The organism is Enterococcus malodoratus (genome assembly GCF_027659535.1).
Taxonomy (GTDB): domain Bacteria; phylum Bacillota; class Bacilli; order Lactobacillales; family Enterococcaceae; genus Enterococcus_A; species Enterococcus_A malodoratus.
Window position 1 is genome coordinate 57,672 of the sequence record NZ_JAQDPG010000009.1, and the last position, 57,516, is coordinate 115,187.

63 protein-coding genes and 1 other annotated feature (2 of these 64 running past the window's edge) are annotated in these 57,516 nt (G+C 39.4%); of the genes, 17 read left to right on the forward strand and 46 right to left on the reverse strand.

The genetic code is table 11. The features are described from left to right. The 4 genes from PGP85_RS14780 to PGP85_RS14795 all read right to left on the reverse strand — a co-directional run. A protein-coding gene (locus PGP85_RS14780; protein WP_010740130.1) for an energy-coupling factor transporter transmembrane component T family protein crosses the window boundary here: on the reverse strand, positions 1-243 show its beginning. It extends 591 nt beyond the left edge of the window; the window shows 243 of its 834 coding nt (coding positions 1-243); its start codon is at positions 241-243; its stop codon lies off the left edge, out of view. Beyond that, positions 230-1,918 (reverse strand): ABC transporter ATP-binding protein, encoded by a 1,689-nt coding sequence (locus tag PGP85_RS14785; RefSeq protein WP_270328260.1) that lies wholly within the window; start codon positions 1,916-1,918, stop codon positions 230-232. The genes PGP85_RS14780 and PGP85_RS14785 overlap by 14 nt, the downstream gene beginning before the upstream one ends. Before the next feature lie 16 nt (positions 1,919-1,934). Next, positions 1,935-2,486, reverse strand: coding sequence for an ECF-type riboflavin transporter substrate-binding protein (locus tag PGP85_RS14790; protein ID WP_010740132.1), 552 nt, complete (start codon positions 2,484-2,486; stop codon positions 1,935-1,937). A gap of 70 nt (positions 2,487-2,556) precedes the next feature. Next, the gene (locus PGP85_RS14795) at positions 2,557-3,396 is read right to left on the reverse strand and encodes an SAM hydrolase/SAM-dependent halogenase family protein (RefSeq protein ID WP_010740133.1); all 840 of its coding nucleotides are present in this window, start codon (positions 3,394-3,396) and stop codon (positions 2,557-2,559) included. A gap of 111 nt (positions 3,397-3,507) precedes the next feature. After that, positions 3,508-3,754, reverse strand: a binding site (T-box leader). 167 nt (positions 3,755-3,921) lie between these two features. Between PGP85_RS14795 and PGP85_RS14800 the strand changes: the two genes are divergently transcribed. Beyond that, a complete protein-coding gene (locus PGP85_RS14800; RefSeq protein ID WP_270328262.1) occupies positions 3,922-4,323 on the forward strand; it encodes a hypothetical protein in 402 nt (133 codons plus the stop codon). 27 nt (positions 4,324-4,350) lie between these two features. Then, the gene (locus tag PGP85_RS14805; RefSeq protein ID WP_270328264.1) at positions 4,351-4,833 is read left to right on the forward strand and encodes a hypothetical protein; all 483 of its coding nucleotides are present in this window, start codon (positions 4,351-4,353) and stop codon (positions 4,831-4,833) included. 71 nt (positions 4,834-4,904) lie between these two features. Here the strand turns inward: PGP85_RS14805 and PGP85_RS14810 are convergent, their stop codons facing one another. From PGP85_RS14810 to ulaG, 7 genes are all read right to left on the reverse strand, one after another. Beyond that, positions 4,905-5,618, reverse strand: a complete 714-nt coding sequence (locus PGP85_RS14810; protein WP_010740136.1) for an L-ribulose-5-phosphate 4-epimerase — start codon at positions 5,616-5,618, stop codon at positions 4,905-4,907. Further along, positions 5,608-6,468, reverse strand: a complete 861-nt coding sequence (locus tag PGP85_RS14815; RefSeq protein WP_010740137.1) for an L-ribulose-5-phosphate 3-epimerase — start codon at positions 6,466-6,468, stop codon at positions 5,608-5,610. The genes PGP85_RS14810 and PGP85_RS14815 overlap by 11 nt, the downstream gene beginning before the upstream one ends. 1 nt (position 6,469) lies before the next feature. After that, a complete protein-coding gene (locus PGP85_RS14820; RefSeq protein ID WP_010740138.1) occupies positions 6,470-7,111 on the reverse strand; it encodes a 3-keto-L-gulonate-6-phosphate decarboxylase UlaD in 642 nt (213 codons plus the stop codon). Between the two features lie 14 nt (positions 7,112-7,125). Next, entirely contained in the window at positions 7,126-7,425 is a 300-nt protein-coding gene (locus PGP85_RS14825; RefSeq protein ID WP_010740139.1) for a PTS sugar transporter subunit IIB, read from the reverse strand. Between the two features lie 84 nt (positions 7,426-7,509). Continuing rightward, a complete protein-coding gene (locus tag PGP85_RS14830; RefSeq protein ID WP_251867997.1) occupies positions 7,510-9,000 on the reverse strand; it encodes a PTS ascorbate transporter subunit IIC in 1,491 nt (496 codons plus the stop codon). Positions 9,001-9,012: 12 nt separating this feature from the next. Then, complete coding sequence (locus tag PGP85_RS14835; protein ID WP_010740141.1) at positions 9,013-9,471, reverse strand: PTS sugar transporter subunit IIA; 459 nt, start codon at positions 9,469-9,471, stop codon at positions 9,013-9,015. A 17-nt stretch (positions 9,472-9,488) separates the two neighbouring features. Next, a complete protein-coding gene (gene ulaG / locus PGP85_RS14840) occupies positions 9,489-10,556 on the reverse strand; it encodes an L-ascorbate 6-phosphate lactonase (protein ID WP_270328269.1) in 1,068 nt (355 codons plus the stop codon). A 222-nt stretch (positions 10,557-10,778) separates the two neighbouring features. Here ulaG and PGP85_RS14845 point away from each other — a divergent pair, with 222 nt between their 5' ends. Next, entirely contained in the window at positions 10,779-11,543 is a 765-nt protein-coding gene (locus PGP85_RS14845) for a DeoR/GlpR family DNA-binding transcription regulator (protein WP_010740143.1), read from the forward strand. A 71-nt stretch (positions 11,544-11,614) separates the two neighbouring features. Here the strand turns inward: PGP85_RS14845 and PGP85_RS14850 are convergent, their stop codons facing one another. The 9 genes from PGP85_RS14850 to PGP85_RS14890 all read right to left on the reverse strand — a co-directional run bounded on the left by PGP85_RS14850 (position 11,615) and on the right by PGP85_RS14890 (position 18,445). Beyond that, entirely contained in the window at positions 11,615-12,253 is a 639-nt protein-coding gene (locus PGP85_RS14850) for a bifunctional 2-keto-4-hydroxyglutarate aldolase/2-keto-3-deoxy-6-phosphogluconate aldolase (protein WP_270328272.1), read from the reverse strand. A 10-nt stretch (positions 12,254-12,263) separates the two neighbouring features. Next, positions 12,264-12,806 carry a 6-phospho-3-hexuloisomerase gene (hxlB, locus tag PGP85_RS14855; protein ID WP_090404797.1) on the reverse strand — a complete coding sequence of 181 codons (543 nt, stop codon included), beginning with the start codon at positions 12,804-12,806 and terminating at the stop codon, positions 12,264-12,266. Then, on the reverse strand, positions 12,803-13,429 hold the full coding sequence (locus PGP85_RS14860; RefSeq protein WP_270328276.1) for an orotidine 5'-phosphate decarboxylase / HUMPS family protein: 627 nt from the start codon (positions 13,427-13,429) through the stop codon (positions 12,803-12,805). The genes hxlB and PGP85_RS14860 overlap by 4 nt, the downstream gene beginning before the upstream one ends. Continuing rightward, a complete protein-coding gene (locus PGP85_RS14865) occupies positions 13,426-14,388 on the reverse strand; it encodes a sugar kinase (protein ID WP_270328278.1) in 963 nt (320 codons plus the stop codon). Before PGP85_RS14865 ends, PGP85_RS14860 begins: the two co-directional genes overlap by 4 nt. Before the next feature lie 19 nt (positions 14,389-14,407). Next, positions 14,408-15,679, reverse strand: coding sequence for a hypothetical protein (locus PGP85_RS14870; protein ID WP_010740148.1), 1,272 nt, complete (start codon positions 15,677-15,679; stop codon positions 14,408-14,410). 13 nt (positions 15,680-15,692) lie between these two features. Further along, entirely contained in the window at positions 15,693-15,938 is a 246-nt protein-coding gene (locus PGP85_RS14875; RefSeq protein WP_010740149.1) for a hypothetical protein, read from the reverse strand. After that, positions 15,938-16,675 carry a sugar phosphate isomerase/epimerase family protein gene (locus PGP85_RS14880; protein ID WP_270328281.1) on the reverse strand — a complete coding sequence of 246 codons (738 nt, stop codon included), beginning with the start codon at positions 16,673-16,675 and terminating at the stop codon, positions 15,938-15,940. The genes PGP85_RS14875 and PGP85_RS14880 overlap by 1 nt, the downstream gene beginning before the upstream one ends. A gap of 183 nt (positions 16,676-16,858) precedes the next feature. Further along, the gene (locus PGP85_RS14885; protein WP_270328283.1) at positions 16,859-17,845 is read right to left on the reverse strand and encodes a LacI family DNA-binding transcriptional regulator; all 987 of its coding nucleotides are present in this window, start codon (positions 17,843-17,845) and stop codon (positions 16,859-16,861) included. Between the two features lie 78 nt (positions 17,846-17,923). Continuing rightward, a complete protein-coding gene (locus PGP85_RS14890; RefSeq protein ID WP_270328285.1) occupies positions 17,924-18,445 on the reverse strand; it encodes an ATP-binding protein in 522 nt (173 codons plus the stop codon). A gap of 131 nt (positions 18,446-18,576) precedes the next feature. Between PGP85_RS14890 and PGP85_RS14895 the strand changes: the two genes are divergently transcribed. Further along, positions 18,577-19,365: an HAD-IIB family hydrolase gene (locus PGP85_RS14895; protein WP_270328287.1), complete on the forward strand. Its 789-nt coding sequence runs from the start codon at positions 18,577-18,579 to the stop codon at positions 19,363-19,365. 32 nt (positions 19,366-19,397) lie between these two features. On the opposite strand, the gene PGP85_RS14900 is transcribed toward PGP85_RS14895, so the two are convergent. Next, the gene (locus tag PGP85_RS14900; protein ID WP_371198710.1) at positions 19,398-20,723 is read right to left on the reverse strand and encodes a citrate/2-methylcitrate synthase; all 1,326 of its coding nucleotides are present in this window, start codon (positions 20,721-20,723) and stop codon (positions 19,398-19,400) included. A 187-nt stretch (positions 20,724-20,910) separates the two neighbouring features. Here PGP85_RS14900 and acnA point away from each other — a divergent pair, with 187 nt between their 5' ends. Further along, on the forward strand, positions 20,911-23,562 hold the full coding sequence (acnA, locus tag PGP85_RS14905) for an aconitate hydratase AcnA (RefSeq protein ID WP_270328289.1): 2,652 nt from the start codon (positions 20,911-20,913) through the stop codon (positions 23,560-23,562). After that, entirely contained in the window at positions 23,562-24,794 is a 1,233-nt protein-coding gene (gene icd, locus PGP85_RS14910) for an NADP-dependent isocitrate dehydrogenase (RefSeq protein WP_270328291.1), read from the forward strand. Before acnA ends, icd begins: the two co-directional genes overlap by 1 nt. Positions 24,795-24,998: 204 nt before the next feature. Here icd and PGP85_RS14915 read toward each other — a convergent pair whose 3' ends face one another. Beyond that, the gene (locus PGP85_RS14915) at positions 24,999-25,226 is read right to left on the reverse strand and encodes a hypothetical protein (protein ID WP_010740157.1); all 228 of its coding nucleotides are present in this window, start codon (positions 25,224-25,226) and stop codon (positions 24,999-25,001) included. Positions 25,227-25,343: 117 nt separating this feature from the next. Next, the gene (locus PGP85_RS14920; RefSeq protein ID WP_270328293.1) at positions 25,344-25,757 is read right to left on the reverse strand and encodes a GAF domain-containing protein; all 414 of its coding nucleotides are present in this window, start codon (positions 25,755-25,757) and stop codon (positions 25,344-25,346) included. A gap of 345 nt (positions 25,758-26,102) precedes the next feature. Here PGP85_RS14920 and PGP85_RS14925 point away from each other — a divergent pair, with 345 nt between their 5' ends. Both PGP85_RS14925 and PGP85_RS14930 read left to right on the forward strand, forming a co-directional pair. Beyond that, positions 26,103-27,512: a peptidoglycan DD-metalloendopeptidase family protein gene (locus tag PGP85_RS14925; RefSeq protein WP_270328294.1), complete on the forward strand. Its 1,410-nt coding sequence runs from the start codon at positions 26,103-26,105 to the stop codon at positions 27,510-27,512. Between the two features lie 93 nt (positions 27,513-27,605). Continuing rightward, positions 27,606-28,316, forward strand: coding sequence for a DNA alkylation repair protein (locus tag PGP85_RS14930; protein ID WP_270328295.1), 711 nt, complete (start codon positions 27,606-27,608; stop codon positions 28,314-28,316). 44 nt (positions 28,317-28,360) lie between these two features. Here the strand turns inward: PGP85_RS14930 and budA are convergent, their stop codons facing one another. From budA to PGP85_RS14950, 4 genes are all read right to left on the reverse strand, one after another. Further along, positions 28,361-29,074, reverse strand: coding sequence for an acetolactate decarboxylase (gene budA, locus PGP85_RS14935; protein ID WP_090404826.1), 714 nt, complete (start codon positions 29,072-29,074; stop codon positions 28,361-28,363). 83 nt (positions 29,075-29,157) lie between these two features. Then, on the reverse strand, positions 29,158-30,810 hold the full coding sequence (gene alsS, locus PGP85_RS14940) for an acetolactate synthase AlsS (RefSeq protein WP_270328296.1): 1,653 nt from the start codon (positions 30,808-30,810) through the stop codon (positions 29,158-29,160). Positions 30,811-30,951: 141 nt separating this feature from the next. Continuing rightward, positions 30,952-31,416: a tRNA (N6-threonylcarbamoyladenosine(37)-N6)-methyltransferase TrmO gene (gene tsaA, locus PGP85_RS14945; RefSeq protein ID WP_010740163.1), complete on the reverse strand. Its 465-nt coding sequence runs from the start codon at positions 31,414-31,416 to the stop codon at positions 30,952-30,954. Between the two features lie 60 nt (positions 31,417-31,476). Next, entirely contained in the window at positions 31,477-32,301 is an 825-nt protein-coding gene (locus PGP85_RS14950) for a MerR family transcriptional regulator (protein ID WP_270328377.1), read from the reverse strand. A 329-nt stretch (positions 32,302-32,630) separates the two neighbouring features. Between PGP85_RS14950 and PGP85_RS14955 the strand changes: the two genes are divergently transcribed. The 4 genes from PGP85_RS14955 to PGP85_RS14970 all read left to right on the forward strand — a co-directional run bounded on the left by PGP85_RS14955 (position 32,631) and on the right by PGP85_RS14970 (position 35,391). Continuing rightward, positions 32,631-33,341, forward strand: coding sequence for a radical SAM protein (locus PGP85_RS14955; protein WP_270328297.1), 711 nt, complete (start codon positions 32,631-32,633; stop codon positions 33,339-33,341). A 79-nt stretch (positions 33,342-33,420) separates the two neighbouring features. Further along, positions 33,421-33,693: a hypothetical protein gene (locus PGP85_RS14960; protein ID WP_010740166.1), complete on the forward strand. Its 273-nt coding sequence runs from the start codon at positions 33,421-33,423 to the stop codon at positions 33,691-33,693. Positions 33,694-33,716: 23 nt separating this feature from the next. Next, positions 33,717-34,643: a LacI family DNA-binding transcriptional regulator gene (locus tag PGP85_RS14965; protein WP_270328298.1), complete on the forward strand. Its 927-nt coding sequence runs from the start codon at positions 33,717-33,719 to the stop codon at positions 34,641-34,643. Between the two features lie 301 nt (positions 34,644-34,944). Continuing rightward, positions 34,945-35,391, forward strand: a complete 447-nt coding sequence (locus PGP85_RS14970) for a hypothetical protein (protein ID WP_270328299.1) — start codon at positions 34,945-34,947, stop codon at positions 35,389-35,391. A gap of 71 nt (positions 35,392-35,462) precedes the next feature. Here PGP85_RS14970 and abc-f read toward each other — a convergent pair whose 3' ends face one another. The 6 genes from abc-f to PGP85_RS15000 all read right to left on the reverse strand — a co-directional run bounded on the left by abc-f (position 35,463) and on the right by PGP85_RS15000 (position 41,361). Then, complete coding sequence (gene abc-f, locus PGP85_RS14975; protein WP_270328300.1) at positions 35,463-36,959, reverse strand: ribosomal protection-like ABC-F family protein; 1,497 nt, start codon at positions 36,957-36,959, stop codon at positions 35,463-35,465. A gap of 395 nt (positions 36,960-37,354) precedes the next feature. Further along, positions 37,355-38,245, reverse strand: coding sequence for an AraC family transcriptional regulator (locus PGP85_RS14980; protein WP_270328301.1), 891 nt, complete (start codon positions 38,243-38,245; stop codon positions 37,355-37,357). A 62-nt stretch (positions 38,246-38,307) separates the two neighbouring features. Next, positions 38,308-38,808, reverse strand: a complete 501-nt coding sequence (locus PGP85_RS14985) for a GyrI-like domain-containing protein (RefSeq protein ID WP_270328302.1) — start codon at positions 38,806-38,808, stop codon at positions 38,308-38,310. Between the two features lie 132 nt (positions 38,809-38,940). Next, entirely contained in the window at positions 38,941-39,417 is a 477-nt protein-coding gene (locus tag PGP85_RS14990) for a MarR family winged helix-turn-helix transcriptional regulator (protein ID WP_270328303.1), read from the reverse strand. A 118-nt stretch (positions 39,418-39,535) separates the two neighbouring features. After that, positions 39,536-40,267: a CPBP family intramembrane glutamic endopeptidase gene (locus tag PGP85_RS14995; protein WP_270328304.1), complete on the reverse strand. Its 732-nt coding sequence runs from the start codon at positions 40,265-40,267 to the stop codon at positions 39,536-39,538. Positions 40,268-40,293: 26 nt separating this feature from the next. Then, complete coding sequence (locus tag PGP85_RS15000) at positions 40,294-41,361, reverse strand: alpha/beta fold hydrolase (RefSeq protein ID WP_270328305.1); 1,068 nt, start codon at positions 41,359-41,361, stop codon at positions 40,294-40,296. Positions 41,362-41,551: 190 nt separating this feature from the next. Here PGP85_RS15000 and PGP85_RS15005 point away from each other — a divergent pair, with 190 nt between their 5' ends. Beyond that, the gene (locus PGP85_RS15005) at positions 41,552-42,526 is read left to right on the forward strand and encodes a serine hydrolase domain-containing protein (RefSeq protein WP_270328306.1); all 975 of its coding nucleotides are present in this window, start codon (positions 41,552-41,554) and stop codon (positions 42,524-42,526) included. A gap of 41 nt (positions 42,527-42,567) precedes the next feature. Here PGP85_RS15005 and PGP85_RS15010 read toward each other — a convergent pair whose 3' ends face one another. The 9 genes from PGP85_RS15010 to PGP85_RS15050 form a co-directional block, all read right to left on the reverse strand. After that, the gene (locus tag PGP85_RS15010) at positions 42,568-43,107 is read right to left on the reverse strand and encodes a DUF1697 domain-containing protein (RefSeq protein WP_270328307.1); all 540 of its coding nucleotides are present in this window, start codon (positions 43,105-43,107) and stop codon (positions 42,568-42,570) included. 13 nt (positions 43,108-43,120) lie between these two features. Next, a complete protein-coding gene (locus tag PGP85_RS15015; protein ID WP_270328308.1) occupies positions 43,121-43,867 on the reverse strand; it encodes an N-acetyltransferase in 747 nt (248 codons plus the stop codon). 130 nt (positions 43,868-43,997) lie between these two features. Continuing rightward, positions 43,998-45,188: an aminotransferase-like domain-containing protein gene (locus PGP85_RS15020; RefSeq protein ID WP_270328309.1), complete on the reverse strand. Its 1,191-nt coding sequence runs from the start codon at positions 45,186-45,188 to the stop codon at positions 43,998-44,000. Between the two features lie 131 nt (positions 45,189-45,319). After that, the gene (locus PGP85_RS15025) at positions 45,320-45,622 is read right to left on the reverse strand and encodes a DUF6506 family protein (protein ID WP_090404872.1); all 303 of its coding nucleotides are present in this window, start codon (positions 45,620-45,622) and stop codon (positions 45,320-45,322) included. 49 nt (positions 45,623-45,671) lie between these two features. After that, a complete protein-coding gene (locus PGP85_RS15030) occupies positions 45,672-46,580 on the reverse strand; it encodes a sensor histidine kinase (protein WP_270328310.1) in 909 nt (302 codons plus the stop codon). Continuing rightward, positions 46,577-47,257 (reverse strand): response regulator transcription factor, encoded by a 681-nt coding sequence (locus PGP85_RS15035; protein ID WP_270328311.1) that lies wholly within the window; start codon positions 47,255-47,257, stop codon positions 46,577-46,579. Before PGP85_RS15035 ends, PGP85_RS15030 begins: the two co-directional genes overlap by 4 nt. 82 nt (positions 47,258-47,339) lie before the next feature. Next, positions 47,340-48,095 carry an ABC transporter ATP-binding protein gene (locus tag PGP85_RS15040; RefSeq protein WP_270328312.1) on the reverse strand — a complete coding sequence of 252 codons (756 nt, stop codon included), beginning with the start codon at positions 48,093-48,095 and terminating at the stop codon, positions 47,340-47,342. A 15-nt stretch (positions 48,096-48,110) separates the two neighbouring features. After that, positions 48,111-50,432: an ABC transporter permease gene (locus PGP85_RS15045; RefSeq protein ID WP_270328313.1), complete on the reverse strand. Its 2,322-nt coding sequence runs from the start codon at positions 50,430-50,432 to the stop codon at positions 48,111-48,113. A gap of 196 nt (positions 50,433-50,628) precedes the next feature. Continuing rightward, entirely contained in the window at positions 50,629-51,186 is a 558-nt protein-coding gene (locus PGP85_RS15050; protein WP_270328314.1) for a TetR/AcrR family transcriptional regulator, read from the reverse strand. Positions 51,187-51,333: 147 nt separating this feature from the next. On the opposite strand from PGP85_RS15050, the gene PGP85_RS15055 reads away from it, so the two are divergent. From PGP85_RS15055 to PGP85_RS15070, 4 genes are all read left to right on the forward strand, one after another. Further along, positions 51,334-52,077, forward strand: a complete 744-nt coding sequence (locus PGP85_RS15055; RefSeq protein WP_270328315.1) for an ABC transporter ATP-binding protein — start codon at positions 51,334-51,336, stop codon at positions 52,075-52,077. After that, positions 52,064-53,155, forward strand: a complete 1,092-nt coding sequence (locus PGP85_RS15060) for an ABC transporter permease (RefSeq protein WP_270328316.1) — start codon at positions 52,064-52,066, stop codon at positions 53,153-53,155. Before PGP85_RS15055 ends, PGP85_RS15060 begins: the two co-directional genes overlap by 14 nt. Before the next feature lie 124 nt (positions 53,156-53,279). Then, positions 53,280-53,921: a DUF3796 domain-containing protein gene (locus PGP85_RS15065; RefSeq protein WP_270328317.1), complete on the forward strand. Its 642-nt coding sequence runs from the start codon at positions 53,280-53,282 to the stop codon at positions 53,919-53,921. 3 nt (positions 53,922-53,924) lie between these two features. Continuing rightward, complete coding sequence (locus PGP85_RS15070; protein ID WP_010740190.1) at positions 53,925-54,128, forward strand: helix-turn-helix transcriptional regulator; 204 nt, start codon at positions 53,925-53,927, stop codon at positions 54,126-54,128. A 48-nt stretch (positions 54,129-54,176) separates the two neighbouring features. Here PGP85_RS15070 and PGP85_RS15075 read toward each other — a convergent pair whose 3' ends face one another. The 4 genes from PGP85_RS15075 to PGP85_RS15090 form a co-directional block, all read right to left on the reverse strand. Further along, positions 54,177-55,034, reverse strand: a complete 858-nt coding sequence (locus PGP85_RS15075; protein ID WP_090404899.1) for a GRP family sugar transporter — start codon at positions 55,032-55,034, stop codon at positions 54,177-54,179. A gap of 209 nt (positions 55,035-55,243) precedes the next feature. Beyond that, positions 55,244-55,702 carry a PTS sugar transporter subunit IIA gene (locus tag PGP85_RS15080; protein WP_270328318.1) on the reverse strand — a complete coding sequence of 153 codons (459 nt, stop codon included), beginning with the start codon at positions 55,700-55,702 and terminating at the stop codon, positions 55,244-55,246. Positions 55,703-55,715: 13 nt separating this feature from the next. Then, positions 55,716-57,044: a family 4 glycosyl hydrolase gene (locus PGP85_RS15085; RefSeq protein ID WP_270328319.1), complete on the reverse strand. Its 1,329-nt coding sequence runs from the start codon at positions 57,042-57,044 to the stop codon at positions 55,716-55,718. A 14-nt stretch (positions 57,045-57,058) separates the two neighbouring features. After that, positions 57,059-57,516 carry the end of a PTS transporter subunit EIIC gene (locus tag PGP85_RS15090; protein WP_270328320.1) on the reverse strand. 958 nt of this gene lie beyond the right edge of the window, so 458 of the gene's 1,416 nt are visible here — the last part of the coding sequence; the start codon falls outside the window, past its right edge; its stop codon occupies positions 57,059-57,061.

Sequence of the window (57,516 nt, forward strand, 5' to 3'; positions counted from 1 at the left end):
CAATAGATTCAAAATTGAGAAGAATGCAATAAACTTCACCACAAACGAAATCTCGTGATAACTGATTTGCGCTGTGCGGAAAAGAATAATTGAAAAGACCGCCAATCCTAGCAAGAAACGCGTATCATAAGAAATCATTCCCACAACCGAAATTAATAAAAAGCATAGCAGCTTGGTAAATCCGCTAAGTTGGTGAATCACGGTTTTTTTCGGCAGATAACCGATTAAATTAGAGCCCTCCATAAGGTGCCTCCTCATGTTGGATAAATGCCGACACAAAGCCAGTAGCATCCGTTAAATGATTATTTTTAGCCAATCGATACAGACTCGTTTCACGCAGACTCGCTGACGCAACTAAATCAGCTGTAGACAAGACCGTTGCCGGTGCTTCATCCGCAATGATTTTTCCTTCTTTTAAAACTAGCGTCCGGCGTGTATGTTCTAGCATCAAATGCATATCATGGGTGATCATTAAGATCGTAATCCCGCGCTGATTCAGCTTACGCAAAAACAGCATCATTTCATTGTAATGATAATAGTCTTGTCCAGCAGTCGGCTCATCCAGAATCAGCAGCTCTGGTTCAAGTACCAATATTGCCGCAATCGCTACTCGCCGTTTTTGTCCATGACTCAACGCCGAAATCGGCCAATTACGAAATTCATAAAGACCACAGACCTTCAGGGTTTCAAATACTTTCTCTTGGATCACTGCGGGATCAACACCCCGGTTTTCCAAACCTAAAGCAACCTCTTCAAAAATCATATTCTTAGACAGCATTTGATTGCTGTTTTGTAAAACGTAACCGATTTTATCTGCTCGTTCTTTAATACTTTCATTCGCAATCGATTGGTTTTTCCAAAGCAGATCCCCCGTTTGTAATGGATAGAATCCCGTGATCAGATTAGACAATGTTGATTTGCCGGCACCATTATGCCCAACCAAGCTGACCATCTCGCCTTCATAAAGAGTAAGATCAATATCCTTAATGACCAGTTCATTTCCAAAACCAAATGAAAGATTACTCAACGTTAATAGCGGCTGCTCCTTTTCAGGAATCGGCTTGAACGCTCCTCGCGACTTCGCTAAAGCAGCGGAAATTTCCGGCGAAACCAATTGATCCACCTGTGTCAAATCGGAAAAATCTAACAGTGAGATCCCTGCCCGTTTTAAAGCGCTGATGTAAAGAGGTTCGCGAATCCCATACTCAGCCAGCAAGTCACTTTGCAGTAACTTGGTAGGTGTCATATCAGCAATGATCGCTCCTTCATTCATCAAGATGACGCGATCAATGGGAGCGGCCAGCACCTCCTCCAAGCGATGTTCAATGATAATTGTTGTAAATTTTTGCGACTGATACAATTGGTCGATCATTTGGATTGCCTCATAACCTGTCTGGGGATCAAGATTGGCCAATGGTTCATCGAACAGTAAGATCGGTGTTTCATCAATCAAAACGCCAGCCATCGTCACCCGTTGCTTTTGTCCGCCAGAAAGATCCTGCGGACGTTTTTCTAATTGTGCCGATAAATTCGTCTTTTCCGACCAGTAATTTACTGCTGCTCGCATCTCCGCCTGTTCTACCATCTCATTTTCCAATGAAAAGGCGATGTCTTCTGCCACTGTCAAGCCGACGAATTGACTATCTGTGTCCTGCAGCACCGTACCAACATCTAGTGAAAGATCATAAATCGAAGATTCACTAAAAACCTTACCGTTGATGGTCAGATCCCCGGTAAAGCTTCCTTGCTCGTTTTGCGGAATGATCCCATTCAGGCACTTTCCTAGTGTTGATTTACCTGAACCGCTGGGACCCATGATCAAAATCTTCTCTCCCTGATTGATGGACAGATTAATATTCTTCAATGTGGGTTCGGCTTGGCTATCATATTGAAATGTAAAATCATGAAACTCGATCATTTTATATCCTCACGTTCTAAGCTTCTTTATTCAAACTGCCTTTTTTCGTTTTTGTTTGCGCATAAGCTTTTAGCAAAATAAATCCAATGACTCCCGTTACAATTGAATTCGTAATTCCAGCAACAACACCTTGAGTAAAGACTTTGCTAGGGGCCTCTGCATAGATCAGAATATCCCCGATCGGTGCGATGATCACCCATGTCACTAAATTAGCGATCGTTTCTCCCACTAAGAAGGTCACTGTTTCCTTTTTACCAAAGATACCTTGCTCGATTGGGATACGTTTTGCTAATAATCCGAAGAAAACACCTAAAATTCCAGAAGCAATGATCCATGACCACCAAGCGCCATAAGTCGTTAAATCTCCAAGCGCATGACCGATGAAACCAGCGAGACCTGCAACAATCGGTCCATAGACAACGCCTAACAGCGCTAGAAATGGATAGGCTGTCGCAATATCAGTATTCGGAATTCCTGTGGGGATAGTGACAAATCGTTTTAGAATGAAAAAGACCGCTGCACCGATCCCAATTGCTACAATGTGTTTTACCGTAAATTTTTTACTCATACTTACTACTCCTTTTTCATTTTTTGATGTACTTGTACCATTCAATAAACCTTCAATAAGTGCTCTAACTCTAAATTTTCGTCAGTTCAATCGTCCAATCATTGCCAGTTCCGATTTTATAGACGGACGAGAATGAATCTAAATTGATACCCAAACCAACATTTAGCAATGAATTGATATAAAGAACTGCCTCTTTCGGCAGTACTTGAGCAAATGAACGTCCGAAGACAACTTCGTCTTGATATCGAACCACACCTTGATAGTATATTTTTACTAGCAGGCTTTGTCCATATTCAATCTGCCAATTTTTGAAAAAGTCCACCGGAATGTTCGTCCACAATGATCCAAAACGGATATCTGTGATATCAATGGTCCCGGTAATCTTATTTTCATGTTGACTTGGGGCAATTAATGGGAATGTGACTAATTCACTCGTTGGAATAACTGAACCTAATTCAGCGAAGGCAACTTTCCCACTGGCTAAACGCGCACCATTATAAACATACACATCTCGTCCATGAAATGTGTGGCTCTCTGATGATCCTGGCAAACGTTGGGTTTCTTCATCAATTTGACGGACTTCTTTGATGCCTACATATTGTGCCAAGTACGTTAATGTGCCATTGTCTGGTGTAATTACATATTGACCATCTTTTAATTCTGCCACCACACTGCGGCGTGTCGAACCGACCCCAGGATCAACGACCGAAACAAAAACTGTGCCTGCCGGCCAATAAGTAACCGCCTGTAATAATCGATAACTTGCATCGTGGATGTTATAAGGTTCAATTTCATGGGTTAAATTATTGATATTTAATGTTGGTTCGACTTGGTAAGCCACCCCATACATTGCGTTAACTGCTCCATCTTGTAAACCAAAATCCGTTTGAACTACTAAAAATCCTGCCATAAATCTTCCACCTTCCAATTGTTCTTTGAGCTAGTCCTGTAAGCTGCATTGTGCATTAGAGTCGTCACTCTTACTCATGAGCAAACAAAAAATGCCCTTAGCAAAAAAATTGCTAAGGGCATTGGACATGCGTTACCACCTTTAAATGTAAAATCCTCACAGATTTCACCTCAATCAGTACCCAAAAAAACTTTTTTTGGAGACCGTGCCTTGTTAACGGGGGCATCCGTATTTCCTTAAACCTTCGGGAAATCCGCTCAAAAGCCATTTTCAAGTAATTGATTCGCATTCCCTCACACCAAACAGGAACTCTCTTTAGCAAAAATGATTACTTTACTTTCTTTTTCATCGCGTTTTATTGATTGCTAATAAAATAGCAAAGAAAGTTTCACTTGTCAATGAAAAACAGAAAAACAGTCACTCCATTAAACATAAAAAACTGTACACTGATCAAAATGAATTTGCTAATCTTTCCAAATTTTTCATTCTTCTGATAAACTATCTTTCAAGAAACGAGGGATAAAAATGAACAACGAAATAAGCTTATTTTTTCATCATATTGGTAAACCCGTACCTCTAGAACAAATCAAAGATCATCCGGATACCAAATACAGCCCGCTTTTTGATATGTATTCTTTAGATATGAAAAATGATCTGTCATTGCCTATTGAGCTCCACGCTTTTGGTCCTGCGTCTAGTCTTGATCCGTTGATCCAAAAAGAACCTCATGTGGCGTTCAAAGTCAATAATATCGACAAAGCATTGATTGACAAAAAGATTTTGATGCCTTTGTATCAGCCCTTTGCTGATTATCGCTGTGCCATGATTTTAGTCAACGAACAGCCTATCGAACTGATTGAAACGACTCTCTCAGAAAGCGAGATTTGGGGTGATGGCATTTACAAAGACAGTATTCTTTATAACTAATTATTTTAATACTCAGGAGATGTCTTAATGGATACTTTAATGTTGGTTTTGGCTTGCTTGGGAAATTGGCTGCTTTTTTCGTTTCCGCTTTTTCAAGGTTGTTTGGAAATGAAGGAGCAAGCAAATACGATTGAGATTCTGATCGAGGAAAACGCAGAGTATAAGAAAATCTCCCCCTGGTACTGGCTGCTGCCATTCCGAAAACTCTCTCTAGAAAAAAAGCGTGCTTTGACAATTATGCGCAATGCCAGTTTAAATCAACAGCAAATGAAACAGATGCTGCTCTTTTTTGATCGGGCAACTGCTTGGCTTTTTGTCTCACTAGCCGGACTGCTAGGTGGTATTGCTGCTACGAATACACTCCTTGAAAAGCTTTTTCCTCACGAACCCATCTGGGTATTATGTATAGTAATCATGATTATCATAGGAATAAGTGCCTTCAATGTCTTCTATCGTTTAAGTAAAAAAAGAGAACAACGTCTAATCACTAAAATATTCATGGGCAAATAAAGCGGCTGAATTAACTGATCGCTTTATTTACCCATGTTATGAATGTTCTTCACTAATAAAGAATTCCGATTTTATCCTTGCCCATAGTACGCCTGTGCTCCATGTTTACGATAGTAATGCTTATCCAACAAATATTGTGGAATCTCACAAATGTTTGGATTGATCTGCTCATTTTCCTTCGCCATCAGACAGATTTCATCTAAGATCAAACTATTTTCTACTGCCTTCATAGGCGTATCTCCCCAAGTAAAGGGACCGTGACCATAAACTAAGACACCTGGAACTTCGTTGGCGTTTAAATTTTTTTCTCGAAATGTCTCAACAATTACATGCCCCGTGTTCACTTCATAAGCCTCTTTAACTTCTTTCTCAGTCAGCTGACGTGTACATGGAATTTTACCGTAGAATGCATCGGCATGGGTTGTTCCGTAAGCCGGCAAATCACGACCTGCCTGCGCCCACATCACTGAGTTGGTTGAATGCGTGTGAACAATGGCAGAAACATGATCAAAAGCTTGGTAAAGCACCACGTGTGTTGGCAAATCTGAGGAAGGATTCAGACTATCTTCAGCGAGGACCTGTCCTGCTAAATCCGTCACCACCATTTGATCCGCTTGCATTTTATCGTATTTTATACCGCTTGGCTTGATTACGATTACACCCAGCTCACGATTGATCTCACTGACATTGCCCCACGTCAATTTAACTAAACCGTATTGAGGCAGCTCCAAATTCGCTTCAAAAACTCGCTGTTTCATTGCTGCAATTATTTCTTCACGCGACATCATAACCCGCCTCCTTCAATTTTGGATAAAGATATTTTTTGGCCTGCTGGATTTCAAATTGAAAATCTTGACTCTGTTCACTCCACATTTCAATCAAAAAGGTGCCGTCGTAATCCAGTCGTTTTAAATTCTTCAACAATCCCAGGAAATCAACACACCCAGCACCAAAAGGAACATCGCGAAACTGACCAGAAAATTCTTCTGTTACTGGATAGGTATCCTTTAAATGGATCGAAGTGATACAATCGATTCCTTTTTCTAATTCTCGGGCGGGATCATTCTCTGGCCAGGCGGAAAGATTGCCTAAATCTGGATAAACTTGGAGATAAGGCGAATGAATCTGTTCTTTAATCTCCAAAAATTTTGAAATCGAGTTCATAAACGGATCATCCATGATCTCAACAGATAAGATCACCCCATATTTCGATGCCTCTTTTACACTCTCCTTCATCCCTTCAATGAAGTCTTCCCTAGAACTCATTGACTTTTTTTCATAATAGACATCGTAGCCTGCTACCTGAATCACTTTGATACTCAGTTTATGAGCTAATTGAATGGCTTTCTTCATGATTTCTTTCGCTATTTTTTGTTTTTGGGGATCGGAAGAACCAAAGGGAAAACGCCGATGCCCACTGAGACAGATAGAATTAATTCGTACACCTGTCTCAAACATCTCACTTCTTAATTGAAAAATTTTTTCTTCAGACCAATCCAAACGGGCCAACCGTTCATCGGTCTCATCGATCGACATTTCAATAAAATCAAAGCCCATCTCTTTGACTAAAGAAAAACGTTCTTTCCATGTAATATTTTTGGGTAATGCTTTTTCATAAATTCCGACTTGCGCCATGTTATTGCCCCCAAATACGAATAATCTCATTCTTGAAGTCTTGCGCAGCTTCAACTGGGTCCGCAGCAGCTGTAATTCCTCGACCAGTAATAAACGTGTATACATCAATACCTTCAAACAATTTCAAGGTGTCCACACTCAAGCCGCCGGTAACTGAAACATTGAAGCCCATTTCAATCAGCTTTTTAACTTTTAATAAGTCCTTCTCGCCCCATGTTTCACCAGCAATCAACGCATCGCGGCTTTGGTGATAAATCGCCTGTTTGATTCCTATTTCACGCCAAGCTGCAGCCTGTTCAAATGTCCAATCTCCATATAACTCTACTTGCAATTCTTCCACTTCTTTTTTAGCTGCTTCCATCGTGGGGATCGTCGCACAGCAGATGACCGTCATATAGTCTGCACCAGCCTCAGCAACATTTTTTGCCACTGTTCCACCAGCATCGGCACATTTTGTATCCGCCACTAATGTTTTTTCTGGAAACATCCCGCGAATACAGCGAATCGCCTTTTGACCTTCCTGCAAACACAGAATCGTCCCTACTTCAATAATATCCACCACAGCACCAACCTTAAAAACATCAGCTAACGCATGCTCTAAGTCATTATGGTCTAATGCAATTTGTAAGTTCGGTCTACTCATTTTGAATTCCTCTTTTACTTAGTTTTTTGATATAATGCTGATTCCGCGAATTTTTCGCCGATTTCCTTGGCCGACATTACGTTTTTGATCCCAATTACAGTCACGCCTTTTTTCTCTGCCTGCGTAAACATATTTAGAAAATTGACCGGCGTAAAAACAACATCATATTGAGTAGCCGAACTTTTCCCTTCTGAAATCGCACAATGGTGAATTTTGGTAATTGGCACGCTTAATTCCTTCATCGCTTTTTCTACACTTCTCATCATCATTAAGCTTGTTCCTGATCCATTCGCACAAGATACTAAAATTCTCATTATTATTTCCTCCTGCTTTTTATATTTTTCGATAAATTTTTGATTCTATTTAAAAACATTCACAGTCCATAAAGAAGTAATTACTTAATTTTGTTCCTGATATTTTTCTGCGTACTGTTCATAATCATCAACGATCATGAAGTAGCCATCTGGATTTTTACGGTATTGTAGCTGTGGAATGACCAATAGTCCGATAACCACAACAGCAATTCCCACATAACCTAGGACCTTCATAATGACTGCAAATATTGGCCACGCTGTCGCCCAGTCGAACATACCGATGTAGCCGCCATATTTGGACATTCCAATCCAAGTCGCGAATAATGCTGATCCGCCGACCTGAATGATCCCCGAAAGAAACGGAAATAGACAGGCGGCTTTGAACCCGCCGCGGTTATTCGCAAAGACAGCAATTACCGCATTGTCAAAGAATAATGGAATGAATCCAGCAATTACGATCGTTGGGGATTTTAACAAAATCAACAGGCCGATCATCAAGAACTGACCTAAAGCACCAAACAGGAAACCGATCGTTACAGCATTTGGCGAACCAAATCCAAACGTAGCAGCAACGTCAATTCCAGGTACTGCGCCAGGCAAGATCGTGTTTGAAATTCCTTGGAATGACTGGGTCAATTCGTCTACGAAAGTCCGAACGCCTAGTTGTAAAATTGCTAAGTAGACAGCAAAGTTTAACGATGTCGTCATAATGTAGAATAGGAAACTTTGGCCTTCCTGCATAAATTCCGCTTGGATCAAGTAATCCTTACCTAGCACCAATAGAATGATTCCGAAGAAGAACAACATCAATAAAGAAGTAGCAACCATATTTTCATTAAAAATCGACAAGAAGCCTGGCAGTTCAATATCTTCTAGCTTTTTATCCATTTTTTCTGACTTGTGTTTCTTCTCATCGCGTTTTCGCATCCATTCGGCTAATTTCGCGAAAATGAAAATCCCAAACATTTGCTGATGCGCTACTGCAAAACCAGCACCTTCTGTTAATTCCTGCGTAATTCCCACCGTTAAGTTCGAAGCAACTGCCCAATAACAGCCTAAAATTAACCCCATGAAAATTAGTACCTGAATTCGACCTAAATCAGGGAAACAGAACAATAGAATCCAAAAAGCCGTCGCAGATTGTTGAATCTGTACATTCCCTGTTGTGAACACTGAACGTAATTTCGTGTATTTTTGGAAACGAACCAATAAAATATTCATCACAAAAGCGATCAATAGTAAGATCATGACATCGCCAAACGTCCGCCCAAAGGTTTCCATCAATCCAGCATCCACCGCATTTTGTCCAAAGTACGGATCAGTAACCATTGCATTCAAGTTGAACCGTTCTTTCAATCCCACTAAAATAGGGCGAAAATTATTTACTAATCCACCTGAACCCACAGTTAAAATAAAGTAGCCGACAGTTGCCTTTAAAAATCCAGCGACACACTCATAAAGCGGCCGTTTCAATAGGATGTATCCTAGCAATACGATAAACCCGATCAGATAAGCCGGCTGCGTCAAAATATTCGTTGCAAAATATGTCCAAATACTTAACAAAAAATCACCCATTACTTTTTCCTCCTATAAGTCGTACTTTTGCATCACAGCTTGATAATCCTCGATCGACTTCGTAGCGACCAGATCTTCTACCAATCCATCCGTCATCAATAATTCAGACAAGTTTTGAATATTTTCCATATGTGCCTCTGCATCTTTAGCCGCTAAGGTGAAAAACAAAACAGCGGATTTTTCCTCCTCTTCACTTTCAAATTGAATCGGTTGTTTCATTTTAGTAAATGAGATAGCCGTTCCAAAAACCCCTTTGCTGTCTTCTGAAGAATGGGGCATTGCCACTTGAGGGACAATTACGATATAGGGACCATGTTCCTCCACACAGCGAATAATTTCTGCTGCGTAAGTCTCATCAACAAGATTCTTATTAATCAACAATTGGCAGCTTTCAAAAATCGCCTCCCGCCAATCGGTAATTTCTTTTGAAGAATAGTTGATTAACTCATTATCAAAAAAATAGTTAAGCATGTTGCTGCTCCTTTCTTCTATAAGAATGATGGAAATGGGGTATCGTTCTCTACTGAAAATGCATCCTCAAAACCGCGATAGAAATTAAACTCAAGATCATCTTTGTTTGTCGGATAAGTAAACTTCCCGCCAACTTGCCAAATATAAGGTTTAAACTCATACTTCAAGCGATCCTTTTTGAATTTCCAAATTTCAGTGATTTCCTTTGGATCTGCCATAAAGTTCGCCCAGATATCATAATGGACCGGGATCACTACCTTCGCGTTCAGCGACTCTGCCATCCGCAACATATCAACAGAAGTAACCTTATCTGTGATTCCTCGCGGGTTTTCCCCATAGGCTCCTAGACAAACATCAATTTTGTGCTCATTGCCATGTTTAGCAAACATATTGGAATAATGTGAATCGCCAGCATGATAAAGACTGCCGCCAGTTGTTTCAAATAAATAGTTCACCGCGATTTGATCCATGTCTTGTGGTAATTTATCTTTTAATGCTACTTCTGGATCCTCACAAGTTACTAAAGCTGTTCGGTCGAAGGCTTCTAAAGCAACCACGTTGATGTCCTTAATTTTGACTTCATCACCCGGTTTCACGACAATCGTCTTTTCTTCAGGAATCCCCCATTTAAGCCATGTATTGACCACTTCTTTTGGTCCCACAAATTTTGCCTCTGGACAATTTTGGTGAACCGCCGCCGCCGTGTTGATATCTAAGTGATCTGAATGAATATGTGTCACCACTAAAGCATCAACATTTTTTACTTCGAAAGGATCGATCACAAATGGTTGCGTTCTTAAATTAGGCTGCATTTTTTGTACCCCGCTCATGCGCATCATTTGATGGCCTTTTTTCATCATGCCGTTTCCATGAGTCCGTTTGCCAGTTCCGCACCATAAATCACATAAAATATTGGTTCCTTCATAACTTTTCAGCCAAATGCCTGTACAGCCTAACCACCACATCGCGAAGGTTCCTTCCTTAACATCTTCAGATTCAATCTCTTCATTCAAATACGTCCCCCATTCAGGGAATGTATCTAATACCCAGCTTTCCTTCGTTACTTCATTGACGCTTTTACTCATTATAATTGCTCCTCACATATATTTGATATGACTTACAATTAAATCTTAAAGCGTATTCAAGGTTATGAAAACCCTTTTATATGACTTTCTATTGTTTATATGATTTTCTATCCAATTTTAATGATTTTCTTAGTATAATGTAAGCGGTTAAGGAATTTTAAACGAACATCTAGTTATGTAAAATCATTTAATTGAACAGATTGTCATTTAGGAGGTATAACAATGAAGAACTCACTCATTAATATTGATAAACGTCAAAAGGATATTTTGGACTTACTGCAACAAGAGGAACAAATGACGACCCTCGAGTTGGCAGAGTCGTTAGGGGTATCCATCAGTACGGTACGGAGAGATTTAAATTTATTAGAGGAAAAAAATGATATCATTCGGAATTACGGTTATTGTTCCTATAACTATGATAACAAAACTGACTTCGACCAATCGGGACCTGAAAGAATTAAACAAGCGATCGCCAGAGAGGCCAGTAAATACGTCAGTGATTATGACACAGTATTCATTAACTCAAGTTCGACCGCTTTAAAAACACTGGATTTTATCAATTCCAATCACCTGACGATCGTCACAAACAATGTAAAGGTCAACTACTCCCCTCACAAGGATAACTGCAACTATATTTTGACTGGAGGAGAGATGCGTTTTCCGAAAGAAGCACTCGTTGGAGATATTGCATTGAATACGATCTCCTCTATGAATGCAGATGTTTGTGTGATCGGCTGCAGCGGAGTTAGTGTTGAAAATGGCGTTACGACTAAAATTTTGAATGAGTCGACAATTAACGAGATGATGATCAATAAAACGCTCAAGTGTAAAATTCTAGTTGCTGATCACCGAAAAATTGGCTTGACTTCGAAATTTAAAATAGCAGATATCTCTGTTTTCGATTACCTGATTACCGATCAATTTTGCTCAGACAAGGTTCTTAACGAAATCAAAAATGCCGGGGTGAAAGTCATCCAAATTGATTAAAAAAAGTGAGAACCTGATTCCAACATAGAATCGGGTTCTCACTTCTTTGCTTTCAGCTTGATTGTCTCTGATTAATTATTCTGCCATACTTTTATATATTCTCTTGCTATTTGTGTAACCAAATCAAAATCTTCGTTTGCTACACCCTTGAATAAATTTCCGCCTACACCTGCGGCAATGGCGCCTGCCTGTTTCCATTCTGTCAAATTATCTAAGTTGATCCCGCCAGTTGGCATAATATTAACTTGCGGCAATGGCGCTTTCGCAGCTTTGATCATTTGCGGTGTAAAATTATTGGCAGGGAACAATTTAACGATATCAGCGCCGCTTTTCATCGCCTGCTGCATTTCTGTAATTGTCATACATCCTGGTATATAAGGAACCTGATATAAATTACAAAGTTCTGCCGTCTTTTGATCAAAACAGGGACTGACAATGAACTCTGACCCAGCCATTATTGCCAAACGGGCCGTGACTGAATCCAATACTGTCCCAGCACCGATGATCACACTAGAATCCTGCTCATATTCTTCTCTTAAATCAGCAATCACTTGGTCTGCATTGGGTACAGAAAAGGTCACTTCAATGCCTTTGATCCCGCCGGCAATCACAGCCTTTGATGCCTCATACGCATGTTTATTAGATTTTTCTCTAACAACGGCAACTATTCCAGCATTTTCTAATTGAATTAATGTATCGATTTTCTTCATCCTTTTTTACCTACTCCACATTTACGTGCTCATGAAGAGCATCTTCATTTGATGTTTGATCTCGTTGCGCAAGTTTCAAAGTTAGCGCATCTAAGGTAATATGCACTGTTTGATCAAATAAGCTTGATAACAGTTGTACGGATTTTATTCCTGCTCCGGTTTTAGTTGCACCCGGCACAACAATTACTTGATCCGCCAATTTAGCCAACGGTGATTGTTTATCACTAGTCAATGCGATAATATCCAGACCAAGTTTTTTTGCCGCCTCAGTGTCAGCAACAATCCCTTTCGTCGTTCCCGAACCGGAAATCGCGACCCATGTATCACCCTTTTGGATTGAAGGAGTGATTGTTTCCCCCATAACATAATCAGTGTAACCAATGTGCATCAAACGCATCGCAAATCCCTTCGCTTGAAACCCGCTGCGGCCCGCACCAATCACAAAGATCCGTTTATCTTTTTGGAACAGAGGCAGAGCTTGATCTAGTTCTTGTTCATCTACTAGCTCCATTACTTGATTAATTTCTTGCATAATCGTTTCGATTGTTTTCATTTGTGTACAGCCCCCATAAATTCATTTACTGCCTGTAAAGGATTTTCTGCTTTCGCAATTTTTGATCCTACGATGACCACTTCAATAATTCCTTGTTCTGCCAAAAGCTGCGCCTGTCTCAGATCGATCCCGCCCGCAATCGCTAAACGTTTAATTTCGGGATATTTTTGGCGAAAAGATTCCACACTTGCAGCCGCATCAAAATGATCTTTGCGATCTACAGAATGATGCAACGCATAGATCGCATCCGGGAATAGCTTGATCTGCTCAATTTTTTCATCCGAGACTTCCAGAAGATCAATCATCATTGTTTTGTTTTCTTTTTGTGCGACATCATAGCAGGCTTGCAAGGTATCTACCGAAGCTGCGCCCATTGCGGTGACGATATCTCCCCCGTAACGAAAAGCTTGGCTAAACTCATAGGCACCTTCGTCGATCGTTTTGCTGTCAACTAGTAGGTTAGTCTGCGGTAAGACCTCTCTCAATTTTTCAATTGCTAAGTTACCATAGTCCTTAACCAAGGACGTACCCATTTCTAAAATATCGGTTTTTCCATCCAATTGTTTGGCTAGAGCAATCGCATCCTCTAACGAAACCCGATCAATTGCTGTCTGTAATTTCATGCTTCCACTTCCTGTTTTTGTAAAAATTCTTCTAGTTCTTGCGGAGTTGGATACCCATCGTTATCACCAGGTGATTGAACTGCCAGCGCGCCGATCGCATTTGCTCGAATTACTGCTTCTTCTAACGATTTTTCTTCTATTAAAGCAGTGATTAATCCAACTGCAAAGCCATCGCCAGCACCAACAGTGTCCACGACTTCTGCTACTTTAAAGCCCGGCACAGTGAAACTAGAACCGTCTTTTTGTTTTACATACGCACCTTCTGTCCCTAACTTAACAATAACTGTTTGGGTCGCCTCACCATTAGTCAAATAAAAATCCGCAATCTCTTCAGGTTCACGACTGCCCATTAAAATTTCACCTTCGTTGATTCCCGGCAATACGATCTCAGCATGAGAAGCTAGATCGTTAATTGTCTCTACCATTTCCTCTTGACTCGCCCAAAGCTGCGGGCGCAAGTTTGGATCAAACGTCGTACGGATATGATTTTTCTCTAATAAGCTAATCAAGTAACGGAAAGCGGCCTGAGCTGTTGGGGAAATAGCTGGGAAGATCCCTGACAAATGAACCATTTTCACTTCTGAAAAATCAATTTCATCTAGAATAGACTGATCAAAATGTGTCGCAGCTGAACCCTTGCGGAAGTAGAAAATACTTGGATCGCCTTGACTAACCCGATCCTTCAATTGAAAAGCGGTCCAAAAATCCGCCGTTTCCGAAATGTAATCTGTTCCTATTTTATTTTCATGTAAGCGATCGATAATAAATTCACCAAAAGGATCTTTCCCAACTTGAGTAATATACTCACTGGAGTGCCCTAAACGTGAGACACCAACAGCCACATTAACCTCAGCACCTGCCAAAAATTTTTGAAAATGTAAAGCATCTTTTAAAGACTTATCCACTTCTTCTGATCCAAACAACGCAATTGGTTCACCAATAGTTAAAAATTCACTCATGTTCATTTCCTCTTTTCTTTTAAAGTAATATATAGGCAACGATTAGATTCAAAACAGTAGCGGCCCACGCCCATGGCAGACCAGTTATTAGGAACGTTTTTGTATCCAGTCCCGCATATTGCACAGACCACAAATTCCACGACTGCGTGATACAAGCGGATACACCCATCATGGATGGCACAACGAGCAAACCGTATAGGAAATACTGATCAAACATTCCAGTTCCGACTAAGATCGCCGCGGTCGCAGCGCCTGCGCCATACAGCATCAATGGACCACGGAAGTATGACAATGGTGCGATGATGGCAACGATGATAATTAGAACCAGTTTGCTGCTGGGGATAATTTCTTGGAAAACACTAGTAAAGCCCGACATCGCATGAACGGCCGCTGATTGGAACATCGTCAAGACGAACAACATGATCAGTAAGCCAGCGATATCGCTAATCGCATGTTTAGCGGTTTCATTCATCATCGTGACAAACTTGCTGTACCGCTTCATATTTCCAGTTGCCGCAAAAGCGATAATTGTTGATAGTAAGAGCGCTGGGACAGCATCCCATTTGGCAAAAATACTCAAAGCCACTGGCATGACTGGCAAGATATACGTCCAAACTGGAACTTCTACTACCTCTTCTTTTGTGTCGCTCTCGACAATTTCTGGTTTTCCATTACGAATTTTCTTCGCATTAAATAGAATAAAGAGAATCAGAATCACCATCTGTACGCCCATGGCGACAAAACCAAAGCGTTGGTAATGAGGTCCCCACTCCACTTTTGGAAAGAACACTTGAAATTGAACGAACAATACATTATTGACGTACATTGCCGCTCCTATCGCGATTGTAAAAATGGATACGGCGATATTTTTTGGTACGCCGATCGAAAACATGATTGGAAACAGAATGACACCCACAGCGATGGCAGAACCAACACCATATGAACTCGTGAAAATCAAAGCAATTACAAGAGCGATTAAAATCGTCGCTAGAACCGGACTCTTCTTTCCGACCTTTTCTGTTCGTCGGCTGATACTTCCGGCAATTCCCGTATCAACCAAGACTCGGCCGAACCAAGACCCGAAAATAATATATGCGGCGGTCTTTCCATAATTCAATACGGGTTCAGTAAATATCTCTTTTACTGCTGTGTTGAATGGAACCATTCCGATGATCGTCCACAAGATTGCCATTACGAAGAATCCGACTGTTAAGTTTCCGCCCTTCATGGCATACAGAACAAAGATGATAAAGGTTACGGCCAAGAGTATTCCTGTTATTGCGCTACCCATGTTTGTTCACCTCCTAGTATTTGTTTAACTCGCTTAAAATACGTTGATATTTTGAAATTGGTTTCGCATGATCTTCAACAAAGAAATCATTTTCCAAATGATTGAACTTTTGGATCAAATAATAGCCAGTTAGATATGCTGCTAACGCTTCTTTTGCGGCACTCTCCATATTTTCTTTATCGATTTCTGGACGATGAATCGTTTCCATAAAATGATAAGCAAATTTTTCTGGATCGATTTTTGTTTGTTGTTCAGTCATTAGATTTCAGCCTCCAATAATTTTTTAGCTTCTAGAATTTCAGTATTTGCTGTTGTCGGATATTCAATTGCCACTGGCACGTCTTGCGGAAGAAGCTGTAAAATTTTACGCCAGTTAATTTCGCCATGATCGAGTCCGGCTGCTACTGGTTTTTCATCTTCATACCGAACGTCTTTCACGTGAATATAGTGAACATAATCTTTTAATAATTCAGCCGCCTCTATTTCGTCTTCGCCAACAAAACGCCAATTACCAAGGTCGTAAACATAACCAATATTCACACCGGCCTTTTTAATCGCCTTCATATAAGAATCAATCGCTTTGATCGTCCCAGATGTTTGAGTCTGGTCGTTTTCGATGGAAATCTCTACTTCCTTATCAAGAAGCGCTTTCAATTCTTCTTCGTGAAGATCGCCATTAAAATCGCCTGTATTCCATTTGATATGCTTAACACCCATTTGTTGTGCTTCTGTTAAATACTGTCCCAACTTAGGATTGATCTTTCCATCGACATAAACTTCATCTGGAACACTGTAAAACAACTTCATCTGTAAGCGTTCTGCCTCGGATTTAATAACAGGTATCTCTTCATCAATATTTTGGAAATACTCTCTTCTTATTTCTACTTGAGTAAAACCTAAATCGGCTATTTCTTGTAATAGCTCTCCTTGCAATTCTCCATTCGCTACTCTATCCGCATATACTAAAAAGTTAAGCACTAATCTTCCATTCATCATAAAATCGCGTCCTTTCAATTGGTTAACCGGTTTCTATACGCATATGGTAAACCGGTTTCTATAATTTGTCAACGCTTTCATTATTAAAAAACATCTTATTGTCTGCCAAAATAAAAAGCCTCGCTTAGAAATCGGTTTCTAAACGGGCTTAATCACTATAAAATATTTTAGAAAATAACTACATTAAACAGATTTACGCCATTGAACAGTCGATGGTACAATATTTTCTTGAATCGGGTTTGCTTCTGAAGTCATCAGTTTCAATAATTGTTCAGCCGCAACTTTTCCAATTTTTTTTGAGGGCTGCTCAATACTAGTAATCCCTGGTCCGACTAATTCAGTCAAATTCCAATCATCAAAACCTGTCACTCCAATTTCATTAGGTATCTCAATTTTCTCATGAATCAACCACGTCAAAACATCCATTAACATTCGACCATTTGACGCGAATAGTAACGTTCGTTTATGTTCGGCACGAATTTCCTCCAAAATATCATTAAGCTGATTGTCTTGATCAATTTCTACCAATCGACAATCCTTCCCAGCGTCTTTCACGACCTTCTCTGCCGTTGTATATCTTAATCCGCGAGTACTGACATCTTTGATCGGTTCACTGACGACTACTACTTGTTCATACCCTTTTTCAAGCGCCTTCTCTAGAACCGTTTTTGTTGAAGCGACATTGTTCGTCAATACGGAAGACCAGCGTTCAGGTTCTGTTTGACGATCGACCAACAAAAGCGGAATATTGCGTTCTGAGATAAACTCATAGTTTCCTGATTGTCGTGATGAAGGCTGCAAAATAATACCCTCGACACTTTGATCTAGTAGTTTTTCCAGTAGATCTTTTTCTTGCGTAATCGAGTTAGCGGCATCCATGATGATCATTTGATAACCACTTTGTTCTAACACCTGTCCAATCCCTTTTAGCAGCAATGAAGAATACATGTTGGAAATATCCGCAACCACCACGCCAATCAAGTAACTGTGCTTTGATTTCAAAGCTTGTGCCTGTTTACTGGGACGATAATTCAATCGCTCGATTACTTCTGCAATCTTGGCTTTCGTTTCTTTAGACATGTTGCCATAATTATTGTTTAAAAATCGTGAGATTGTTGTTTTTGAAACGCCCGCTTCTTCAGCAACCTCTTTGATTGTAATTTTTTTCATATTTTCTTCTCCAACTATCTTTTTTATTATTGTAGCGAACTTTATGACGTTTTGAAAGTAACTCAGCAGCACGATCTTTTAGCCCAAGACTTTACTCAATTCAACTTCATACTTATCCTTAATCAAAAGATAATGGCAATGATATTTTTTACACATCCTAAAATTTTTAACGTTCTCATCAATCATCGATCCTTCTGAGAGATCTGAGTCGTCAATTCTTTGTTCTATGGCATTCGCAAATTTCTTAATCTCTTGAAAATTTTCCCGAATATATTCCTTGGTCATAATCAGACAGCAATAGTGAATATGCTCCAAATATTTTTGACTAAAAGATAACTGCCAATCGAAGGGCACGTAGACGCCCTCAATAATCAAATTTTGCTGGTTCTCAATCGCTGTTTTAATAATCTCTTTTACAATCCCCCACAAATATGGCGTCAACATATCATCATCTGAAGGTGTTAAGCTCGTTTGACCGATCCTGATCAGCCCCATTTTTAAATGATCAATCGACAAATAAGGGTATTGATATTTTTCTAGCAGTCTTTGAGCCAACACCGTTTTTCCCGTGTGGGATGCTCCAGTAAGTATTATGATCATTCTTTTCATCCTTTCAGTTGAATCTACTACTTATTGTCTCATATCACAGACATAGAATTACAAAATAGTAGTGATGTTTCGGATATTTTCTTTTATAATTGGTGTAATCGAATTCACTTAGGGGTGTTAAAATGGAAAATTACCGCGTGGCCTTTTTTGATATTGATGGCACTTTGGCTGATAATCAACTACCGCACCATTTATCATTTGCTGAACGGGGGCCTGATTCAGCAAAACGAGCTTTACGAAAACTAAAAGCAAATAATATCGAACCTGTTATTGCATCGGGGCGCCATTATCAAACCTTAACAGGATTAGCAGAAATTTTAGGTGTAAACAGTATTATTTCATCTAATGGTAACTGCGTACACTATCATGGACAGATGATTCATCAGAATATTATTCCGCCTACTATGCTGAAAGAACTAGTTGACCATTTGCATGAACAAAAGATTGAATTTTTAATTGAAACATCGCAAACAATCTATTGTTTCGAGAGTAATAAATATCATGGAGATCATCCCGCGGATAAAACTTTTTTGAAGACAGGTGAGCCATTACCTGAAAATGTTCTTCAACTGATTGTCCCTTGGAATGAAGCAACTGATTTCAAATTAGGAACGGATTCTCCCTTAATCGCGGAAAAAGTGGCACCTGTTGCAGCGAATATCCATTTGAAAACAGGAACAAAGGCAGAGGGAATTCATAGAATTTGTGATGAAATGGCCATCACCGCTGAACAGGCGTTAGCTTTTGGTGATGAAGAAAATGATTTTACAATGTTTGATGCAGTGGGTTTTCCAGTAGCGATGGGCAATGCCTCGCCTGCTTTAAAAGAAAAAGCCGCTTATGTAACGGCATCTGTCTCTGATGCCGGGATCTGGAAAGCCTGTATTGAGCTAGGCTTAATCTCTGAATAGAAAAAATCCGTCAGAAAATCTGACGGATTTTTTTAACGTTCATTAATATCTTGATATTCACGATCTTCGGAAACTTCCATATAAGCCGGTCGAATAATTTTTTGTACATTAATCAGCTCTTCGATGCGGTGGGCTGACCAACCAACAATTCGGGCAATCGCAAACATCGGCGTATAAAGTTCTTGCGGCAGATCCAGCATATTATAGACGAATCCACTAAAGAAATCGATGTTTGCACTGACTCCTTTGTAAACCTTGCGTCTTTCTGAAATAATCTCTGGTGCTAACCGTTCAACTTTACGATATAAATTGAACTCCGCCGAGGCTTCAGAACCTTTTTCAGCTGCCAATTTCTCCACATAACGTTTAAATATTTCAGCTCGCGGATCAGATTCAGCATAAACCGCATGTCCCATCCCATAAATCAATCCCTGTTTATCAAATGCTTCCTTGTTTAATATTTGCTCTAGATAATTTCTTATCTCGTTCTCATCTTCACAATCGTTGACGGTCGCCTTCAAGTCCTCCATCATTTGCGTCACTTTGATATTAGCGCCTCCATGCTTGGGACCCTTTAAAGAACCCAACGCCGCTGCGATTGTCGAATAAGTATCTGTACCACTGGAAGTAACCACTCGGGTTGTAAAGGTCGAATTGTTACCTCCGCCATGTTCCATATGTAAAACTAGTGCCATATCAAGTGTTTGTGCTTCTTGGAAGGTGTATTTTTTGTCTGGGCGCAGCATCGTCAAAATTGCTTCCGCAGTACTTAAGTTTTCATCCGGGCGATGAATATACATGCTATCCCCTTTAGTATAGTGATTATACGCATGATACGAATAAACAGCGATCATAGGGAACGTCGCAATTAGTGATAAACTTTGATCTAAAACATTCTCAATACTGATGTCATCTGTTTTTCTATCATAACATCCTAATGTCAGGACACTTCGAGACATCATATTCATGATATTATGTGATGGCGCCTTCATAATAACATCACGTACAAAGTTAGTTGGAAGTGTTCGTCTTTTGCCTATTAAAGCCCTGAATTCTGCCAGTTCTTCCGTACTGGGTAACGAGCCAAATAATAACAAGTAGCTAACCTCTTCGAACCCTAAACGTTCCTCTGATACAAATCCATTCACTAACTCATTAATATCGATTCCGCGATATCGTAATTCTCCATATTTAGAGACGATTTTATCGCCATCCATGATTTGCGGATGAATCGTGGAAATATTGGTTAAACCAGCCAGAACACCTTTGCCATCAAGGTCGCGCAACCCTTTTTTAACATTGTGTTTCCTATATAAAGAAGCCTCTAAAAAGTCCTCTTTTCGGCATACCTCAGCCATTTGGTTCAAATCTAACATCATTGTGTCCTCCTAACTTCAATTAATTTACAATCGGGTTAAGAAACATTATAACACCATTGGCGTAAAATGAAATACTTTTAATAATTTCATTTACTTTCTTTTTTTTTATTCGTATAATATAGCCATCTGATTTTTAAACGATAACGTATTTAGGAGGGATTTTGTATTGGACTGGAAAAAAGAGCTTTTCGTCAATGACGAACATTATACATACTTTGATCTTTCATCAATTGTCAATACGTACCAGAAAAAAATCGCTGAGTATCCATACAGCATTCGAGTATTATTAGAAAGTTTAGCTCGTCATCAGGAGATTACTGATTTAGAGAATTTAATTGCATTTGATGCGAAACAACCATCAGGGGTTGTTCCCTTTCGTCCGTCACGAGTAGTCTTACAAGATTTTACAGGCGTTCCAGCAGTGGTAGATCTTGCCGCAATGCGCGATGCTGTTGTAAATCTGGGCGGCGACCCAAGAGTCATCAACCCTGAAATTCCCGTTACATTAGTCGTGGACCATTCTGTCCAAGTCGATTGTGCTGGTACTGAGGAAAGTCTTGCCTATAATACAGAAAAAGAATTTGAACGCAATCATGAACGCTATCAATTTCTAAAATGGGCGCAACAAGCCTTTGACAACTTTGAGGTCGTTCCTCCCGAAACAGGGATTATTCACCAAGTCAATCTTGAATATTTATCAGATGTCATTTTAAAGAACGATGACAATTTGCTTTTCCCTGATTCTTTAGAAGGAACCGATTCCCATACAACCATGATTAATGGACTAGGTGTTCTTGGTTGGGGCGTTGGCGGAATTGAAGCAGAGGCGGCAATTTTAGGTGAGGCTTCCTATTTCCCAACACCAGAAGTTATCGGTGTAGAACTGACCGGGACACTAAGTTTAGGTGCAACAGCTACAGACCTAGCACTCTATTTAACTGAACTTTTACGTAATGAAAAAGTTGTTGGGAAATTCGTTGAATATTTTGGGGCTGGGTATAAAAGTCTGAGCCTCTCCGATCGGGCAACAATTGCCAATATGGCTCCTGAATACGGAGCGACTTGCGGATTCTGTCCGATTGATGAAGAAACATTAAGTTATCTTCGCTTGACCGGCCGCTCTGAAAAACAGGTTAAATTGGTCGAAGTCTATGCAAAACAAAATAATCTCTTTTATGATGGTTTAGAGACGCCGGCGTATACACGAGTGATCAAATTGGATTTATCAACTGTTCATTCATCAGTTGCTGGTCCTAAACGACCGCAAGACCGGATTCTATTAGCTGATGTCTCAGAAAATTTCCAGACATCCCTGACTAATCCAAGTGGACCAAAGGGATTTGGTTTATCCGCCGATGAGATTGATCGTATAGAAACCATTAGTGGAACAGACAATTCGATTGAAACTGGGGATTTAGCTCTGGCTGCGATCACCAGCTGTACAAATACTAGTAATCCTTCTGTAATGGTTGCGGCAGGCTTATTGGCGAAAAAAGCTGTGAATTTAGGGTTAAAGGTTCCTTCGACTATTAAAACATCCTTAGCGCCCGGATCAAAAATCGTCACGCAATATTTGGAAAAGGGAAATTTATTAGAACCTTTAGCTGCGTTAGGTTTTGATATCGTTGGTTATGGATGTACAACCTGTATTGGTAATTCTGGTCCTTTAGCTGCAGAGATCGAAACAACCTTAAAAGAAAGCGAACTAGTTGTTTCTGCTGTACTATCGGGAAATCGAAACTTTGAAGGACGTATCCACCCATTAATCAAAGCGAATTATTTAGCTTCACCGCCACTAGTAATTGCTTATGCTCTTGCCGGCTCGATCAAAAAAGATCTGACAAAAGAAGCACTCGCGACGATTGATGGAAAAGAAATCTATTTACAAGATTTATGGCCTTCACAAGAAGAAGTAAACGCCTATATCAATGATTTCTTGAATCCAGAGGACTTCCGAGAAGCCTACAGTAACGTTTATCAATCGAATGAACGCTGGAACAAAATTGAAACCTCTGAAGGTGACTGCTATGACTGGGATGATGCGTCGACCTATATCGCTAATCCGCCTTTCTTCAAAGATCTTGGGAAAACTGCTAATGATTCCAATGTCCTAACAAACTTGCAAGTTCTTGCCAAATTTGGGGATTCAGTTACTACCGATCATATTTCTCCAGCTGGTAATATCGGGCTTCAATCCCCAGCAGGTAAATATTTGAAAGATCATGGTTTAACTTACAAGGATTTTAATTCATTCGGCTCTAGACGTGGTAATCATGAAGTTATGATGCGCGGAACATTTGGAAATATTCGAATTCAGAATCAATTAACCCCAGAAATAACCGGTGGCTATACAAAGTTGTCCACTACTGGTGAAGAATTACCAATTTACGATGCGGCAATGTACTATCAAAAGGAACAAATTGGTACCGTGATTCTTGCAGGGAAAGATTATGGGATGGGATCTTCCCGTGATTGGGCTGCCAAAGGTACGAATCTTCTAGGTGTTAAAGCCGTATTGGCGGAAAGCTATGAACGGATTCATCGCAGCAATTTAGTTATGATGGGCGTTATTCCTTTTGAATACCTGCCTGGCGAAACAGCACAATCCCTTGGTTTAAGTGGAAAGGAAAGCTATAGCTTTGACTTCCCTGCTGAACCATCAATTAACCAAATCATTGATGTAACGGCTATCGGTGAAGATGAGCTTCATTTCAAAGTGAAATTACGCTTTGATTCTGAAGCAGATATCGCATATTGGAAGAACCAAGGAATTTTACCGCTAGTTATTAATAAAAAAATGCAAAAGGAGCAAGCCTAATGACAAACACGCTAAATCCTGTTATTCCTTATATTGAGGGCGACGGCATTGGTCCTGAGATATGGCAAGCAACACAAAAAGTTGTTGATGCCGCAGTCTCTTCTGCTTATCAAGAAGATCGTAAAATTGAATGGCTGGAAATTCTTGCCGGCGAAAAGGCCTTCAATCAGACGGGAACTTGGCTTCCAGATGAAACGCTAGAAGCTATTAAAGAACACAAAATCGCAATCAAAGGACCTTTAACGACTCCAATTGGAGAAGGGTTTCGTTCATTGAACGTTACTTTACGTCAAGAATTGGATTTATATGCTTGTGTTCGTCCTGTTCGCTACTTTCGAGGTGTTCCCTCACCGTTAAAGGAACCGGAAAAAACCGACATGACGATCTTTCGCGAAAATACGGAGGATGTTTATGCTGGTATTGAATTTGCTAAAGACTCAAAAGAAGTGAAACAGCTTTTGGATTTTTTAACCGCCCAATTATCCGTCACAAAAGTTCGTTTTTCGGAAACAAGCGCGTTGGGAATCAAACCGATTTCGCAGGAAGGAAGCGAACGTTTGATTGCAGCTGCTATGGATTATGCGATCGATCAAGGTAAAAAACGTGTAACCATAATTCATAAAGGAAATATCATGAAATTCACTGAAGGCGGCTTTAAGAATTGGGGCTATGATTCCATTGAAAAGAATTACCCTCAAGCTTTCACGATGAATCAATATAAAAATATTGCGGCCGAATCGGGTGCTGAGAAAGCCGTGAACGCTTTAGAAGAAGCTAAAAAAGCCAATAAAATCATTGTTGACGATGTCATCGCTGATAATTTCTTACAGCAGATCCTGCTATACCCGGAAAAGTATCAAGTTGTCGCTACAACAAATCTTAACGGTGATTACATTTCTGACGCTTTAGCTGCACAAGTCGGCGGCATTGGTATCTCGCCTGGTGCGAATATCAATTATAAAACTCGGCATGCGATTTTTGAAGCAACTCACGGAACGGCTCCGGATATTGCTGGTAACGGTTGGGCGAACCCTTGCTCATTACTTCTTTCCGCCACCATGATGCTAGATCATCTAGAATGGTATGAGGCCAGCAAAAAGATAACAAAAGCGATCGAGTCAGCGCTTCAAAACAAGCAAATGACTCATGACTTTGCTCAAATGTTGGGTATCGCGGAATTATCTACTGCTGATTTTGCCGATTGCTTAATCGATACAATTAAAAAGGCTTAGTAAAACAACAAAGCTCCGATGAAAGATCTATTCTTCATCGGAGCTTTGTTAATGATCAAATCAGTCGACTCTTTTTCTTGATAAATTATAAGAAAAATGATCGTGTTATTTAATAAATACTCGTCATTTTTATCCATACTCTCGTACAAAAAAATCACTCAGAAACCTTAAAAAAGTTTCTGAGTGATTTTTTTAATCGGCCTGTTAACTAAAGAAACACTCTTTAGAAACAATCCCTGCGATTTCACTATATTTAATTAGTACTTGACCATTTACTTGATCAATCTTATCTGCATCTAATCCGTAAAAGCGCTCAACATTCACGATGCAGCCATTACTTTCTTTACGGATGATCTCTCCAATGATCGGCCGAGCAAAATCAGTTTTACGGCATTCATAGCTCTCTCCTATAATAATCGCTTCTTTATTCATTCAACCACCTCATTAATGTTTTATACTACACTTATATAGTAGCATTAAGCGGAGTAAAAAACCACATTAAGAGTGTTATTTGTTAATTAACCATCTTTTTAAGCAATAATCATAATTTTAATTTATATTTTCCAGCAATAACGCTACATATTGCTCTAAGTAAAATTGATCCATTTGATCATACATACCAATTTCTGAACGCGCTGCAGAATCACAAGCAATATAATTTTTATGTTCCAAAACATTTTCTACGATTATGGTTTGATTTTTTTCGGCCGACTCACCGCATACCCCTTTTCCCATCGCAATATGAACACACGAGACATTCCCTTGAAACGGTCCTAAAATCAGTTCATCATTTTTGAACAAATAGTACCCCGCGAAGACTGTCTCCTGTAATGTTTGATTCAGCAAAGCCGATGAATTTGCCAAATTTGCGATTAGATCTGTTTCTCCCTCGAGCAATGCTTTTTGCTGTAAAAGTAATAATTTATACGCTTCCTCTTTTGCTTCTTGATTTTTCCAACTCATAAAAATTCCTCCTACTTTGACTTTCCCTTATCGAAAATAAATTACTTAAGTATACCATTTGTTTTAATTCTAATTATCTAAACATGAATGATAACTTTTGGTTTATTTTACCCTAACCCTAGGAATAACTCCATTGATTAAAATATTGCTATTTCACTACAAAACCAACTCTTAGATTCAATAAAACGCTTGCTTGTCAAGTGAATTACCACTTATTTTTACCAGTTAAATATTTCATTATCATTACAATCAATACGGTTAGATAAAAATTCAAATACTTTAAACTTTTTATTCATATCTTCTTATATAATTGAATCCGAAAGATGAAAAAAGTGAGGGAATCCATTGATTAAGTTGAAAAGATATACGGCACTAACTTTATGTGCCTTGACATTAACCACTACCCCATTAAGTGCATTGGCAGATGAATACGATCAAAAAATTGCCGATCAAGATAAAAAGATCTCTGACTTGCAGCAAACGGAGCAATCTGCAGAAGATCAAAAAGCAGCAGTTGAGCAACAAGTTGCCGCTGTTGAAAAAGAAGTAAATGATGTCTTGAAAGAAAAAACCAATGAAGAAAAGAAACTGAGCGACTTGACCGCTAAAATTGGTATCCTTCAAGAAAAAATTCAAAAACGCGACGAACAAATCAGAAATCAGGCACGTGATGTACAAACGAAGCACGATTCTGCTTCTGTTGTTGATGCTGTAATCAATTCTAAATCTGTTGGTGAAGCCGTGAAGAAAACAATGGCCGTATCAACGATTTTAACAGCTAACAAAAATATCATGGAGCAACAAACAAAAGACAAGACTGAACTTGAAAAGCTTGAAAAAGAAGCGGAACAACGCTTGCAAGTAATCAATGAAAAGACTGCCGAATTAAAAGCAAAACAAGACCAATTAGTACAAACCAAATTGGATCAGCAAGTAAAACTCAATGAGATCCAAGCAAGTATCGCGACTGAAAAAGATCAAAAAGAAAAATACGAGACCCAAAAAGAAGAAGCTGAAAAGAAACGCCAAGCAGCGTTGAAGGCTTTAGAAGAGCAACGTAAAAAAGAAGAAGAAGCTCGTGAAAAAGCACAAGCTGAAGCTGAAAAACAAGCCAAAAAAGCAGCTGAAGAAGCTCAAAAAGCTGCCGAAGAAGCTGAGAAACAAGCAGCGGCTGCTGAAACTGCTAAACAAAAACAAGAAGCTGAAATTGCTCAGCTGGAAGCACAGCAACAAGAACAACAGGCGAAGCAACAGCAAGAGCAAGCTCAAACTGTTACGGATACTGGTGCTGCACAAGTCACAACTAATCCAACAGCTCCTGTAACAAATGAGTCAAAACCTGCTGCAAACAGCAGTGGCTGGTCTTCACCTTTATCGATCGGCTTAGTAGTCACTAGCCCATTTGGTCCTCGTCAAGATCCGACTGGAGCATCTGGCACACAACACGACGGTATCGATTTCGCGGGCTCTGCTGGTACTCCAATCATGGCTTCTAAAGGCGGAACAGTTGTTGAAGCAGGATTCCACTGGTCAGCAGGTAATCATGTTATTATTCAACACTCTGACGGTTATTATTCATACTACATGCACATGGTATCTGCACCAAGTGTTAGTGTTGGTTCAGAAGTCGGTGCAGGTCAAGTTTTAGGCGGTATGGGAACAACTGGTAACTCAACTGGTGTTCATTTGCACTTTGGTGTATCTACTGCTTTATGGTCAGGTTTTGTTAACCCTGCCCCACTATTAGGTGTTTAAACAAACGATTTAAAAAAAGTGTAGAACAATAATCAGAATATATCTGATCATTGTTCTACACTTTTTATTTTATTAATAGAAAGGAAGCAGCTAATGACTATTGAAGAAATTGTAACTCTTTTGAAAGAATTCTCTTCTGAAAAATTTAAGAAGAATATCATTAAGTTAGGAATTCCTGCTGAACACACGATTGGCGTCCCGACTTCTGATTTGCGAAAGCTGGCCAAAAAAATCCCTAAAGAAAAAGATTTTCTAATCGAGCTGTGGCAAACAGACTATCATGAATGCAAGATATTAACTGTTTTAGCACTCAATCCTAAAGACTGTACAACTGAAGATATCAACTTTTTTATGGATGGAATCATTTCCTGGGATCTCTGCGATCTTTTCTGTAAAAATATTTTGATCAAGCAAGCAGATTTCGACCGCTTTATTCAGGGGTGGATCGATTCAAAAGACTTATTTTATAAGCGTGCAGCATTTTCCTTAATCGCCAGTACATCAACACATGCTTCCCTATCCATTACAGAAATCAAAAACTATCTGGACTTGATCGCGATACATTCAGATGATGATCGTTTATTAGTAAAGAAAGCCGCTTCCTGGTCTCTGAGAGAGTTAGGTAAAACGAATGATGAAGCAAAAGATTTAGCGATTAGGACTGCAGAAGAAATGCAAAAGCAGGATTCAAAAGCAAAACAATGGATCGCTAAAGATGCCCTAAAGGAACTGATACTTTTAGTGCAGGCGCCTGGACGTTCACGTCTGATCTCTTCAAAATCAAAAATGGGAAAAGAAGTTTAAAAAGCTACCACACCTAGGAAATTTTCTTAGATGTGGTAGCTTTTCTATTCGGCTTCTTCAATATCTTTTGTGATATCGTCTAGCTTTATTTCATTTTTTAAATAATCCGCATTTTCTGTTGGAAAATGTTGGCGAAACTCGGCTAGTTCCATTAAATCAATCTTTCCATCCGTTAACTCAAAATCTAGGACATGTCCGCCGAATTTACGATCGTCACTAATAAAATGCAAGTGGAATCCTGCTGCCGCTGCGCCTTGGAATAAGTTAGGCGTAAAGAATCCCACGATCGTACCTGCAATATCATCTGCTTCAAACTCAGGTTGATGCCGCGCAATTTCAACGAAGCGTGGATAAGGTTTTTCTTGCTTAGGCGCAACACGCACATGCATGTGTTTGAATGTGCCCTCTATTTTAACAGCCGCAAATAAATTGTGGCTGACTTTTTCTAAAATCGCCGCTTTCACTGTATCATCAGAACTATTAGCTAAAGAGAACTGTTCGTCTGATTCAAAGTTAGTTACTGCCGCATAGGGTGTCAACTCATCACCAGTTAATTGATTGATCTTTCCCGTTTCATCTGCATGATAAATCACACCATCTAAGAAAATGATCTCTCCGTTTGAGCCTTCTAAGGTGCCTAAACCAAAATCACCATACTTTGATAAGGTCCCGATTTTTTCAGTACCATCCATTAAATCCTGCATCAATCCGCCAAGTGTTCCGTGTTGGTAGATATAACTTTTTGTCTTCACTGTCATAAGTAGTCCCTCCTGATTCAGATTACAGTATCCATTCCTCTCAATGGAAGAATATATGTTCATTCTGCTAATAAGCAGTCCTCTTAATAAAATTGGTCCGGCAAAATCGTTTTGCCTAGTTCTTTGTTATCAGAGTAATCGATCGGAATATCGATGATCACAGGACCATCGGTAGCTAATCCTTCTTGGATTGCTGCTTCTAATTCTGTTTGTGATGTCGCACGTAGTCCTTTTGCTCCGAATGCTTCTGCATACTTTACAAAATCAACCGGACCGAAATGAACACCTGATGAACGATCATATTTCATTTCTTCTTGGAACTCCACCATATTATAGCTGCCGTCATTCCAAATCAGATGAATGATTTTTTGCTTCAAACGGACCGCTGTTTCAAGCTCTTGAGCAGAAAATAGGAATCCGCCATCTCCCGAAACAGAAAATATTTGTGTGTTCGGACGTACCAAAGCTGATGAGATTGCCCATGGTAATGCGACGCCCAATGTTTGCATTCCGTTGCTGAATAATAAATGACGAGGTTCATAACTGCGGAAATGACGAGCCATCCAAATATAGTGACTTCCGACGTCCACCGTTACCGTCATTTCATCTGTTACATTTTTTTGTAAAGTATCGATCACTTCTAATGGATGCACGCGACCTTCAACCGTTTCACTCTTCAACTTACCGTTCATTAATTTTTCTTGCAAAGTTGAAAGATAATGATCGGCATCAGCAGATAATTGATACGTATCGATTGAGCCACTCAATTTTTCGATCGTTTTCGCAATGCTGCCAATCAATTCTGCTTCTGGCTGCATGTATTGGTCAATTTCCATTGGCACTTCATCTATGACCACAATACGCGCATCTTTTTCTGCATTCCAGTTTCGTGCTTCATATTCAATTGGATCGTAACCGACTGCTAATACCAGATCACTGCGTTTCAACAGCATGTCACCAGGCTGATTACGGAACAGCCCGACACGGCCGAAGAAATGATCTTCTAAGTCGCGGGAAATAATTCCAGCACCTTGGAAGGTTTCGACCACTGGCAATCCAGTTTTTTCAACTAATTTTCGGATCGCGGCGGTTTCTTTTTTACCAGATGCGCGCATTCCAACTAATAGTGTCGGTAATTTTGCTTCATGGATTCGTTTCACTAAATCCGAAATATCTTCCTCTGATGCTGTTCCTAAAATCGGTGCAGACAAAGGCTTGATAGCTTCTCCTTTGACCTCACCATCCGTTACATCTTGAGGAATCGACAAGAAGCTGGCACCTTTTTTTGCAGTCTTAGCGATGCGATATGCGTTCGCTATATTTTCTGATAATGTTTCTGAATCTTGAATTTCTGAACTATATTTTGTAATAGGTGCAAACAGTGCTGCGTTATCCATACTTTGATGGGTTAATTTTGAAAGATCCGAACGTTTCACCTGTCCAGCCAGTGCTAAAACAGGATCACCTTCCGCTGTAGCAGTAACTAAACCTGTTGCTAAATTACTTGCTCCAGGACCGCTAGTCGCGATGACAACACCTGGTTCTCCGGTCAGACGTCCAATCGCCTGTGCCATAAATGCTGCATTTTGTTCATGACGGGCTAAGATTAATTGTGGTCCATGATCTTCCAATGTATCAAAGACTCCATCGATTTTGGCGCCGGGAATCCCAAAGATAAATGGGACGTTATGATTTTCTAAACTAGTAACAATAATTTCTGAACCTTTCTTGCTCACTGTATTACATCTCCTTAAAATCTGTATCATTTACATTTGATAATATAGCACCAATACATTTATTTATCAACAATGAAACACCATGATTAATTGTTTTATCAAAATTCAAAAAAAGAAGCCTCATTTCTGAGACTTCCCTTTTTACTCTGGAAAATTGAATTCTGCTCCCCAATCGAAACTACCTGAACTCTCAAAACTTTGCGGCCAATGCGCGCACCAATCTGGCCCCTTAAAGGTTTCTAATACATCTGAACTTGCTGTATACGGTTTAATATCCAGAATCGGACTATCATCTTCGGCATCAAGATATTCCAGATAGACTTTATTTCCTTGTATCTTAATAATTTTTGCGGCTGATAAAGCAATGGGATTGGGTCTGACAGGACCTCTTGTTGCAAATGTCCCTAATTCTTCTGGACCGTTCGTGTATGGCTTGCTGACTGTAGTTCCTCTAAGCTCAGGAATGTCCAGATGATGAAACCAATACAAGACATAAAGATGACTAAAATCTTCTAAACCAATTAATCCGTCCTGATATTCGGGAAGAACTTCTAAATAAGTCCCTTCCTTTGATTGCTTCACTTTACCGATTTCTTTAATTTCCATCATAATTCCCCCAATTTTTTTATTGAGTCGCGACCTCTAATTAGAAGATAAATCCTCACGCTACGTGAGAGTCAAGGGAATTAATGGAATTTGCAGTTCAGTCAAATATTCTTCTGGGTTGTCCGTATGCTCCGGCCCCACATGACAAAATTGTCGGGTAGCTTTTACCATTTCAAACTCAGGGTGTTCATCCAACCATTTGGCAAATGACTGATAAGCCTCCGGAAGCTGATGATAATTCCCTTCTACATACATAATTGCCGCCTGTTCAAGTTCAGGCAGCTGGCTCCTCTGCAAAGGCTCTTCAACTTTTTTATCTGAGATAATTGCGACCTCTACATCTACGCCCTCTTCCAAATACTCCTTATCATGGAAAATCGTTAAATTTTGATCGGCTTCTTGCGGAAATGCAATCTGCTGTTTTTCTAATAATTCCATGAAGTCTTTCCAGAGCAGCCCTTCATGATAGAAGCTCTTTATTTTTTTGCGCAAGCTGATCACTGAAAATGCCGGGATTTTTTTGATCGTCACTTGATATTTGTCCTGATGCTGCATTCGCTGAATCATTTGATGAATTTGTTGCTGACGATATTTATCCCGCTGGATTTCTTTTTCAATTTCGCGATCTTTTTTCAATAATGCCGCAGTAAAAATTTTCGGATCTTCTTGAACTAAGCTCTTTATTTCTTTTAACGAAAACTTCAACTCCCGCAACAGAACTATCTGGGCCAAAACCTCTAATTGTTTCACTGAGTAGTACCGATAGCCAGATTCCTCATCAACCAATTGAGGATGAAGCAAGTCGATCTCATCATAATGGCGCAACGTACGAATCGACACCTGTCCAAGTTGGGAAAACTCACCAATTTTCGGCAATAAAAACACCTCCATTGCCTATTATACCGATACTTTTGATTGTTATCAGCAAAAATTTATGAGATAATAAATACGAACGTTTGTTCTTTGGTTTAGTAGTTTTTTCCTTTGTGAAAAAATTAAGAGAGAACTGTACTTATTACTTGCGCTAAAAATATATTTTAGTACGAATAAGGAGATGTGCCATGCATTATAAAGAATATAAGACGATTTTGTCAGCAAAAAATGGATTGAATCTTTTCCGCGGTTGCACACACGGCTGCATTTATTGTGATAGCCGCAGTGATTGCTATTAGATCAATCATACTTTCGAAGATATCGAGGTAAAGGCAAATGCCTTGGAGATTTTCGAGCAGGAACTGCAAAGACGGCGAAGACCTTGTATGATCGGCACGGGTGCAATGACCGACCCTTATATTCAGGCGGAACCACGGCTAAAAATTACACAAGGTGCGTTAGAGCTGATCGAAAAATATGAATTTGGAGTGGCGATTCAGACAAAATCCGCGCGAATCTTACGTGATTTAGAATTACTGAAGTCGATCAATCAAAAGACCAAGGCCGTTGTTGAAATGACACTGACAACTTACGATGAAGACTTATGCAAAATCTTAGAACCCTACGTCTCTACTACTAAGGAACGTTTCGACACATTAATGAAATTTAAAGATGCTGGAGTGCCAACTGTGGTTTGGTTATCTCCTATCTTGCCATTCATCAATGACAGCGAAGAAAACTTACGAGGTATTTTAGATTATTGTATCCAAGCTGGTGTTAAGGGAATTCTTTGTTTCGGCTTTGGCGTGACAATGCGGGCCGGTAATCGTGAACATTACTATCAGCAGCTCGATAAACATTTTCCTGGCCTGAAGAAAAAATACCAGTATAGCTTTGGCGATAATTATGTCTGCAACAGTCCCTATAACGACGAATTAATGTCAATTTTTGTCGAGACCTGTCAAAAACATGGTATCCTTTGGAGGACGGAAGAAGTATTTCGCTATATGCATGAGTTTGAAGATAAACGTGAACAACTCTCCCTGTTTTAAAAAATAAAATAAAACGCTTGCTATGAAACTCGTTTCATAAACTATACTTCCCTTGTAGAGAAAAAAGGAGGAATATTTTATGAATACTTATGTGAAAGTTCAGCAAGCCGATACACAAGAACATTTTCAAGTTTCCCTGCATTTTTCTGATGATCAATTGAGACTCGTGAGAAGCCGTGGGTTTAGACGCCCAATTATCCAAAAGCTTCAACTGTCTGAAATAAAAAATCTATTCATTAATGATCTATTGGGTTGCCCCGTCGTCAGCTTCTTTTATCAAGATCGTCGTTATACTTTTTATCAGTTTGGTCCCGCCGTCATTGAATATTTAAAAGAGCATTTAGTCGCTTAAGAATTTTAGAAGAGGTGTTTCTCATGGCAAATATCCGCGACATCGCAAAAATCACTGGTTACTCCGTTTCAACGATTTCTCGCGTCATCAACAATCATCCATATGTCGATGATGAAAAACGCGCGAAGGTTTTGGAGGTAATGGCTGAGTTAAACTATGTTCCCAATCGTTCTGCTCAAAATTTGAGCTATGGTAAGACGAAAAATATCGGAGTAATCATTCCGTTTGTTAACCATGCTTATTATGATCAAATGTTAAGCGGAATCATGAACGCTGCTTTTGATCATGGCTATCGAATCAGTCTCTTGCCGACGAATTATGATCAGAAATTGGAAAAAAGTTACTTAGCAGAATTTGCGACTCGCTCATTTGATGGATTGATCGTTACGACCAAATCAAATCCTGTGGAGACCTTTCTTGATTATCAAAAATACGGACCCATAGTTTTTGGCGAGGAAATTCCAGACGCGGATGTTAGCTGTGTCTATATTAATTTGAAGCAATCTTTAAGAGAAGCCTTTGCCTATTTAAAGAAAAAGGGTGTTAAAAACCTGGGAATGACTCTAGGCAGAAGTAAGAATATTAGCCACAACTCAAAAGTCACGCTTAAGATCGTGAGAGAGTTTTTTCCCGATTTTGATGAAGAGAACATTATTTGGGATTGTTTTACTTATTCTAATGATGGACTACCCGCTGCGAACTTTTTCAAAAAAAGACATGTTGATGGAATACTTACGATTGGTGATGAGATCGCAGCGGCTATTTTGCAGCTGTATAGCGACATTGATCGTCCACTGGTCATTGGACGAGAGAATTTATTGATTAGCCAAGTGATGCAGTTTCCTACAATTGATCATCACTTAGCGGAGTGTGGAAGGCGTGCCTTTGAAGTTCTTATTGAAAATAGAAAAACGAAGATTTGTATTCCGCATAATTTTATTATTAGATAATCCCACAACCAGCTGAGCTATTTTTTCAGCTGGTTTTTGTATGAACATTTTTAACCCAAATTTTTGGTTTTTCGTAAACTTTTTGTATGGAAAGGAAACTGTACATCGGATTAATAAGCGCTTATACTTAGAGTATGGAAAGTTAGCTTTCCTCATGTACGATACGACCATTCGAAATATATCAAACAAAATACTACCATTCAAAAAAATCATTCGATTTTTCGGATACTTCGGCCTACAAATTTACTCACTCTCTCACCACTCGCATCGAGCATATTCTCATTTATGAGGAGGAAAAAACATGAAAAAATCAACACTTTATACAGGCCTAGTTTATGTTTTGATTGGCGTTATCAGTTTATTGATTGCGATAACTACAAAGTTTCGGCTCGAGGGATTACTATGGGGCATCGCTGGAGCAGGAATCTGTCCGGGCTTTGTGATGATTCGGAACTATTTCTATTGGATAAAACCTGAGCATAAAAATGATTATGATAACCGTTTAAAGAATGAGGAAATCGATTTAAAGGATGAACGAAAGATTATGCTGCGTGATAAAAGCGGACGAATGGCCTATATAGCTATGTTGGGCTTACAGTGTGGATTAGTGCTCTGCTTTTCAATTTTAAGTATCCTTGGTTATTTCAATCCTTTCTCTAAATACGCATGTGTCGGTTTAGGTCTATTAGTTATCATTCAATATATTTTAGGAGTAGTTGTCTATCGCCGTTTAAGTAAAAATATGTGAATAGTAGGATTGTATGACCAATCACCGAATAATAAAACCGCCTGTTGAAGTGAATCTCCAACAGGCGGTTTTTATAGACGAACAATTTTATCACTGACCTTTTTAACAAAATAATCATCATGTTCAATCAAAATCATCGTGGGCCTAAATTGAAGCAAAAGCTCCAAAATTTGTTTTTGATTGAACACATCTAGATAATTCAATGGTTCATCCCAAATGTAAAGATTTGCCCTTTGTGACAATGATTTTGCTAGTTCAACTTTTTTTCGCTGCCCCATACTCATGTCTTGGATTCGATTGGCAAACACGCGCCGTTCCATTCCCAGTTTTCTCAGATTATTTAAGAAGTGCGAATACTCCAATCCCTCTTTTTCAGCAAAGTCTTCTAAGGTTCCTTGGTTATTCTCATAATTTTGACGAACACGGCTGATTTTAAGCCCGCTAGCTCGTTGAATACTCCCTTCTACCTTACCTGAGAATTCACCCAATAAAGCTTGCAGCAAAGATGTTTTTCCACTGCCGTTTTTACCAATGATCGTCAAACACTCACCACGCAATAACTCAAAATTCTTGCCTTTAAATAAACATTTATCTGAGTAAAAGAGCCCCAGCTCTTCAACTTGCAAGATTCGGCGATGATAGCTTTCTTCATAGTTAATTCTTAATGCATCCGCAGACTCAATATTTTTTAACAATTTTTCCTTTTCGCTGATTTGCCCCTCCACGCGTTGAACAATTGCTTTAGAGCGTTTCATCATACGAGCTGCATCCGCACCAATCGCTCCTGGACTAACTCGGCGATATTCGGTATCAATGAATCCTTTCGATTTATTCGTCTTATCTTTTTCTCGGGAAGCGGACCACTCCGCTTTTTCTTGTGCTGTTTTTTGCAGTCGCTGAATCTCTTTTTTTAGTTTACTGTTCTGAGCTTGTTCGAAAGCATCCCGTTGTGCCTTCTGTTCTTCATAGGTTGAAAAATTTCCTTGATAAAGGATCAATTGATTTTTTTCAATCGCTAAGATATGATCGACTGTTTGATCCAAAAACGTTCGATCATGACTGACCACTATATATCCTTGCTTTTTTTTCTTGAGGTATTCAGCCACTTGCTGCCGACCTTTCATATCTAAGTGATTGGTCGGCTCATCAATCAGTGGAAAGGAATGCTCATCAAGAAATAATAGTGCTAAAAGAACTTTGGTTTGTTCCCCGCCCGATAACGTATGAAAAGGTCGCCAGAGTATATCCAGATCACAATTCAACAAGGTTAATTCCCGTTCCATTTTCCAAATTTCCAGCTCTTCTGTTTCAGATAATGCATAATAGGTTAATTCGCTTGGATCATAAATTTTTTTGGGAAAATAGCTCATCTCTAGCTGATGATTGATTTGACCTTGATAGGGCAGTTCGCCTCGCAATAACTTCAATAATGTTGTTTTACCGCGACCATTCCTCCCAACTAAACCAAGCTTCCAATCACTAGCGATATTTAATTGAGCGTTATCGAAAAGCATTGTTCCTAATTGATCGTAGCCAAAAGTTAGATGATCGATTTTTATATTTGTCATAATAAACACCTCGCTTTGACTTCAAATGAAGCCAAAAAAGACCCAGTTATCTCCGAAAAACTGGGTCACAGAGCTATTTTTAGACAATAAGACTGTACATAAAATAAGCCTTTTTGCATAAAAAAGAATCCCAATGATCATCCACCAATTTTTCGAAAATCTGCACACTGCTCCCTTAGTCTCCAGAGGCACAGTCTTAATGCAGCTTTCCTACTTCACTGATAGATAATACATAAGGGATCCCTCACTTTCTTTCTTCTAGTTTTACGATATCATGAAAACGCTCTATCGTCAAAAGTCGTTAAATTTATTTTGTTACTATTCAAAGCATCCTTGCATATTGTCTTTCAGACAAAAAAGCAGGAATGTTTGGTCATTCCTGCTTACTCTATCCCTTATTTCTCGATCGGCAACCAAATCTCCAAACGGGCTTTGCCCTCCAGCGACACATAGGTTTCCAATTCTGGTCCGTCGACTTTTTGATAATCTGTTTGCGGCAGCCAGGTGTTGAAGATTTGCTGCTGTAATTGATAATATGCGTTAGACACGTTTTCTGTCTTGCGATAATCATAGGGTTCACTAACAAAAACAGCGTAGGTTTGTTTCGGAATCTCTAATGTTAAATAATCTGTTGAGACGTTTGGATTTAAAACAAATCCGGTAAAGTAATTAAGCTGTTCAGAGTCAGGTATTACAGGATTCGCAATAGCAAAATAAGGTTCGCGCTTTAATCCAAAAAAGTTTTTTTTGGTAGCGTCACTTTCGGCAAATGCTCGTAATTGTTGATCTACAAAAAAACTTTCCCAATGTTTTCCCGTATTTTTGAACAGATCGTCCTCCAATTGAAACGCAGCCATCTTTCCTACAACTGTGAAACTTGGCAATTGTTCAATGTGATAGTTCAATGTCTTTCCGCCATTAATTTGTATATCTAACCGAATTGGCGGGAAAAAATTAATCGCGGCATGAATCTCTTTTGCTTGACTAGGAGCAATTCCGTGAAATTTAGAAAATGCTCTGTTAAAGGCCGAGCGATTCGCATACCCGCACAGGGCAGATACTTCATCAATTGAATTTCCCTTTCGCAATAGTTCAACAGCCTCTGAAAGACGACGATTACGGACATAATTTGAAAAAGAAAAACCTGTTAAATAAGTGAAAAAGCGATGAAATGTATACTCTGAAAGCAAAGCTTGCTTTGCTAATTGTTCCAATGATATATCTTCAAATAAGTGGGTTTCAATATGAGCCAAAGTGGCCGAGAAACGCTCTAAATCTTTTGACATTCCACTCCTCCTATAGACTTTCTTTATTAAGAATAGCATATTGGAGAGGAGTTACGCTGCCTTTATCCTCTTTTTCTTACGGGTACCCAAATCTCGATATCATCACCTTGTCCATAGACCTCTAAATCCGGTCCGCCTGAAATCATGTCACCTGTTGCGTACCCATCATTCAACAATTCGTACTCTTCTGACTCCGGTGCCCACTTGGTTACGATAGCGAATTGAGTCTTACCCGATGTTTCTCTCGTACACGGAAAAACCGCCCAAGTATTCGCTGGAACCTCTACTTCAATTAAACCTTCCGGCGTATCATTTGTCGTTGCCACAGCAATATAATAGTCAAATTTTTTCGCATCTGCTTTGTCAGTATTATAAAAACTGGCACCAATCAAACCAAATGGTTCATGATTGATCATTGGCAGCAGATCATTTTGTTTATTTGAAGATAAGATCTCATTCCAAAATGCGGGGCAATCTTTCATCCCTTGACGATTTTCATTCGTGGATTCCTTTTTGAACCCTACCAATTTAAAATTTTCTAATTCAACAATTCGATGTTCCATAATTTATTCCTCCTTTATTTTTACTAACTATAGCAAACTCGCTTCAATATCCTTTTACCCTTTTCAAAGCAAAAAAAGAGAAGAAAAAAACACAACTATCAGAACTGCCGATAATTGTGTTTGTTAATAAATTTATAGTTCTCTTCCTGCTGCTTCAAACCCATCCTGCTGTTCTCCATCAAACTGATAAAGTTTCTTCAGTAATCCCCATAGCTGCTCCAGCTCATCAATCGAAAAAGCTTGAAAAGAGGTTTGTAAGAACTCCCAGCCTTGCTCATTCGCTTCTTCGAAAACTTTTTTTCCACTTTCAGTAATGACAATGTTTACTGATCGCGCATCCGTTTTACTTTTTTCTGATTTTAAATAGCCCTTTTTCTTCAAGTTGTTGATTATTTGAGCGGTACTTTGTTTTGTTGCACCCAATTTCGAAGCAATCGCATTTAAGGTAACTTCGCCTTCTGGAATATGAACGATCGCAATCAATGCCATCACCTGTCTTGACGTTAGTTCCTTCATCGTCTCATCGCCTATAGCCTGAAGTTTATTCGTTACCGAAAATAAAGTGGCATAAGCTTGAGAAATCAAGAACAATCGATTTTTACTGTCCATACTCTCACTCCCCGTATTCTATGTTATGGATGGTTTTATCATACCATATTGAGTTTGCGTTGCAGAAAATTCAATCATCCTTTCGGGGCGGTCATAGTTTTTTCTCTAGCTTTCCTTTTTAAAAGTAATTGGTTGCCATAAAAAATGTACAACAAATGATCAACAATATCGTCGAACTCACCAAATTGTTATAGCTTGGCGGATAGACATCTGTGAATGAATTGAAGCCCGCATGCAGCAATATACATAAAGCAATGCTTCCATATTTATTCCAAAGAAAACTCAACAGGAAGGCGAAGCTAAAAACCATCACCATATATCCACCAAAACGAATAGTATCTTGTCCAGAACCTTTTACCAGCCACAAGGGCAAATGCCAAAAAGTCCAAATAAACGCTACGAGACAAGTAGCAATAAAACTAGAGAATTTTCTCTGTAACTGAGGGAGCAAATAGCCTCGCCAACCGGCTTCTTCCAACCCGCCACCGAAAAAGATCATTACCGGTAATTGGAACAACGCTGTATAAATCGGCGCCTGCTGTTGCGTCGCTCCAACTAAAACAGGGAAAAAACACACGCCCCAAGCCAAACCAATCATACTCACATAAGCAAAAATCGGCTGCTTCAAATTGAAAATATTCTTAATATATCTACGAAAATCCACGTTGTTCAAACTCCGCTTGTTAACGACACAAGCGCCTATCAAAGGACCCGCCGCTCCGGGTAAAGCAATTGGGGAGAATAATTGGACATTCGTGAACTGCGTCAAAAATGCCACTACCAACCAGCAGATCCATGAAACTGAAAAGGTAATTGTCAAATAACTAACTATTCCGTTCCTTCTATCCATATTATTTTATCTCCTTCGAAATGAATCTATTGGTTTTCTACTTGATCCTTGATCTCCTTGACCGCATTGTAAAAGGCTTCATTCTCTTCATAGTTGGGGCTATGTGCAGAATTTTCAAAAGTATAAAAATTCTTATTTGGCGCTTTTACTTTATTGAAGTATTCTTTGGCTAACTGATAGGAAACTTGATAATCATATTTCCCATGCAGTCCGTATACTGGGATCTTCAGTTCTGGTACTGACTCTAACAAATTATCATTTGAAAAATCTTCGTTATCTAATTGCTCATTAGATAACGGCATGCCTTTGAACGCGTTTATTTTCTCACTGAACGTATACCCTTTGAAAAATAGCAATTGTTTGATCATTGTCGCTAAGGACGGCCCTTCATGTCGAATCCCGACACCATATTTTTCCAAAAGTAAATTATATGCTGGAGCTTCAGGATCAAACGTTGCTAGTTTTTTTAATGATTTCTGATCATCAATTTTTTTAGCGTGATTCCGCAGATATTCATAAGCCAGCTTTTGTCCGCGTTTTTGATGAACAGGTTGACCAATTCCCAAATAAGCTTTGTATAGTTCGGGACTATTTTGAACTGTCTTAATCCCCAAATAGGCTCCCCATGAATGCCCCATTAAATAAATCTTGTCCTGATTAAATCGCTGCCGCAAATAATTCGTTACCTCGATCGTATCTTCGACTAATTGACTCTTAGTCATAGTTTTGGGACTTAATTCTTTCGTATTAGACATCCCCGTTCCCCGCTGCTCCCAATAACAAACGACAAATTCTTTTTCCAATCGATCCTGCGTTTCCCATGCTTCCGACATCGCAAACTCAGGACTTCCCGGCCCGCCATGTAAAAAAAGCAGCACCGGTTTAGTTCGATCCTCACCGCGAATAAACATTCCTTGTTCCATCCCACCAATCTCAACAAATTTCTTTTCACTAATACTTCCTTTTATCGTATTCCCTTGTTGATTTTTCAGACTCGTTAATTTCCCAGGGCTATTGAAGAACACCAATAAAAAGACCGCCGCCACTACTAAAACCAGCAAACCCAAAACAGCCAACACAATTTTTTTCACCATCATCTTTACTCCTCACTTTAATTAGTCATTATAATTACTATTTTAGAATAGCATGACTTCCATTGGAATAAATCAGACTTAAGTCGGAACAATGCTACTCTCTAAAAAAAGTTTTAAAATTACACTTGATTATGATTTTTAATGCATTTACTCTAAGTATAGAAGGCGCCTTCGGAAATGGAGGAAAACGATGAATGACGAAAAATTTGCGACAATTCAACAAAAAATCGAACTAGATTACGAGAATATCACAGGGGTCATTGTGCAAAAAAGGGATCAGCTGCTCTACGAAAAATATTTTAATGAGTGTAACGAAGCGAGTAAAATTCATGTCTATTCCATAACTAAAAGCATTCTTTCACTACTATTTGGAATCGCACAGAAACAAGGAATGATTAATGAGCTAGATCGGCCGATCCTAGATTATTTCCCTGAATATCGACCGAAAGATTCGAATATCGGGACGATTACTCTGGAGAATTTACTGGCAATGACGACCCCTTACAAGTACAAAAATGGGCCGCTCACTTATATCAAATACTTTATGAGTAAAGATTGGACCAAGTTCACTTTAAAACAACTTGGCGGCAAACATCCTATCGGTCAGTTCAATTACACCCCTTTGATCGGACCGGATCTCTTATCTGCGATCCTTGCCCGTTCAACTAAAAAAAGTGTCTTGGAATTTGCTCGTGAAGAATTGTTTGAACCACTTGGCATCAACGTCGAAAAAGCGATCCAATTGAAATCTGCCAAGGAACAAATGGCATTTAATCAATCGACCACCTCAAATGGTTGGGTAGAGGATAATACGGGGCTGAATGCAGGCGGATGGGGGCTGACTCTTTCGACCCGCGATCTGACAAGACTTGGTCAACTGATCCTTAATCAAGGAAACTGGAAGAATCAACAAATTATTCCGGAAAACTGGCTGCAAAGTATGCAGAGTAAACACAGTCATTGGGCGCAAGAACAGCTCGATTATGGCTATTTGTGGTGGGTTGTTGATCCTTCAAAACCTATTATTGCCGCAATGGGCGATGGTGGAAATATTCTTTATATCGATCACGAAAAGGAACTTGTAGTTGCGATTACCGCCCTCTTTAAAGAAAATGTCTATGATCGAATCGACTTTATTCAGCAAGAAATTTTGCCGTTACTATAAACAAAAAAATCAAGCAGTTTATCGGCTGCTTGATTTTTCTTTTATTGGCTCATTTGTAATAGCTTCTTTACCGTGTTTGAATTACGAATCGTTACTTGATTATTGACGGACGAGCTGGCAATTTTCGCCCAGCGAGCTTTATTGAATGTTTTTCGTGGTGCCGACCAAAAAATTACCTCGTCATGAGAGGCGATTTGCTCATATTCCGGTTTTATTTCCCCAACTGTTGCAAACACTTCTGCTGCGGTCATTGGAGGGATCATAAAAATTGCATAGTGAATTGTTTCTTTTTCATGACCCCACCACTCTGGCGCATGCGTCAACGTTTCAGCCAATTCATCGACAGCGACGATCGTCACAGGAATAGTCAAATCAAATCCATCGATTATCAAGGCTTCGCATAGTTTGATCAATTCAATTTTCTCCAAGTTATCACTAGAAAAAATGACATTCCCGCTATTGATATACGTGGAAACCTCTGAAAAACCTTTTTTCTCAAAGGCCTCTTTTAGCAACGGCATCGCAATTTTATTTCTGCCGCTGATATTGATTCCTCTCAGAAATGCGATATATTTCCTCAAACCTCTTACCTCACTAACCCGCCAATAATTTTTTCAAAACATTTTTATTAAGCATATGCACCGTCAGAAATTTCCCTTGATGATAAACGGCCCAATTATTAAAGATTCCTGGAAGATTCTTGGCCTTTTCCAGACTATCCACCGGAACCAACGTCAACGGAATGTTTTCTTCCTCACAATATTCCTGTACCTCTTTTAATCCATTAGGAATAAACGGACACTGCTGTCCATAGAAAATCGTCAACTCTTGATTATCAATTGTCTGCTTCCGCGCGTTCTCAGAAAAAGCAGGAACTGTTCCATCAAAAGATAACGCCATAAGTTCAAAACCACCTGCGATTTCATCAACTACCTCAAAGCCGTTTTTTTCAACGAATTTCTTATCGGTCAAGAATGGTGTTTTCTTTTTTGAACTGATAACACAAACGCCGGACTTATTTTGCCGCTTTGCATCCTCGATACAATAATTCAGTAACTTTTTCCCGTGACCTTGACCTTTATGACTGCCAGAGACCCACATACAATAAATATACAAATAATTCTCACCAACAACAGGCACCCAAGCATTTTCCAATGGCGCATATTCAATAAAAACTTTCCCATTTGCATCCAACTTGCGAAAAACATGTCCTTCTGGCAAGCGCTCACTGATCCATGCTCTTTTCGTATCTACACCGATCTGATGCTTTTTGCCTGAAATCGCGCAGCATAGATGTTCAGTTGCCACATTTTCGGCTGTTACATTCACATATTCGACCATCAAACTCCTCCTTTTATCTATTACTTCAAGTATAGCATTCGAACATCCGCAAACTCTTTCATTTTTTTAATTTATCTCAAATAGAAACAGAGGACTTAAAAAAGTCCTCTGCTAAAAATGGTTCACTAAACTATTTCTGCATGGCTAACTCCTCTGCAATCAAGCCACCTAAAATTTTCATCCCGGCTTCAATTCGTGCTTCATCCATACACGAAAAATTCAATCGCAGTGTATTGAGTTTAGGATTCTCCGCGTAAAAGGATTCCCCGCTGACGAAAGCAACCTTTCGTTTCAAACTCATCTCCAATAATTCTGTCGTGTTAATCTCCTTTGGCAATTCTAACCAAATAAATAAACCGCCCTCGGGATAGGTGTATTGTGTATTTTTAGGAAAATATGTTTCAATTGCTGAAATTGCCGCATCCCGTCGGAATCGATAGGTTTTGACTAATTTGGCAATATGATCGTCTATACTGTTGGTTTGAAGAAATTGAAAGATCTGCATTTGAGCAAATGTGTTGGATTGAAGGTCCGTGCTTTGCTTAATCAAAACCAGCTTTTCAATCACTGCTGCATCGGCAGAAATCCAACCAATTCGAAGACCTGGGCATAAAACCTTCGAAAAACTGCCGGTTCTGATCACATTTTCGGCCTTGGGAAAGCTAAACATTGGCGGAGTAAACTCGCCGGAATATCTCAGCTCCTCATAAGGAGCATCTTCAATGATCGCTACATCATAACGGTTGGCTATTTCCAAAACTTGCTGCTTTCGTTCTAACGACCAAGTTTTCCCTGATGGATTCTGAAAAGTTGGAATCACATAGATTAATTTCACATCAGCTGTGGTTGCTAAAAGACGTTCCAAATCACTGACAATCATTCCTTCTTGATCCGTTTGAACTTCTAAAATTTTTCCTTCAAATGTTTTGAAGACATTTAACGCGGATAAATAGGTGGGGCTTTCACACAAAATGACATCTGATTTATTGATAAGCAGTTTTCCGACTAAATCCAAGGCTTGTTGAGAACCGTGAGTAATCAAAATGTTTTCGGCTGTTAATTGCGTTCCGATTTGATTATTTTCGCGTTGGGCAATCCATTCTCTAAGGGGAAACACTCCTTCGGTCGTCGAATATTGTAATGCTTGTTCTCCTTGATTCTTCAAAACAGCCATGCTGGCAGCGGCCATCTCTTCGATTGGAAAAAGTTCGGCTGCTGGCAATCCGCCGGCAAAGGAAATAATTTCTGGGCGATTTGTGACTTTCAATAATTCACGAATCTCTGAAGCAGTTAAGTTTTCCATTCGATCGGCATATCTCATATTTAATCTTCCTTTAAGTTTTTTCTCATTTTATCGTAATTTTCAAAAGTTGTATAGTCTCGCGAAAAATACTGCAAAAAAGACAGAAGCTCCATAAACCGCCTCTGCCTTTCTTACTTCTTCAAGAAAACTTATAAGTACATACTGTCTCCAGATTGATTTCCTAACCCTGGATGCTTATCGAACCGTACAACGCCAACAACGGCCTTATCGCCAACCGCTTCAACGATTTTAGCCGTACCGACATGACCAAAACCACCGCAAAGTTCGATTGCTTGCACACCGTCCTCAACTAACTCTCGTGAAACTGCGACTGCTTCGGCATAATCTACCACTCCTACCGTGGTCAACTCAACCGCCGGTGTAGTTACTACTGAACGATCCTTTTTACCATCCGCACCTTCTGCTACAAAAATGAATGCTGCTTTTAACATATGAAGCCTCCTTTTATTTTTAGCCCGTAATTGCCAGGTTAATATTTTTTTACATTGAAATCACAAATTTCTTTGTATACTTTTCATCGTCAAGCAATTCAATTGTAAAATCATGTTTATCGATGATCGTCTTAACGATCGCCAGTCCTAAACCGCTGCCTTGAAAATTTCGTTCTGTTTCGTTCTCGCTAACAAAAGGTTCAAAAAGCTGTTCGCGATCCTTCTGAGGAATCATCGTACCATTATCAGCAAAAATAATTTTCACAGTCGAGTCTTCCTCTACAATCGAAATCGCTAATTCAGTTTTTATCGGATTGTGTTTGCAGGCATTAATCAGCAAATTATTGAACACGCGCCGAAACTCGGTTTTGTCTAATGTACGAATAAGCGGTTCATCTGGTAAATCCAAAAGCAGTTCCAGTTCCTGATCCTCAATCAAATCATAATTATCTGCTACAGCTTCCTTCAGTAAATAGTTAACGGCACAGGCTTGCTTATTGAGGCTAAATTCCGCTGAGTTTAGTTTGGTATATTGAAACATCAAGTCCAATAGATCATTGGCCGATACTGATTTTCGATAAATAATCCCTGAAACCTCTTTGATTTCAGTTGGCTCAACGACTTCTTCATTCAATGCCTTGGAAAACCCTGTAATACTTGTTAGCGGAGTTTTCAAATCATGGGCGATATTGGCAAATAACGTACTCTGCTCTTTGGCAAGACGTTGGCTTTCTTTGCCGATTTTTTTATTCAAACTGCGATAAAATAAGAAAGAAAATCCCACCACTGCAAGAATTTGAAAGACTCCACTGAGAATCTGAAGCGGTATCTGATAGTTAATACCTAAAACTAATTCTTCCAATTGATTGAAAAACTCCTCAATCAAGCCGCCAACAATAGAAAGGCCTAGAAAATACAGGATGAATGATCTTAAAATTGCGTTTCTAAGTTGTTTCATGATGAGACCTCCAAACGATACCCCAATCCTCTGATGGTCTTGATTCGTTCAGCCCCTATTTTTTCCCGCAGCTTGCTCATCATGACACGGACATTGTTGTCACCAATTAAAGAATCTTGCCAGCCGTATTCATAAATCTGTTCCTTAGTAAACACTCGTCCAGGCTGCTCCATCATTAATTTAAGAACACGAAACTCAACTGCCGTTAATTCAATCGCTTGTTCTTTAACATAAGCGATACAAGCGTTCGTATCTAGTGCCAGATTTCCGACGTTCAATCGTGCAATTTGAGCTTCCTTGGAAACACCTAAAGCATGATATCTTCGCAATAAAGCATTCACTCGTGCGATCGCTTCGTGAGGATCAAAAGGTTTCGTCAAATAATCATCCGCTCCAATCTCCAAACCAAAAATTCGATCTGAGGCTTCGACTCGTGCGGAAATTACTAGGATAGGCAAATTGCTGTTTTTTCTCACTGTCCGAATTAATTCAAAACCATCGATTTCCGGCATCATGATATCGACTATCAACAGATCGATCTTTTTTTCCGTCATGATCGCTAGTGCTTCACGTCCGTTGGCAGCTTCGTAATGGTTGATCTGCTCATTTCTTAAATACATCTTCAACAGTTTGATGATTTCCTTTTCATCGTCTACATGTAAAATATTGTACGTCATCAGCCATCCTGCCCCTTTATAAAATCGTCATTCCCTACTAATAATTTTACCATAGTTGACTAACAGCAGACGTGCCCCTTTTCTAAGTTTCAACGGCTAAGACTTTTTCATTGATCTTTTCGATTCGAGTTTCTAAATTCTGACCTGAATACTTTCCTAAAAAAAGATTTTCTTCAATTTGTCCATCTTCCATGAAGAAGACTTGTTCACTTTGAGCCGCAACCTTTGCATCATGGGTAACGATAACAATCGTTGTCCCTTCTTCATTTATCTTCAATAAAATGTCCATGATTTCTTGAGCGGCCTTGGAATTCAAAGCGCCTGTAGGTTCATCGCCAAAAATAATACTCGGTTGGCTCATCAACGCCCTGCAAATCCCCGCCCGTTGCAACTGTCCGCCAGAGACTTGGGTAATCTTGCGATCTTTCAATTCTTTAATTCCGACACTTTCCATCAAGTTTTTAGCGTGCTTGGTTAATTTATCCGTCATCTTTTTATCACTCAAGCTCGGCAAAATGATATTGTCGATCAGCGAAAGATTTTTTAACAAGGTTGGTTGCTGGAAAACAAAGCCCATTTGTTCACGGCGAATATCTGCCAATTGTTTTTCTGTCATTTGAACCAGCGGCTGTTGATTAAACACGACCGTTCCCGAATCGATTCTGTCCATTCCGCTGATCGCATAAAGCAACGTCGATTTGCCTGAACCAGAGGGACCCATGATCGAGACAAATTGTCCTTTCTGTACTTGAATGCTGACTTGATTTAACACTGATACCTTTTCTGTTCCTTCACCAAAGCTTTTGACAATATCTGTTCCATTAATTAGTGTATTCATTCTCTTTCCCATCCTTTAGTCTTTAAGATTTTCGGCGATTTCGATTTTTCCTGCTTGTGCGGTAACTGCTTTAGTCGCTAAAACGGTAACGATCAGCATCAAGAGTGGACAGCCTAAATAGATCAATAAGCTTCCAGTCAGCTGAACATTAACTCCGCCCAATGCGGAAGCAACTAGACCAGACATTGCTTTTCCGACTGTCATGGATAACAATGTGCCGATCGTTAATCCAAGAACCAAGACGGTTAAACTGCGCGATAAATATTGCTGATTAATTCTTTGATTGGTAAAACCGATAGCTTTTAATGCGGCGATCTCTTTTTTATCCTTTGCCAATAGTAATTTCATGAATAAGGAAGTGATTAATGCTGTAATCACTAACGCGACGACTAGAGCACCAACTGAAATCAACCGCAGAGATTGGATTGTTGATCCAAACGTTTGATCACGATATTCCCGCGCATTATTCATTTTTGCGAAAGGCAAATCCTTTTTATATTGCGTCATTTTTTGCGTTACTTTGGCTGAATCTTTCAATCTAATATAAATATCGGTCCAAATATTCGTTGCTTTTTCGTCTTTGAATGTCGCCTTGGCCGTTTTCCCACCATTAAAAAGATTGGCATAAATACCGCAGACAGTGAAGGTTTCTTCTTGACCGTCGCGGATCAAAATCATTGAATCCCCAACCTTTTTACGATATTCCTCCGCATTTATTGTTGATAAAGCAAGCTCATTCGCTTTTTTGGGGGCGTTGCCTTTCAAATAGTCCACCGGAAATTTTTGATGATTGCCTAATTCGACTGACAAAACATTATCAGTCGTCCCGGCATCCTTAACATCAAAATTCTTGGTAACAATCTTACTAAAGTCTGCAACATCTGGATCTTGTTCTAAATAGGTTTCAATTTTCTGCTCAAACTTCGCGTTATTAGTCGATTGGTATAAGCTGGTTCCGATGTCCACCTTGCGGCTGAACCCCATATTCTCGACAAAAGCATCTGAGGAAGTCGTATGATAGACGAGCGCTGGAACAATCATAATAAAGGTTGATATGATGAAAACCAGCAGCATTGTCAAATAAATCTTTTTACGATTAAAAATATCGATAATCCCCAAGCGTGTATCAACTGAGAAAAAAGTTAATTTGCGCAGATTGAAGCGGGTCTTCGTATTGACCTTTTCATTTGAACCGCTAAAACGAATGGCTTCAACTGCCGAAACCTTTTTGAAGCGATTGAGCAAACTGTAGACATAAACGATTATCAACAGCATGACTGCCACGACTCCGATGATTGCCAGTACCCAACTCAATCCTTCATTATTACTTTCACCCATGAAAAGCTTGATGTTTTTCAATAGTAAATAACTCATCGGTAAAGAGATCAAATAACCTAGTAAGCTACCAACAATCGAAATTGCTGCATATTTTGCTAAATAAATCTTCTTAATATCTCTTATCTGTAACCCAATCGCCTTCATCACACCGATTTCCCGGTAATCCTCTTCAATTTTCGCTAGCAGCGTAAAACGGATACACATAAAAGTCATCAACACAACCAGCAAGCTGATCAGTAGCAGGATTCCGATCATGATGCCATCAGACATCGCATTTCCTAATTTGAATAACCGATGCGAACCACTTGGCCCGTTGACCTCCAATCCTGCTTTTTTATAAGCAGACTCAAATTGATTGAGTTTACTAGGATCTTTTAATCGGAATTCAATAATATATTCCAAGCGGCCTTTTGAAAAAAGTTCATCATAATCTTTTTGGTGCAGTAAAAGCCGCTTTGAACCGGCCATTTGCGAGTTCATTGTGCCATCTCGCAGAAAGCCCGTCACAGTAAATGTCTTCCCAGCAATTTTCGCTTTATCGCCAATCTTGGCGAACCCTTGCTTTTTGAATGCGACCGGCACATAAAGCTCGCCTGGTTGCGGCTGAATCGGTTGATTGTCCATATCTACAAAGTAATCAAGGTTTTTATTCTGAACAGCAAGCCCGTTATCCTCTACACTGTCCGCAAAACTATGCTCACCGATTTCAATATCTGAACCACTCAGATTTAGAAACTCAGAGGCTTCATAAGCCGCCACATTTCCATTATCCTTCACAAATTTAGCTAACCTGGGCTCATTCAGCTCTCCCGTGTGCATTTGCATGTAGTGTGGAGATTGCGTTTTTTCCATCAAGGTATCAATTGATCCGGCTAAATTCACACTCAAAATCATTGCCAGTGCTACCAGCATCGCAGCCACCGTGATGAAGATTGTTGTCGTTGCCGTAATCAGCTTGCTGTCCCGCACATCATTTCTTATAATTTTTCGATACATCATTTGTCACTCCTACCCTCATTAATAAGTTCTCTCTCTACTATAGAGAAGGAGTCTTTCTGGAACGTACACGAAATATTAACCTAGCATTAAAATAGTGAGTAAGATGAAAAACGGACCTTATTTCTTTAAAAACCTAACTATCAATTCATAAAAAAAGACTTCAAAGAGAATCATGAACCATCTCCTTGAAGTATTTCTATTTTCTAAAATCAAATGTAATTAACCGATCCATGATCTGCACTAGTTCTTCTATCGACTCTTTTTGCCCACGATTGATCCAGTCTTGCAGTACGCCGAACAGTGCGTTGCTCAAAAATATTAACGCATAATGTTCTTCGATATCATTTTCCAGCTCCAAATCCATTTGAGGGAAAATATTCGTACGCGCATTTTCTCGCATCATCCGCTTAATGTAGTTTTGAACTTCTATCGAGCCATTCTCTGAAATCAAAGCGGCGATGAGCTTGCAGTCATTTTGCAAATACGTCAGCATATTAAAAAATAGCTTCTTTTTACTATTCTCATTATTCGCCTGAACAAATTGATTGGCCTGATCGCGAAACTCTTTCAGATTCACTTCAATCAAGTCATATTTATCTACATAATGCAGATAAAAGCCGCTTCGGCTGATCTCCGCCTCTTCACAAATAGTCGTCACAGTAATCTGTTCAAATTTTTTAGTTTGAAGCAGACGTGTCATCGCTGACAGAATACTTTTTCGTGTTCGATAATAACGCAGATCATTCTCTTTCATTGCCGGTCCCTCCAAAAATAGTGAGCATTATTTTTCATTCTGTCCATTACAAGTCTTCTTTACTTGCATCACAGAGTCGTCGTTTTATAATCCATATAGTACAAAATGATAGACACGATGTCTAATAAATAGTAGGAGGGAATTATTTTGAAGACAGAAATAAATACCGTAGCAGAAATTTCTCACGCCTATAAAGCTTTCGAGAAGCGCGAGGTTTTGAAGGATGTCACTCTTCAAATCGAAGCCGGAAAAATTCTTGGACTAATCGGACCGAGCGGTGCTGGAAAATCCACTACCATAAAATGCTTGCTGGGCATGGAAAAGCTGGATCAAGGAGATACTAGTATTTTCCAAACAAAAATGCCTAATCGGAAAATCCTAAGCAGAATTGGCTACATGGGACAAAGCGATGCTCTATATGATGACTTAACTGCAAAGGAAAATTTATTATTCTTTGGGCAATTGATGGGGATGTCTAAAAATGAATTGAATCAGGCAATCACTAAAAATATGGATCTAGTTAATTTATCTGAATTTTTAAACCAACGAGTAGCTACTTTTTCTGGCGGTATGAAACGCAGACTTTCCTTAGCTACCACGCTATTATCCAATCCCGATCTAATTGTTTTAGATGAACCGACAGCAGGCATTGATCCCAGCTTGCGAGTCGCCATCTGGACGCAGCTGCGTTCTTTAGCCAACCAAGATAAAGCCATCGTTGTCACTACCCACGTAATGGATGAAGCGGAAAAATGCGACTATGTCGGCTTGATCATTGATGGAAAACTTTTCGCATTTGGCAGCCCGGCGGATCTTAAACAGAAATTTGAAGCAGACTCAATCGAGGAAGTTTTCTTAAAAGCGGAGGGTGACACAAATGAAGCGTTTTAATGCAATTTTGACCAGAGTCTTGAAAGAACTGATTCGCGATAAAAGAACCTTAGCCTTAATGCTGATCGCACCGATAATCGTTTTATCATTAATGAATGTCGTCTTCGATTCGAACTCAGAAACCCATGTAAAAATTGGGGTAGATGACACTGTTCCCACCTCTTTAGTGAACAGTTTTCCTTCTGATAAAGTTAAAACAAAAAAATATTCCGATGATGCGACCATTCATGAGACGATGAAAAAAAACAATCTAGATGCCTTTATCACAATCGATGGGGCTACCATTAAAGTAGCTTACGAAAATGAGGACCCCAGTAATACCGCGCAAATCAAAGGGATGATCCAAACTATTTTAACGGCTAGTAAAATGAAGGAAATTAGTAAAGATTTGCAAGAACTAGCTGTTAAAACACATACACCAATCAACATCCAGAACTTTAAAATTGAAGACTCCTATGTATATGGCAGTGCAGACAGTACTTTCTTTGACAAAATATTTCCAATACTAATTGGCTTTTTCGTCTTCTTCTTTGTTTTCTTGATTTCAGGAATTGCTTTATTAAGGGAACGGACTAGCGGGACTTTAGAACGTTTATTGGCGACACCAGTAAAACGCAGCGAGATCGTCTTTGGCTATCTAGTAGGATATGGGCTTTTTGCGATTATTCAAACCTTTGTGATCGTCTTCTTCTCGATTTATGTGCTGAATCTCCAAATCGAGGGAAGTCTGATTTGGGTACTCGCGACAAATATCCTTATTGCCTTGACCGCACTTTCTATGGGAATCTTCGTTTCCACCTTCGCCAGTTCAGAGTTTCAAATGGTTCAATTTATTCCGTTAATCGTTATTCCGCAAGTTTTCTTTTCTGGACTGATTCCGCTGGATACGATGGCTGACTGGGTACGATACCTGTCTTATATCTTCCCTCTGAGCTATGCCGGAAATGCTTTAACAGCTGTCATGATCAAAGGACAAGGCTGGGAAAACATCTGGCCAAATTTGGCAATCTTAGTATTATTCATCGCCGGGTTCACCTTGCTAAATATTACCGGTCTGAAAAAATATCGGAAGGTGTAATACCGGTCAATAACTCGTCCAATCAAAAAAGTGACTTATTTATCTCTTTTTCTATTGCTTTTATTTTTTAATGTGATATATTTATCTCGTTAAGAGACAAATATGTATCATTGGAGGAGTTAAAATGAAAAAGGGAAAAATTAAAAATTTGGTTGTTTCGGGGATTATTTGTGTCATTGTGCTAGTGCTGGCCACCGTTCATTCGGTCTTATACAACGATAGTCGCTTGGTAAAACCAACTGTGGTTTCCGAGTATGTATTCAGTGTGAAGGATTTACCGATGTGGATTGCCATGATTCTTGTATTTATCTATGTGCTGTATTTAGTAGTCACGTTTTTCAAGGTCATTTTGAAAAATAAAACACTGGAAAAGAATCGTACCAGAAAGATTCACCCAATGTTAGGACTTTTAGGATTTGCTGGATTTCTAGGTTTTCTTGGTTTTTGGACGTACAGTGAATTCGGTATCATTTATCCCTTCTTTGCTTTTGTCTTCTTCGGCTTTTTTGGTTTCTTTTTTGAAGGCAAGTTATCCGATACATTAAAAGATGAATTGTATGAAGAAAATGAAAAGAGAGCGGAACTGAAGGCTTATAAAATCGGCTTTCTATTATTATTTCTATCTATTTGGCTGATTGCCCGCGGGATGTTGTCTTGGAATCTTGAATGGTGTGCTATCTTTATGTTAAGCTCAATGTCGCTGATCTATGGAGTCGTATTATTTCTCAGTAAATATTTTTTATATCGATTTGAAACAGAGGCCTAACAAATGAATGTAAAATTCGAATGTCACTTAAAAAAATATCGTACGCTGAAGGGCTTGACCCAAGAACAACTAGCCGAGTTAGTCGGCGTACGGCGGGAAACGATCATGCGCTTAGAAAAGGCGCAATACAACCCGTCACTAAAACTAGCACTGGATATTTCAAAAGTTGTCGATACACCAGTCACCGAGTTGTTTATTTTCGAATAAAACAGTGTCCAGTAAAAGATTCATTTCTTTTGCTGGACACTGTTTTTACTATTTAACTGAACCAATCAAAAAGATTCCCAATGTAATTAGTGCGGCACCTAAGCTGATCACTTTTAGTTCTTTTCTTGTTTTTCGAACTTTTAAAATGAACAATCCGGCGTAAATTGAGATTAAGACTGCTAATTGTGAAAAAGTAAAGCTTTTGGCTACACCGATGATTGGCATCGTGAAGAATAGACTTATATTAGCAATACTCCACGCAATGCCCGTTCCAAAGTTTTTACGAATTTGATTTCCATCGATCGCATTTCTTTTCGTAATCGAAAACAAGATCGAAGATAGCCACATTCCGATTGCTTGCGGAAACAACACCTCTGCCCCGCTGGTTTTAAACGCTTGTGGTAAGGTGACGTAAAAGGTTAAGGCAATTGAGGATATCAGTAGACAGAAAACTGCTCTGCTTTTTATAGCAGATGATTGTTGCTGCATCCCTTCCTTTTCTAAATAAGCTGTCAAAATGATCCCTACAACAATCAAAAAAATTCCCATTATTCCTGTGATAGCAATCGACCAACTCGACCATTCGCCAAAAAATAATGCGGCAATAAAAGTCGTTCCAATTAATTGGGTTCCATTAGAAATCGGCATAGCCTCAGATACTGGCAAAAATTGAAAAGAGTGGAACTGCAAGTATTGTCCAAACGACCAAAAACAGCCTGAAAGAAAGGCGGCAGCAAAACCATGCCAATTATAAGAAGGCTGAACAATAAATGTAAAGAACATTCCCATCAGCAAGGCAATCGTCGTAGTCCCTAAAAGTTGATTGATCGGTTTTGCATTTGTTAATTTTGCAATAATCGGCATAAATCCCCAGCCTATTGCAGGTAATAAATATAAAAAGGTCATTCTTTTCTCCTAAATATTCTAATAATTTGTTCAAGAAAGTAGGTGTGACAAAAGTCTTGTCACACCTACTTTTTCCGTATAAACGGCGTTCCAGAAGTAGCTTCTTTGGAAATAAGCCGAAATTTCACAAAAATTTGAGAAGCAATTTCCGGAAATTCCTTCTTATTTCTTGAAGCTGCCCACTTCTATCACGGCCTCTTTCTCTTAAGCTAAAATTTAAATAGTTCATCTTGGACGGTGACCTTTTGGTTTTTCATTAACAGTTGGCCTTTAATTTTCTCAGGAAAAACTACGATAATCGTATCTTCTTTTTTTGAGCTGGTTAATTGCGAAAGATCCATGACGGCAAGCAAAGTCCCTGCCTTTACTTTTTGACCTTGTACTACCTGTATTGAAAAAGGGTCCCCCTTAAGCTCCACCGTGTCTAATCCCATATGAACTAATATTTTTTCTCCAGTTTTAGTTTCAATTGTAATAGCATGCAGTGTAGGAAAAATGCTCTCAACAATTCCCTCAATTGGAGCATAGACCTTGCCATCATGTTGACCGATCGCATAGCCCTCGCCCATCATTTTTGAGGAGAAAACCTCGTCTTTCACTGCTTCTAAAGGTAGAACGTGACCATTCGCAACAGATTTCAAAACTTTCTTTGTTTTAAAAAAGAGCATCTTCTCATCACCTCTAAACTAATTCTGGCCAGTAATCTTTGTTCGCCTCGATCATTTCATCTAAAACCTTTTTCGCAACGCGCGCATTTGGCACGGTTTGATTCAGTGTAAATGCCTGCAAAGCTTTTTGATAAGAGCCTTCAAAATAGGCATCGACTAGTAATTTTTCAGCCGCCACTTGAGCCTCCATCAATCCTTTGTGGAAATCACTGATCGGCTCTCTCAAAGAAATAGGTTCAACCCCCGTTGCTCCCACATAGGCTGGTACTTCGACGACCGCGTCTGATCGTAAATTAGGAATAGCGCCTTGATTTGGCACGATCAGCATAAAGCGGCGGCGTTCATCATTTAGTAAAGACGTGGCCATATCGACGATGTATTGACCATGTTCGCCAAAATTGAAGTTTAAAATATCTTTTGTCGCTCCACCACGAATCTTCTCTGCCATTTCTCTCGTATTTTTTTCTCTGCCTTCCATCACCATGTTGGCACGCGTATAGTTTTTATCGGAATGTTCCACCACCATATCCGAGTACAAATAATACTCCAAATAATTGTTCGGAATATTTTGCGGGAAGTTTTTCGTGATTACAGACATCATACTGAATGCTTCCTGCCAAGTTTTATCTCCGGCATTAAAATCAGCGACTTGCATTTCTTGAGTCGTCAGCTTTTCAATAATTTCAGGCATCACATCTCGTTTCAATTCTTTATCATAGATTGACGTGTACCAGCCGAAATGATTCAGACCATAATACGTCGGAATCCAATTTTTCCGATCATAACCATAATTGATCGCAATCGTCTCTTCAATTGAAATCGTCATATCACAGGCATTGATCATTTTCGCCTTAGGATATTGTCTGCGCACGGCCTCCGAAACGATTGATTCAGGATTCGTATAGTTGAGAATCCAAGCATCTGGTGCATATTTTTGAACATATCCAACGATCTCCAGCAACCCGCTCATTGACCTCATCCCATATGCGAAGCCACCCAGACCGCAAGTTTCTTGCCCGACTAAGCCGTGGCTCAATGGAATTTTCTCATCCTTTTCACGCATCTTCATTCCGCCAACTCGGATTTGTGAGAAGATGAAGTCGCATCCTGCAAAAGCTGTCTCCGGATCTCCAGTTGAAGAGATTACGACATCTTTAAAGCCTTCTTTTTCCAGCATATATTGAATAATCAAATACATATCGGCATTTCTTTGAGCATCAATATCATACAAACGAATCTCCGAAAGTGGTAAACGATCCGCATTGTTTAGAACCGCTTGAATAATTCCAGGTGTGTAAGTACTTCCTCCACCAGCAATTGTAATAATTTGTTTTTTCATCATAGTCTGCGTCCTTCCTATTGCTCCAATAATTTATTAAATTCTGCCATTACGTAGGTCACTTCTAACCCGATAATGACTTGGTAATTTTTTTCAGTCGGTTTGATTACACCGCTGACTCCCAATTGTTTGATTCGTTGTTCATCAACGACTGCTGGATTTTCAACTTCAACCCTCAGACGTGTATTGCAGCTGAATGCATCGGTAACATTTTCTTTGCCACCAAAAGCCTGCAGCATTTTTTTCGCCATGTATTCATAGTTTTTGCTAGCTAAATCTAACTCTTGCTCTTCCTCAACCGCCTCAGTTCCGAATTCTGTCGCCACTTCTCTTCCTAAAGTTTGAATATTGCGTTTCTTAATCAAGTAGTAAAAAGTAAAGTAGTATAGTGCGAAGAAGACAAGGCCGATTGGGATGATCAAAATGGCATTCGTCGCTATTCTAAAATTGATCAAATAATCGACGATACAGGCAC

Bases quoted from the DNA above. Each gene is read 5' to 3' on its own strand.
- PGP85_RS14785 (WP_270328260.1), bottom strand. From the start codon at position 1,918: ATGATCGAGTTTCATGATTTTACATTTCAATATGATAGCCAAGCCGAA.
- PGP85_RS14790 (WP_010740132.1), bottom strand. From the start codon at position 2,486: ATGAGTAAAAAATTTACGGTAAAACACATTGTAGCAATTGGGATCGGT.
- PGP85_RS14795 (WP_010740133.1), bottom strand. From the start codon at position 3,396: ATGGCAGGATTTTTAGTAGTTCAAACGGATTTTGGTTTACAAGATGGA.
- PGP85_RS14800 (WP_270328262.1), top strand. From the start codon at position 3,922: ATGAACAACGAAATAAGCTTATTTTTTCATCATATTGGTAAACCCGTA.
- PGP85_RS14805 (WP_270328264.1), top strand. From the start codon at position 4,351: ATGGATACTTTAATGTTGGTTTTGGCTTGCTTGGGAAATTGGCTGCTT.
- PGP85_RS14810 (WP_010740136.1), bottom strand. From the start codon at position 5,618: ATGTCGCGTGAAGAAATAATTGCAGCAATGAAACAGCGAGTTTTTGAA.
- PGP85_RS14815 (WP_010740137.1), bottom strand. From the start codon at position 6,468: ATGGCGCAAGTCGGAATTTATGAAAAAGCATTACCCAAAAATATTACA.
- PGP85_RS14820 (WP_010740138.1), bottom strand. From the start codon at position 7,111: ATGAGTAGACCGAACTTACAAATTGCATTAGACCATAATGACTTAGAG.
- PGP85_RS14825 (WP_010740139.1), bottom strand. From the start codon at position 7,425: ATGAGAATTTTAGTATCTTGTGCGAATGGATCAGGAACAAGCTTAATG.
- PGP85_RS14830 (WP_251867997.1), bottom strand. From the start codon at position 9,000: ATGGGTGATTTTTTGTTAAGTATTTGGACATATTTTGCAACGAATATT.
- PGP85_RS14835 (WP_010740141.1), bottom strand. From the start codon at position 9,471: ATGCTTAACTATTTTTTTGATAATGAGTTAATCAACTATTCTTCAAAA.
- ulaG (WP_270328269.1), bottom strand. From the start codon at position 10,556: ATGAGTAAAAGCGTCAATGAAGTAACGAAGGAAAGCTGGGTATTAGAT.
- PGP85_RS14845 (WP_010740143.1), top strand. From the start codon at position 10,779: ATGAAGAACTCACTCATTAATATTGATAAACGTCAAAAGGATATTTTG.
- PGP85_RS14850 (WP_270328272.1), bottom strand. From the start codon at position 12,253: ATGAAGAAAATCGATACATTAATTCAATTAGAAAATGCTGGAATAGTT.
- hxlB (WP_090404797.1), bottom strand. From the start codon at position 12,806: ATGAAAACAATCGAAACGATTATGCAAGAAATTAATCAAGTAATGGAG.
- PGP85_RS14860 (WP_270328276.1), bottom strand. From the start codon at position 13,429: ATGAAATTACAGACAGCAATTGATCGGGTTTCGTTAGAGGATGCGATT.
- PGP85_RS14865 (WP_270328278.1), bottom strand. From the start codon at position 14,388: ATGAGTGAATTTTTAACTATTGGTGAACCAATTGCGTTGTTTGGATCA.
- PGP85_RS14870 (WP_010740148.1), bottom strand. From the start codon at position 15,679: ATGGGTAGCGCAATAACAGGAATACTCTTGGCCGTAACCTTTATCATC.
- PGP85_RS14875 (WP_010740149.1), bottom strand. From the start codon at position 15,938: ATGACTGAACAACAAACAAAAATCGATCCAGAAAAATTTGCTTATCAT.
- PGP85_RS14880 (WP_270328281.1), bottom strand. From the start codon at position 16,675: ATGATGAATGGAAGATTAGTGCTTAACTTTTTAGTATATGCGGATAGA.
- PGP85_RS14885 (WP_270328283.1), bottom strand. From the start codon at position 17,845: ATGAAAAAAATTACAATCAAAGAGGTTGCTGAAGAAGCGGGCGTTTCA.
- PGP85_RS14890 (WP_270328285.1), bottom strand. From the start codon at position 18,445: ATGATCATAATACTTACTGGAGCATCCCACACGGGAAAAACGGTGTTG.
- PGP85_RS14895 (WP_270328287.1), top strand. From the start codon at position 18,577: ATGGAAAATTACCGCGTGGCCTTTTTTGATATTGATGGCACTTTGGCT.
- PGP85_RS14900 (WP_371198710.1), bottom strand. From the start codon at position 20,723: ATGGCTGAGGTATGCCGAAAAGAGGACTTTTTAGAGGCTTCTTTATAT.
- icd (WP_270328291.1), top strand. From the start codon at position 23,562: ATGACAAACACGCTAAATCCTGTTATTCCTTATATTGAGGGCGACGGC.
- PGP85_RS14915 (WP_010740157.1), bottom strand. From the start codon at position 25,226: ATGAATAAAGAAGCGATTATTATAGGAGAGAGCTATGAATGCCGTAAA.
- PGP85_RS14920 (WP_270328293.1), bottom strand. From the start codon at position 25,757: ATGAGTTGGAAAAATCAAGAAGCAAAAGAGGAAGCGTATAAATTATTA.
- PGP85_RS14930 (WP_270328295.1), top strand. From the start codon at position 27,606: ATGACTATTGAAGAAATTGTAACTCTTTTGAAAGAATTCTCTTCTGAA.
- budA (WP_090404826.1), bottom strand. From the start codon at position 29,074: ATGACAGTGAAGACAAAAAGTTATATCTACCAACACGGAACACTTGGC.
- tsaA (WP_010740163.1), bottom strand. From the start codon at position 31,416: ATGGAAATTAAAGAAATCGGTAAAGTGAAGCAATCAAAGGAAGGGACT.
- PGP85_RS14960 (WP_010740166.1), top strand. From the start codon at position 33,421: ATGAATACTTATGTGAAAGTTCAGCAAGCCGATACACAAGAACATTTT.
- PGP85_RS14965 (WP_270328298.1), top strand. From the start codon at position 33,717: ATGGCAAATATCCGCGACATCGCAAAAATCACTGGTTACTCCGTTTCA.
- PGP85_RS14970 (WP_270328299.1), top strand. From the start codon at position 34,945: ATGAAAAAATCAACACTTTATACAGGCCTAGTTTATGTTTTGATTGGC.
- abc-f (WP_270328300.1), bottom strand. From the start codon at position 36,959: ATGACAAATATAAAAATCGATCATCTAACTTTTGGCTACGATCAATTA.
- PGP85_RS14980 (WP_270328301.1), bottom strand. From the start codon at position 38,245: ATGTCAAAAGATTTAGAGCGTTTCTCGGCCACTTTGGCTCATATTGAA.
- PGP85_RS14985 (WP_270328302.1), bottom strand. From the start codon at position 38,808: ATGGAACATCGAATTGTTGAATTAGAAAATTTTAAATTGGTAGGGTTC.
- PGP85_RS14990 (WP_270328303.1), bottom strand. From the start codon at position 39,417: ATGGACAGTAAAAATCGATTGTTCTTGATTTCTCAAGCTTATGCCACT.
- PGP85_RS14995 (WP_270328304.1), bottom strand. From the start codon at position 40,267: ATGGATAGAAGGAACGGAATAGTTAGTTATTTGACAATTACCTTTTCA.
- PGP85_RS15000 (WP_270328305.1), bottom strand. From the start codon at position 41,361: ATGGTGAAAAAAATTGTGTTGGCTGTTTTGGGTTTGCTGGTTTTAGTA.
- PGP85_RS15005 (WP_270328306.1), top strand. From the start codon at position 41,552: ATGAATGACGAAAAATTTGCGACAATTCAACAAAAAATCGAACTAGAT.
- PGP85_RS15015 (WP_270328308.1), bottom strand. From the start codon at position 43,867: ATGGTCGAATATGTGAATGTAACAGCCGAAAATGTGGCAACTGAACAT.
- PGP85_RS15020 (WP_270328309.1), bottom strand. From the start codon at position 45,188: ATGAGATATGCCGATCGAATGGAAAACTTAACTGCTTCAGAGATTCGT.
- PGP85_RS15025 (WP_090404872.1), bottom strand. From the start codon at position 45,622: ATGTTAAAAGCAGCATTCATTTTTGTAGCAGAAGGTGCGGATGGTAAA.
- PGP85_RS15030 (WP_270328310.1), bottom strand. From the start codon at position 46,580: ATGAAACAACTTAGAAACGCAATTTTAAGATCATTCATCCTGTATTTT.
- PGP85_RS15035 (WP_270328311.1), bottom strand. From the start codon at position 47,257: ATGACGTACAATATTTTACATGTAGACGATGAAAAGGAAATCATCAAA.
- PGP85_RS15040 (WP_270328312.1), bottom strand. From the start codon at position 48,095: ATGAATACACTAATTAATGGAACAGATATTGTCAAAAGCTTTGGTGAA.
- PGP85_RS15045 (WP_270328313.1), bottom strand. From the start codon at position 50,432: ATGATGTATCGAAAAATTATAAGAAATGATGTGCGGGACAGCAAGCTG.
- PGP85_RS15050 (WP_270328314.1), bottom strand. From the start codon at position 51,186: ATGAAAGAGAATGATCTGCGTTATTATCGAACACGAAAAAGTATTCTG.
- PGP85_RS15060 (WP_270328316.1), top strand. From the start codon at position 52,064: ATGAAGCGTTTTAATGCAATTTTGACCAGAGTCTTGAAAGAACTGATT.
- PGP85_RS15065 (WP_270328317.1), top strand. From the start codon at position 53,280: ATGAAAAAGGGAAAAATTAAAAATTTGGTTGTTTCGGGGATTATTTGT.
- PGP85_RS15070 (WP_010740190.1), top strand. From the start codon at position 53,925: ATGAATGTAAAATTCGAATGTCACTTAAAAAAATATCGTACGCTGAAG.
- PGP85_RS15075 (WP_090404899.1), bottom strand. From the start codon at position 55,034: ATGACCTTTTTATATTTATTACCTGCAATAGGCTGGGGATTTATGCCG.
- PGP85_RS15080 (WP_270328318.1), bottom strand. From the start codon at position 55,702: ATGCTCTTTTTTAAAACAAAGAAAGTTTTGAAATCTGTTGCGAATGGT.
- PGP85_RS15085 (WP_270328319.1), bottom strand. From the start codon at position 57,044: ATGATGAAAAAACAAATTATTACAATTGCTGGTGGAGGAAGTACTTAC.